The sequence below is a fragment of the Olsenella sp. An290 genome (assembly GCF_002159535.1).
In the GTDB taxonomy this organism is placed as follows: domain Bacteria; phylum Actinomycetota; class Coriobacteriia; order Coriobacteriales; family Atopobiaceae; genus Thermophilibacter.
This window is the reverse complement of sequence record NZ_NFIU01000007.1, coordinates 57,297-102,721: the sequence shown is the minus strand read 5'-3', so window position 1 is coordinate 102,721 and position 45,425 is coordinate 57,297. Positions and strand designations below refer to the sequence as shown.

The following is a 45,425-nucleotide window of genomic DNA, read 5'->3' as shown; positions in this document are numbered from 1 at the left end:
GGGCGCGGGGGGGCGGGAATCGCGCCGAGTGCGCGCCGCGAAGCGCGCAGTGGACAAATCCTGTGTCCGGACGGACAGAAAGCGCGCCGAGTGCGCGCCCAGGGCGTCCGGTGGCCGCGCACTCGGCGCGATTCCTGGCGGGTTGCGTCCGGCGCCGGTCGTGCGCGGCGAAATAGCATACAAGTTTTGTCGAAAAGGCCCCGTTTTTTCAGGTTGGGGACGTGATATGTATGCTATTCCGCCCTGGTCCCACCGGCGCCGGGCGAGAAGAACCCCGCCGGCGCGGGTCCCGCGCGGCCTGCGGCCCGCGGGCGCGCTCGGCGCCTCGGCGGTTTGGGGTATAAGGTCCCCAGAGACCGCGAACAAACGTGAGGAGGCCGTCATGAGCACCGTGATCGACGCCATGAGGGAGCGCCGGAGCATCCGCGCCTACACGGGGGAGGTGCCCCCGCGCGAGCTCATCGACCAGGTCATCGACGCTGGCCTTTGGGCCGCAAGCGGCATGAACCGCCAGGGCCCCATCGTGGTGGCCGTCACGAACCGCGCGCTGCGCGACCGGCTCTCGGCCATGAACGCCGCGGTGATGGGCCGCCCCGGGACCGACCCGTTCTACGGGGCGCCGGTCGTGCTCGTGGTGCTTGCGCCGCGCGACGAGCCCAACCGCGTCTACGACGGGAGCCTCGTGATGGGAAACCTCATGCTCGCGGCGCACGCGCTCGGCCTGGGAAGCTGCTGGATCCACCGCGCCCGCGAGGAGTTCGACACGCCGGAGGGCAAGGAGATCCTCGCCGAGCTGGGCGTCGAGGGGGACTACGAGGGCATCGGCCACTGCATCCTCGGCTACGCGGCCGAGGCCCCCGAGCCCAAGCCGCGCCGTGAGGGTCGCGTGTTCCGCGCCGAGTAGCCCCTCGCGCCCGCGTCGTCGTGCTAGCCTAGTGGGTCGTCGGGCATGCCCGGCGGCCCTTTTCGATACGGCGCCCGGTCGTGGGCGCGCGAGTGAGAGCGGGGAGCAGTGGATCTGAGCCAGGCCATCGAGTGTGCGAACGCCTTCGTTTTTCCGGGCTTTCTCACCGACGACGCGTCGCTCTCTGCGGAGCGCGCCAAGAACGAGGAGGCGCTCGGGGTGCTGCGCGCCGCCTGGGCGGAGGCGCCCGCCGGCCGCGAGCCGTTTCCCTACGACCTCGTGCGCTCGCTCGCGGACAGAAACCGCGACGTATGCGATCGCTTTGGCATCGAGAAGCTCCGCGACGTGAGCCCCTCGAGCCTTGCGCGCGGCCTCTCGCCGGCAGACCTCATCCACGCGGTCGCCGTGCTCCAGCACCGCACGGACGCGCAGGTGGCGGCGCTTTCCGGCCCGGACGCGCGCGACCTCAACGTGGCCTGGGTGGACGCGCCGGTCTCGGGCATGGTGGTGGGGATCGACATCGAGACCACCGACCGCGACCCCGCGCGCGGCTACATCATCAACGTGGGCCTGGAGTTCATGACGATCGGCCCCAAGGCCAAGCCGCACGACCCCTTTGCCGGCTACTTCGGCCTGCCCCAGATGTATGCCGAGAAGGGCGTGCCGCTCGCGGACATCCACAAGATCTCGTGGTCCGACCTTGAGGGCAAGACCCCCTTCCGCGAGGACGCCCGGGCCCAGCAGGCAATCCTCGCGGCGCTCACCGCCTACCCGTTCATGGCGCACAACGCCGCCTTCGAGGACTCCTGGTTCATGCTGCACATCGACGGCTACGCCGAGGCGCGCAAGGCCGGGCGCGTGGTGGTCATCGACTCGCGCGACATCTGCCGCCGCGTGGACCCCGAGACGCGCATCCTGCCGCACGAGCAGCGGCCGGCCTCGCTCGAGAGCTGGGCGCGCCGCCGCGGCACGCTCAAGGCGGGGGAGTCCGAGCGCCACCTCGGCCTCGACGACGTGGAGCTCATGCTCGCCACGGTCCAGGCCGAGTTCACGGCCCGCAACATGCTGTAGCGAGCCGCCCCGCAAGAAGAGCCGCCCCGCGTCACGCCCGGCAACAAGAACTGCCCGCGCCATCGTCCTTCTCGCCCGCGCGGGCGAGGGCGTCCACGTGCTCTCCATCAGGGGCGGGTATCATGCCACGCTTGGCTCTTCTGTACCCAACCGCAAGGGAGACCCCTCGATGGCGTTTTCTTTCGTTGACCGTGAGTTCGTCCCGGTGGTGCTCGGCGGCGACATCAACTCCTACAGCGTCGCCCGCGCCTTCTACGAGCAGTACCAGGTGCGCACGCACGTCTTCGGCAAGTACCAGACCGGCCCGAGCTTCAGGAGCAAGCTCTGCGCCTACACGCCCAACCCCCAGATCGACGAGGACGAGACCTTCCTCGCCACCATCCGCGCCTTCGCGGGCGCCCGCCCGGCCAAGAAGATCGTGGTCATGGGCTGCGGCGACAACTACGTGGCCATGCTCGCGCGCCTCAAGGGCGAGCTCCCGGCCAACGTCATCGCGCCGTACGTGGACTTCTCGCTCATGGACACCTTCCAGCGCAAGGAGCAGTTCTACCGTTTCTGCGACAAGCACGGCCTCGCGCGTCCCGGGACCTTCGTCTACCAGAAGGGCGCGCCCACGGACTTTGAGCTCGACTTTCCGTTCCCGGTGATCTTGAAGCCCTCCGACGGCATCGACTACTGGGCGCACCCCTTCGAGACGCAGCACAAGGTCTACGTCATCGAGTCGCGCGACGAGCTCGTGCACGTGATTGGGGAGATCTACGCGTCCGGCTACGGCGACGACCTCATCATCCAGGACAAGATTCCCGGCAACGACGAGTTCATGCGCGTGCTCACCACCTACTCCGACCGTGCGGGCAAGGTCAAGATGATGTGCCTTGGCCACGTGCTGCTCGAGGAGCACTCCCCGCACGCCGGCGGCAACCACGCCGTCATCGTGACCGAGCCGGAGCTGGGCCCGCTCGCCGGCATCAAGGACCTGCTCGAGGACCTTGGCTACCAGGGCTTTGCCAACTTCGACGTGAAGTTTGACCAGCGCGACGGACAGTTCAAGTTCCTCGACTTCAACACGCGCCAGGGCCGCAGCAACTTCTACGTCACGGGGTCTGGCCTCAACGTGGCCAAGTACGTCGTCGAGGACTGGGTCTTTGGCCGCGAGCTCACCCTTGAGACGCCCACCGAGCCCCACCTCTGGTCGGTCGTGCCCAAGAGCGTGATCAAGAAGCACGTGAAGGACCCCGCCAACCGCTCCCAGGCGCTCGAGCTCTGGGAGGCCGGCCGGCGCGTGAACCCCGTCTTCATGCGGGGGGACGACGGCCTCAACCGAACCCTGCGCATGCTCCACACCTACCTGGGGTACCGTCGGGACTTCGACGTCAACTACCGCTAGCCTCGGCGCCCGTCCTCGGACGGGCGCTTTCAGTCTCATAAAGCCAACCTGAGGAGTCTCATGAGCGAAAAGAACCTCGTGTCGGGCCTCGTCGACTTTCTGCGGGCCTGCCCCAGCATGTTCCACACCGCCGCCGCGATCCGCGCGCGCCTCGACGCGGCGGGCTTCACCTATCTGCCCGAGGGCGAGGCCTGGCGGATGGAGCCGGGCGGGCGCTACTACACCGTGCGCAACAACTCGAGCGTCGTTGCCCTCAAGGTGGGCGCCACGCTCGACAGCTACCACTTCCAGCTTGCGGCCGCCCACGGCGACTCGCCGACCTACAAGGTCAAGGCGGTGCCCGAGCTCGAGGGCCCGGGCGAGAGCCTGCGCCTTGACGTGGAGGCCTACGGCGGGATGATCGACCACACCTGGCTCGACCGGCCGCTCGGCGTGGCCGGCCGCGTCCTCGTGCGCGACGGCGCGCGCGTGGAGAGCCGTCTGGTGAGCGTGGCCGACGACGTCTGCCTCATCCCGAGCGTGGCCGTCCACCTGGAGCGGGGAAGCGGCCTCGAGCCCCGGCTCAACCGGGCGCGCGACCTCTGCCCGCTCTTCTCGGCAGGCGAGCTCTCCCGGGGCGCCTTCGACGAGATGGTGGCCGAGGCGGCCGGGTGCGCGCCGGCCGACGTCCTTGCCCGCGACCTCTTCCTCGTGGCGCATGAGGAGCCGCGCGTGTGGGGCCGCGCCCGGGAGTTCGTCTCCGGCGGGCGCCTCGACGACCTCCAGTGCGCCTACGTGGCGCTCGAGGCGTTCCTGGCCACGGACAACCCGCACGACGTGAGCGTGTACGCGTGCTTTGACAACGAGGAGGTGGGCTCGGGGACCAAGCAGGGCGCCCTCTCCACGCTCCTTGCCGACACGCTGCGGCGCGCCAACGCGGCCCTGGGGCGCACGGAGGAGGACTATTGCCGCGCGCTCGCGGGCTCGATGCTTGTGAGCTGCGACAACGCGCACGCCGTCCATCCCTCGCACCCGGAGAAGATGGACGAGGCCAACCGCTGCTACCTCAACCGCGGCCTGGTCATCAAGGAGGCCGCCAACCAGCACTACTGCACGGACGCCTTCAGCCGGGCGGTGCTCGTGGCGCTGCTCGACCGCGCGGGCGTGCCCTACCAGAGCTTTGCCAACCGCTCGGACGTGGCGGGCGGCTCGACGCTCGGCAACCTCTCCAACGCGCAGGTGAGCGTCCACGCCGTGGACGTGGGGCTCCCGCAGCTGGCCATGCACTCGGTCTTTGAGACGGCCGGCGCGCGCGACGTGGAGCTCGGCGTGGCCGCGCTCACGGCGTTCTATGGGGCCAATCTTCACATCGACGGCGCGGACGCGGTGGAGATTGGCTAGACTGCCCGTATGGTCAGGGGCATCGGCATAGACTCGGTGGACATCGAGGAGATGAGGCGGCTCTGCGCGGACGCGCGCGGTGCGTTCGTCACGCACACGTTCACGGAGGCGGAGCGCGCCCAGGCCCGCGAGCGCCACGACCCGGCCGCGTGCCTGGCGGGGAAGTTCGCCGCCAAGGAGGCGGCGTTCAAGGCGCTGGCCCGGCTCACCGCCGCCGGCTTTGACCTGCGTCGCGTCGAGACCCTCGAGGACGCCGACGGCTGCCCGCACGTGACGCTCGCGGGGGCCCTCGCCCCGGTGCTCGAGGAGGCGGGCGTCACCGAGCTTCTGGTCTCGATCACCAACGAGCGGGGCGTGGCGACGGCGGTCTTGCTCGCCCAGTGACCGGGCGCGGCGCCGTCCGCCGCCCGTTGTGCCGTCGCACAACCGAGCGCCCCGCATGCCCCCTTCTTTGGGCGGCCATCCATGTTTCCCGGGACGGAGTCTCCATACCATCTTCATGAAGGGTTACAGGCCCGGGCGCGGTGCCCGGGGCCCGGCGCCGCGCCGGGAGGCTTCCGACTCCGAAAGGTGAATGCCATGCCCATGAAGAACTCCACCAAGCTCGTCAAGGTCCTGCTCACCAACATCCCCATCGCCGTCTGCATCTCGCTCGTGGCGAACTACATCGGCATCAGCTCGGCGGACGTGCCCGAGGAGGCGTTCATGCCGGCGTTTCTCTCCTCGTTCGCGCTCAACACCGGGCTTGCGTACCTCATCTCGTTCTTCATCGGCTGGTTCATCCCGGCCGAGCGGTGGGGCTCGCCTTTGGCCTGGTGCTCAACATCGTGGTGAACTCGGTCTACGTGGTCATCAACGCCCTCGTCCTCACCTATCTCAACGCCATCGTCATGCAGGGCATGCCCATCCAGATGTTCCCCGTCGCGCTCTTTGGCAGCTTCCTCCCGTGCCGGGTCGTGGGCTACGTGGTGTCCCTCGCGTGGGCCCGCCCCGCGGAGGGCATCGCCCGAAGGCTCATGAACGATCCCGAGCCGCAGGGCCGCTAGCCAGGCGTCGCGCGTCCTGCCCGGCCCGTCCGCACCCCGCGGGCGGGCCGTTTCGTGAGGGGAGCGACCATGTCCGACCTCATAGCCGCCGAGAGGGTCGAGGACGGCCTCTGGCGCCTCGTTGACCCCATGGGCTTCATGGCGCACCTGGTCGTTGGCTCCCGGCGCGCCGTGCTCGTGGACGCCATGCTCGGCATTGGCGACGTGCGCGCCGCCGCCGAGTCCCTGGCGCCCGGCCTGCCGGTGAGCGTTGCCCTCACGCACCGCCACCCGGACCACGTGGGCGGCGCGTACCGCTTCGACGAGGTCATGATGAGCGCCGAGGAGGACGGCCACTGGGAGGAGGCCGAGCGCCACGCGGCCGAGCACCGAGCCGACGGCGCGGGGGGCAACGTACTTCTCGCCGCGGCGCCCTGGGCGTTTGACGAGGGCGCGCGCCCCCGGGTGACGCACGTGGCCGAGGGGGACGGGCTCGACCTCGGGGGCCGGCGTCTCGTCTGCGTGGCGCTGCCGGGGCACACCGTGGGCTCCGTCGGGTATCTCTGTCCCGAGCTGGGCGTCCTTCTCTCTGGCGACGCGGTGACGCCGATCATGTGCCTGTGCTTCGAGGAGTCCCTGCCCGTGGCCGCGTGGCGCGCGACGCTGGCCAAGATGGGGGGCCTGCCCTTCGAGCGCTTCTACACCGGGCACCACCGACACGCCTTCACCAAGGCGGACCTGCCGAGCTTTGTGGCGGCGGCGGACTTTGCCGAGAAGGACCGCGGGCTTGCGTGGCATCACGCCGCCGTCGCGGACTGGGAGGGCACCTGCCACCTCTGCCCGTGCGGCACCGTCGACGCCGACAGCCCGGAGTTCCGCGCGGTGATCACGCGGGGCCTGCCGGCGCTGCTGCCGCGACGTTCTTCTCGCCCGCGCCGCCGCGCCTGACCTGCGCGCCGCCCCTCCCGCCCGCGCCGCCGCGCCCATCCGCGCCCGGCCGTGCGCCGGATTCGGCGGATGTGTGCGCGAGCGGTGCCGGATTTGCCGCATATGTGCGTTGGCCGGCGCACATATGCGGCTTTTTCGGCGGCGAAAACGCACACATCCCGGGAATATGGCGCGGCGCCCGCACGGCCGAGGTGCCGAGAAGAACCGTGCGCCCGGCGCATGGCTCGCGAGCACAAAGCCCGCCGCCGAATGCCCCCGCGAACTGTGGTGCGCGCACATGGTCCGTGCCGGGGCGGCGTGCGAAGGTGATAGCCGTACCAGAAGGCATGCAAGCGCAGGTGAAGCGACTCAAGGAGGATTCGCATGAAGCAGCTTGAGACCGACGTCGTCGTTGTTGCGGCCGGCCTTTCCGGCCTTGCCGCGTCCGTGGCCGCCGCGGAGAGCGGGGCGCGGGTCATCACCCTGGAGAAGGCGTCCAACACGGGCGGCGCCGCCAACATGGACATGGGTGTCGAGTTCAACAGCGTGCGCCCGGCCTTCCGCGCCCGCGAGCGCACCCGCGCCTACGCCGACGGCGAGTACACCTGGCACGTCGTGCAGCCCGAGGACGGCTCCGAGCCCGGCCCGCGCGCGGCCACCACGATGACCAAGCGCATGACCGAGCACGCGCAGGAGCTGGGCGTCGAGTTCATGCTCGAGTGCCCGGGCACCGGTCTCATCACCAACGACGAGGGCGCCGTGGTGGGCGTCACCGCGCGCGACAAGGACGGCGAGGAGTACGAGATCTCCTGCTCCTCCGTCATCGTGGCCACCGGCGGCTTTGGCCACAATGCCCAGATGATCAAGGACACCATGGGCTTCGAGTGGGGCAAGAACCTCTTCTCCTTTGCCATCCCGGGCATGGACGGCGACGGCCTCAACATGTGCCACGCCGTGGGCGCCGGCCACACCCCGGTCACCATGGAGATGATGTACCAGATCCCGGACAACATGAACCACTTCTACGTGGAGGGCGCCTTCCGCCAGCCCTGCTACTGGTGCAACCGCATGGGCGAGCGCTTCATGCCCGAGGACGAGATCTTCAACACCACCTTCGTGGGCAACGCGATCAACCACCTGTCCGGCAAGGTGGCCTACGCAATCTTTGACGCCAAGATGCTCAGGCACTGGAAGAAGGACGGCCCGGACATCGTCTCCCACGTGCACCTGCACGACCTCTACGAGGGCTTCGACGAGCAGTGGGAGCGCGACCTCGCCGACGGCTACGAGCCCATCTGCCAGGCCGACACCCTCGAGGAGCTCGCCGAGAAGGCCGGCATCGACGTGGAGGGCCTCATCGCCAACGTCGAGGAGTACAACGAGATGTGCACCAACGGCTGGGACGAGATCTTCGAGAAGGAGCGCGAGTTCATGCAGCCGCTCGAGAAGGGCCCGTTCTACTGCTGCAAGCAGTACATCGGCGCCTACGGCACCCTGGGCGGCGTGCTGATCAACCACAACATGGAGGTCATGACCGACGACTACCAGGTCATCCCCGGCCTCTACTGCGTGGGCACCGACGCCTGCACCATCTACGGCGACTCCTACAACTACTGCATCCCGGGCAACACCATGGGCTTCTGCCTCAACTCCGGGCGCATCGCCGGCGAGAACGCCGCAGCCAAGCTGTTCGAGTACTAAGCCACGTGTCATGCGCGCGGGGTCCGGGAGGGCCCCGTGCGCGGCGTCGTGGGGAGGCGAGAAGAACGCCGGCCTGCGGACCGGCATCGATCCGCGGGGCGCGCGTTCTTCTCGGCGCGGCGCTTTCTTCTGAAGAGGGGGCCAAGTGAAGCTCACGATCAACGGCCGGGAGGTCGAGGCGCGGGAGGGCCAGTCGGTCCTCGACGCCGCGCTCGACGCCGGCATCTTCATCCCTCACCTGTGCAAGCACCCCGACCTCGAGGCCGTGGGCGGGTGCCGCCTGTGCATGGTCGAGGTCGACGGCGGCGAGGAGCCCGTGTGCGCCTGCAAGACGCCGGTCCGTGACGGCATGCAGGTGAGTGTCAACGGCGAGCGCGCCTGCCGCGAGCTGCGCGGCGTGGGCGTGCTCGACTACCAGCACACCGAGCGGGGCATCCGCATCGGCACCGACGGCTCGGTCTCGCTCGAGGAGGCGGGCTGCCGCTTCTGCGGGGCCTGCATCGAGGTCTGCCCCACGGGCTCGATCATCGACGTGCTCTCCCGCGTGCACGACGACCGCTCCCGCGAGGAGAACGTCGTGCCCTGCCGCTCTGGCTGCCCCGCGCGCATCGACATCCCGCGCTACCTGCGCCACGTGCGCGACGGCGAGTGGGAGGCCGCCACGGCCGCGTGCGCCACGAGCCGCTCACGGGCAAGCGGGTCGCTATCGTGGGCGCCGGCCCCGCCGGCCTCACCGCGGCCCTGTTCCTGGCCGAGAAGGGCCACCTGGTGACGGTCTTCGAGGCAAACGAGAAGGTCGGCGGCCAGCTGCGCTACGGCATCCCGGCCTACCGCCTGCCCGACGCCACCGTCGACCACGAGGTCGCCACGATCTGCGAGATCGCGCGGGGCACGGACGCCGAGTCCCGCGCCCTTCTCGGCGAGGGCTTCGACGCGGTGCTCGTGGCCGTGGGCACCCACGTGGGCACGCGCCTGCCGATGGAGGGCGCGGACCTCGCGGGCGTCTACGTCAACACCGACTTCCTCAAGGCCGCCCGCACGGGCGCGCCGCTCGACGTCAGCGGCCGCGTGGTCGTGCTCGGCGGCGGCAACGTGGCCTACGACTGCGCCCGCACCGCCGTGCGCCTGGGCGCCGAGAAGGTCGACGTGGCGTGCCTGGAGTCCCTGGACAAGATGACCTCCACCCCCGAGGAGCGCGCCGAGGGCGCCGAGGAGGGCGTGGAGCTCCACGACGCCTACGCCTTCACCTCGATCAACGAGGTGGAGCCGGGCAGCGGGCACGTGGGCTCGGTCACGATCCACAAGATCGAGCGCTTCTCCTTTGACGAGAACCACCGCGCGGTGACCGAGCTCGTCGAGGGCGGCGAGCTCACCCTCCCGGCCGACCACGTGATTTTTGCCGTGGGCCAGAGGCCGGAGGGCACTGCCGAGATGGGCCTCGAGCTCACCCACGGCCCCTACGTCGCGGTGGGCGACGACCTGGCCACGAGCGCCGAGGGCGTCTGGGCCGCCGGCGACTGCGTCACGGGCACCAAGTCCGTGATCGCGGCGATCGAGCAGGGCCGCGAGGCCGCGAGCTCTATCGACCGCTACCTGGGCGGCGACGGCGACATCACCGCCGAGCTGCTGGACCCCGACGCGCCGAGCCAGCGCATCGGCAAGGTCCCCGCGGGCTTCTACGACGGGCGCGTGGAGCCCAGGATCGCCCCGGCCGAGGAGCGCGCGCACAGCTTCGACACGTTCGAGTGCCCCTACACCGAGGACGAGGCCCGTTGCGAGGCGTCGCGCTGCCTGCAGTGCGACCTGCGCCTCACGCTGCACGCGCCGCGCCTGTGGAACGAGTACTAGGAAGGGAGCGAGAAATGACGACGATTGTGAGCTTCATGCCGACCTACGCGGCCGCGCCCGTCTCCCTTCACCTCCTGAAGGCCGACGCTTCCCTCGGCTTTGTTTACGCCAACGACACCGCCTGCGCCTGCGTGCTGGCAGGCGAGAAGCCCCTTCCCTCGGAGGTCACCGGCACCACGCCCGACCTGCGGCTCGTTCAGGGCTCCGAGCTCCTGGGCGGCGAGGGCCGGCGCTGGGCCTGGTTCGAGGGCGCGGACGCCGCCGTGGAGCTGGGGAGCGACTACGTGCGCGTGTACGGCGCCGGCAACTGCATGGCCGCCGCGCTCGACGAGGTGTGCCAGCGCTTCCGCCGCGAGACCTGCGGGCGCTGCGTCTTTGGGCACGAGGGCGGGCAGGAGCGCCACGATCGTGGCCGACATCTGCCGCAAGAAGGGCAGGGCGTCCGACGTGGCGCTCCTGCGCGACCTCTGCCCGGTCATGGAGACCCAGAGCCTCTGCGAGATGGGCCGCGTGATGGCGCGCACCGTGCTCTCCGCGCTCGACGCCTTTGGGTCGGAGATCGAGCAGCACTTCACCAAGAAGGTCTGCCCGGCGGGGGAGTGCAGGGCGTACATGACCTACCACATCCTGCCCACCAAGTGCGTGGGCTGCGGCGCGTGCGTGGACGCGTGCGAGGACGAGGCCATCCTCGGCAAGCCGCGCTTCATCCACGTGATCGACCAGAAGGCGTGCACGCAGTGCGGCAGGTGCGTGAGCGCGTGCGACGAGGAGGCCATCATCATGGCCGGCGCCGACAAGCCGCGCGCCCCGCCGCGCCCGATTCCGATCCGCAGGCGCTAGTTCTTCTCGCCGCGCGTTCCTCTCTCGGGGCCGCCCCTTTCACAGCCGGGGGGCGGCCCTGTTCTCCTCGCCGCCGCGTCGCTCGCGCTTCTGTCGCTCCCCCCGCTGCGCCGGAATCAGCGGATGTGTGCGCGAACGCCGCCAAATTCCCGGGATGTGTGCGTCGCGTCACGCACACATCCGCCAAATCCGGCACCGCAAACGCACACATCCGCCAAATCCGGCGCGCCGAACACGTTTGTGCCGCATCGTCACCAAGCGTTAGTCCTTCTCGCCTGATCCCGCCCAGCGGGCGAGAAGAACCGACCGACGGTTGCGCAAAATCGGTCGCGGGAGCCTTTCAGCCCTGCCTGATACCACCTTCTACCTGCGGCGCTATAATTGTGCGGTCAGATTGGTGCCAGATTGCCGTCAGGCTCGGGCGCGGCTTTCTTGGAATCCCGCTTGCGCCGCGCTCGCTCGCGCTACCGTTTTCCTATGGCGGATCTGGTGCTCTCACATACCACGGCGCTCGAGGTGATGAGGCGCCCCTACTTCCCAAAACACCTCGCTACGGCAGAATTCTGCCCGACGGAGCTGCCCGACGCCATGCCGGACGCATCCGACCTCGAGTGCGCGGTCGCCAGCGTTTCGCAGCTGGCGGGCGTCGAGGCGCCCTTTCACGTCCTCGTGGGCGACCCTGCCTGCCGTCACCGCTTCTCGCTCGTCCGCCCGCACGTCTTCCAGGGCACGCTGCCGCCGGGCTCGCTCCTGCGCCTCGCGCCTGGGGTGCGCTGCGCCTCCCCGGCGCTTCTCGTCGTGCAGATGGCCCCGTTCCTCACGGACCACGAGCTGCTCATGCTGCTCTGCGAGCTCCTCGGCTCCTATGCGGTGGACCCGGGCGGGGAGACGGGCGTGGTGGGGCGTTTCCGCCCGTTGCTGACCCCGGGCGCCCTGATGGCGTTCCTCGACGCGCTGGGCCCCGCCCGCGGGACGGCGATCGTCCGCGCCGCGCTGCCGTCCGCGCCCGTCGGCGCCGCGTCCCCCATGGAGGGGAAGCTCTACATCCGCGCGACGAGCCGCTTTGCGTCCGGTGGCTACCGCCTGGGGGAGATTGCGCTCAACGACCCCGTTGAGCTCGAGCGCATCTCCGCCGGGGTTCGCGAGCTGCGCGTGCGCAAGCCCGACCTGCTGCTGCTCGCCCCCGCGGGCGAGCCCGGGGCCGTCATGCCCTTCCGCGGGGTTGCCTTTGACTACCACGGGGCGTGGCACAGCCGCGACCCGCTGCAGGTCAAGCGCGACACCGACCGCGCCAACGAGCTGCTTGCCGACGGCTTCAAGGACTACGTCTTCTGGAAGTCCAACTACGACGACCTCGACTGCATGGACGACCTCATGGCCAAGGTTCGCCGCGACCTGGGGCTGCCCCCGCGCAAGCTCTCGACGGAGCGCGCGGCACGGGAGCGTGCGGCCCGCGCGGCGCTGTGGGCGGAGCTCGAGCGGATCGACGGCGTTCACTGGAGCGGCTTCACGGCCGAGCGCGCGTAGCGACCCGGTTACGCGTCCGCCGCGTCCGCGCCTGCCGGCGCCTGCTGGGTCGCGCCTTCGCGCCGTATCCCCGCGCCAACCCCCTGCGCGCGCCGCGCCCCTGCGCCGACCCCCTGCGTCAGCCCCTGCGCCAAATTCGGGGGATGTGTGCGTTTGCGCCGCCGAATTTGGTGGATGTGTGCGCGGCGTGACGCACATATCGGCGTATTCCGGCACCGTTGGCGCACATATCCGGGGAATTCGGCGCAAGGGGCACGGCCTTTGGTGCCCGTGCACAAAGCACTGCCCCGCGCGCCCGCCAAGCTCTGGTTCCCGGAACATGCCGCCGGCGCCGCCCCCCCTGCCATACTCATAGCCATCGGGACCCGCCCCCTTGCTTGCCATGCCAGGGGGGCGGGTTTTCCTTCGTCCGGACGCACAGCGCATCCGACCGTAGCGCCGCCAGCGTCGTTCGTGCACACGGTGAACGCCCCTCTCACACGCCGTAGCATCTCCCCCAGCATGCGCGGAAACGGGTCCGCGCCGGACGCTCGACGAGAGGAGCGCACATGTCTTTCAAGGTCATGGCAATCTGCGCAGGCAGGCACGGCGGCAACGGCGAGGCGCTCGCCAAGGAGGCGCTCTGCGCCGTGCGGGAGGCGGGCGGTGAGGTCGAGCTCATCAACCTCTTTGACTACAACATCCTGCCGTGCACCGGCTAAGAGCCCGCCGCCGAGAAGAGCCCGCCGCTAGGCGCGCGGCCGGAGCGCGTGGAAGAGTGCCACGCTCGTCACGTAGCCGATGCCGACCAGCCAGACGTAGCTGTTGAGCCACGCCGCCACGAGTCCGGGCCCGCCGGTGTGCACGAAGGCCTCCGTGAGCGAGATGATCGTCACGAAGATGAGGTTCTCGATGAAGATCTGCACGTAGACGCGCCAGGGGGCGTCACCCGCCCAGCCGGTGAGCGCGCGGGCCACGGCGCCGGTGGGCAGCAGGAGCTGGGCGATCACGTTGGCCGCCAGCGCCACGCAGGTGAAGGTGTACCACGTGTGGTCAAACGGCGCGCCGTCGATGATCGTGGCGCTCGTGTTGATGACGATGGCCAGGACGAGGTCCTGGATGATGACGCTGCGGTTCCACTCGCACATGACGCGCTCCTTCTTGGTAGCCCTGCCGAGAAGGAGCGTACTTCTCGCCGTGTCTCACAAAAAGGTGCGGGGTCTCAAAAGAGGCCCCGCACCCAGCGGTTTGTTTGTGCGAGAAGCACAGGCTAAGAAGCACCGCCCGAGAAGTACCGCCCGGGGCTACTCGTCGCCGAAGCTGATCCCCATGGCCTTGGCCTCCTTGACGAGGTCGCTCTTGGGGTCGACGTACTTGAGCTTGCCGGCCACGTCGGCGAGCGGCACGCGGCACATCTTGCCGTTGACCTGCGCGATCATGACGCCGAACTTGCCCTTGAGGCAGGCGAGCGCCGCCTCGACGCCGCACTGCGTGGCGAAGATGCGGTCCTGCGCGTCAGGGGTGCCGCCGCGCTGGGTGTGGCCGGGCACGGCGATGCGGATCTCGCGGCCGGTGCGCTTGTCGATCTCCGCGGCGATGTCATAGGCGATCGAGGGCGTGGTGCGCGCGGCCACGAGCTTCTTGTACTCCTTCTTGGAGAGCGCGGCCTCGTCCTTGGAGATGGCTCCCTCGGCTACCACGATGATCGTGAAGCGCGCGCCGTGCTTGTCGCGCTCCTCGATGACGCGGATGACGTTCTCGATGTCGTAGGGGATCTCCGGGATGAGGATGACGTCGGCGCCGCCGGCCACGCCCGCGTAGAGCGGGATCCACCCGACCTTGTGGCCCATGATCTCAATGACGAAGACGCGGCCGTGGGAGCTCGCGGTGGTGTGGATCTCGTCGATGCAGCGGGTGGCCACCTCGACCGAGCTCGCAAAGCCAAACGTCATGTCGGTGCCCCAGGTGTCGTTGTCGATCGTCTTGGGCAGCGCGATGACGTTCAGGCCCTCCTCGGAGAGGCGGTTGGCCGTCTTGGTGGAGCCGTTGCCGCCGAGCATGAACAGGCAGTCGAGCTTGAGCTTGCGGTAGGTCCCCTTCATCGCCTCGACCTTGTTCACGCCGTCGGCCTCAGGCGTGTCGAGCAGCTTGAAGGGCGTGCGGCTCGTGCCGAGCACGGTGCCGCCGCGGGTGAGCAGGCCCGAGAAGTCGCGGTTGTCCATCATGCGGTAGCGCTCGTAGATGAGGCCCTGGTAGCCGTCCTCAAAGCCATAGACCTCAACGGGCTCGCCCGCCTGGCGGTAGAGCGTCTTGACGATGCCGCGCATGGTGGCGTTGAGCGCCTGGCAGTCGCCGCCGCTTGTGAGGAGTCCGATTCTCAGCATGGGCATTCCTTCCCTCAGGTCCACAGATAGGGAAAGTATGCGCCTCATTCGGCCGAGCGTGCGCGATTCTCCGTGAGCGGTATCGTTCTCAGGGCCTTGTGCGCGACCGGCCGGCGCGGCGGCTGTCGGGGCTGGACGCGGCGGCCGCTCGGGTCTGCCCGGCGGTCCGGTTGCCCTGGCCGCCCGGCTCACCCGGACGATATTGGGTCATGAGTTTTATGCGCGGGGCCGCCTGCACGTTATTCTCGCCCGGGGGAATGGAGCCGACCTGCGAAAACGTTGCCGAGGTGGCCCAAGGGCGCGGCGAGAAGGACAAATTGCTGCCCCGAATATCAAACTCATGACCCAATACCGATGCAAAAGCCCCGCGGGCGGCTTTTCCAGGGACGAAGGGTGCCGCCAGGGGTGCCAGGCGGCCAGAGCCGGAGAAAAACTTTGAACTAGCTGACGACGGGCCCCCGAGTCGTTGCGCCGCTCTCGCCCCGCGCCCCTGCTATCATGGCGAAGGGAGGACGATCGGCGAGGAGGCCCCATGACGGCAGACGAGAGGCGCGAGGCACGGGAGGCCGTGGCGGCCGGGCGACGAGCGCTCGAGAGCCTCGGCGAGGCGGCCGACGCCCTTGACAGCGCGAGCAACTGGGGGCTCTTTGACATGGTGCTCGGCGGGCCGCTCGTGAGCGTGTTCAAGCACGCGCGGCTCGGGGACGCCCGGGACGCGCTCGAGCGGGCGCGCGCCGACCTCTACGCCTTCACGCGCGAGCTGCGCGACGTCCCGGGGATCGAGTCGCTGCGGGTGAACGTGGGCGGGGTCGCCTCCGCGCTCGACGTTCTCGCGGACAACCCGTTCGTGGACCTCTACGTGCAGAAGCGCATCTCCGATGCCCAGGAGAGCGTCGAGGCGGCCATCGTCGCAACCAAGACGATCCTCGCGCGCCTGACCTGAGGCGGGGTCGGGGGAGGCGCCCCGCCGCCCCCAGCGACCGCCGACCGACGCGGGCGAGCCGCCCGCCCGCCCGCGCGTTTCCGTTTGCGAACGCCCGGGGCGGCGTGGTTCTTCTCGCAATAGAATCACCCCCGTCCGCGTGTTTTCAGGGATATGGAAGGGGCAGGCATGAGCAGGACACAGGAGATCCTCCACGCGCCCCACGAGCAGATTGAAGAGATTCAGCTCGAGGGCATCAAGAAGACCGTGATCGCGTGCTACGAGAACGTCCCGTTCTACAAGCGGAGCTTCGACGAGGCCGGCTTTGACCCCTACGCGCTCTCGAGCCTCGAGGACCTGCGGCGCGCGCCCTTCGTCACCAAGCAGGACCTGCGCGACAACTACCCCTACAAGATGTTCGCCACGCCGCTCTCCAAGGTGAAGGAGATCCACATGTCCTCGGGCACCACCGGCGTGGCCACGGTGGGCGGCTACACCGAGCACGACCTCGAGACCTGGGGGGAGTGCTTTGCCCGCGGCATCATCTACGCCAACGGCAGCGAGAAGGACATCGTGCACGTCTGCTACGGCTACGGCCTCTTCACGGGCGGCCTTGGCGCGCACTACGGCGGCCTCTGGATGGACTCGACCGTGATCCCCATGTCCGCGGGCAACACCGAGCGCCAGATCCGCGTGCTCAAGGAGATGGGCTCCACGATCATCTGCTGCACGCCGAGCTACGCCATGCACATCGCCGACACCGCGATCGAGATGGGCCTCGACCCGGCGCGCGACTTCCACCTGCGCGCGGGCATCCACGGCGCCGAGCCCTTCTCCGACAACTTCCGCCGCGACCTCGAGCGCAAGCTCAACTACCACGTGCTCGACGTCTACGGCCTCACCGAGACCATGGGCCCGGGCGTGGCCATCGAGTGCTGGGAGCAGCAGGGCCTGCACCTGGCCGAGGACCACTTCTACGCGGAGATCATCGACCCCAACACCGGAGAGGTCCTGCCCGACGGCGAGTGGGGCGAGCTCGTGCTCACCTCGGTCGACCGCGAGGCGTCTCCCGTCGTGCGCTACCGCACCCGCGACATCACGCGCATCATCCCCGGGACGTGCCCGTGCGGCCGCACGCACCGGCGCATCGACCGCATCCACGGCCGCACCGACGACATGCTCATCATCCGCGGCGTCAACGTCTTCCCGAGCCAGATCGAGGACGTCATGAAGACGTTCCCGCAGGTCTCCTCCTGGTACCAGATCGAGATCGACACCGACCAGCGCTCGCTCGACCTCGTCACCCTCAAGGCCGAGGTCAACCCGGACTTCGACTTCGACTCCGTGGCCGCGATCGAGCGGCTGCAGCAGGAGATCTCCGCGCGCCTCAAGACGGCGCTCTCCGTGGGCGTGCGCGTCAGGCTCGTGGAGCCCAAGACCATCGCGCGCAGCGAGGGCAAGGCCAAGCGCATCGTCGACCTGAGAAGGGGGATCAAGTAATGATCGACCAGATTACGGTGTTCCTCGAGAACAAGAAGGGCCGCCTGGCCTCGCTCTGCCGCTGCCTGGGGAACGCGGGCATCAACATGGCCGCCCTCTCCGTGGCCGACACCACCGACTACGGCGTGGTCCGCATCATCTGCGGAGACACCCACGCGGCCCTCTCCGCGCTCGAGTCTGGTGGCTACCGGGCAATCATCACCAAGGTCGTGGCCATCGCGGTGCCGCACCGCCCGGGGGCCGCGGCCGACCTTCTGGAGAAGCTCGACGACCTGGACCTCAACATCGAGTACGGCTACTGCTTCTCCACGGCCGACGAGACCGCCATCATGGCGCTCAAGATCGCCGACCCGGCCGGCGCGGCGGAGGCCCGCTGGGCCATCGAGGCGGCCGGCTTCAAGGTCTACGACCAGTCTGACCTCGAGTAGCCTTGCGACAGAGCTGACAGGGCGGGCCGTCACGACGGTGCGTCCCCGGGGCTGCCATACAATCGCTGTATGGCAGCCCCTTTGCATTGGTATTTTACGGAGGGCATGCCGGGTCCTACCATGAGGGGCAGAGTCACGTCACGGGAGGCGCAACATGCTGTTTGGTATGGGTCCGATGGAGCTTGGCGTCATACTGCTCGTTGTCATGGTCATCTTTGGGCCCAAGAACCTGCCCAAGCTGGGCTCGGCCCTCGGCAAGACCGTGAAGAACGTTCGCGAGGGCATGGGGGACGACGCCCCCGAGCCCGAGGCGTCCCCGGTCAGCGCGGCGGTCGAGACGGCCGAGAAGGACGATTCCGCCGCCCGGTAGCCCACGCGATGCCCCGCGCCCCCGGAGCCCTTCCCCTCCGGGGGCGAACTCATGCCGGGGCAGTGCCCCGGGCCCGCGCCGGGGCAGTGCCGCCGGGCCCCTCACGTCAGCTCGCCGAGCAGCGCCACGACGCGCTCGGCCAGGGGGGAGAGCGTGCGGCCCGCCTTCCAGATGACGGCCGCGCGGCTCTCGAGGTCCTTCTCGAGAAGAACCTTGATGTAGCAGCCCGCCGTGTCGCAGAGCGCGAGCAGCGAGCGCGGGACGAGCCCCACGCCGAGGCCCGCCGCCGCCCACGCGCAGGTCGTGCGCTCGTCCTCGGTCTCGCACAGCACGCGCGCCGTGGCGCCCGCCGTCCCGAGCGCCCCTCGCACGGTCCCGGCAAGCCGTCGGTCGCAGACGAGCGGCGCGCCCGAGAGCTCCGCGAGCGAGACGCTGAGCTCGCCTCCCGTCTCGAGCGCGGGCGGCATCACGGCGACGAGCGGCTCGGCGGGGGCGTAGCGGCAGCGCAGCCCTGCGCTCGAGAACGGGGTGCGGACCACGCCGACCTCGGCGATGCCGCTCTGGACGAGCTCTATAGCTGCGGGCGTTGCGGCGTCGCGCACCTCGAAGGAGACGTCCGGGTGCCGCTCGACGAGCTCGCGCAGGCGCCCGGTCGGGACGAGCCCCGCGCACCCCGGGGCGACGGCGAGGCAGAGGGTGCCCGTGATGCCGCGCCCGATGCCGCTCACCTCGCGCGCGGTGGCGGTGGTCAGCGAGAGGATCGTGCCGGCGCGCTCGTAGAGGAGCCTCCCCGCGTCCGTGAGCGAGACCCCGCGCGGCTCGCGGCGCACGAGCTGGGTGTCGAGCTCGCGCTCGAGCCGGGCGAGCTCGTAGGAGAGGGGTGGCTGGGAGATGTGGAGCCTTCGCGCCGCCGCGGTGATCTGCCCCTCCTCGGCGATGGCCACGAAGTACTCGAGCTGCTTGAGATTCAAGGACCCTCCCTGGACGCATCCTGCCATAGGGAGATTGTATGCCGAGCGCCCGGGCGCGGCGCGTCGGGGGTCGTGACGGTTGGCGCCGTTGCTTCTGTCGGCCTTTGCCGGGTGCGCAGGGGTTGGGGGGCGGTGCAGCCGACGGGATTTTTGTTCCGAGCCAAAAAAGCGCCCCAGTGCGCGCCCCGGGGCGTGCACTCGTCAATTCTTTTGTCCGTTCGGACAGGAAACGCTCCCAATGCGCGGTGCCCGGCGCGCACTGGGGGCCATCTCTGGTCTCTGGCGCGGCGCCGGCCCCGCCGCCCCCCCGCGCCTGGCCCCTGGTCCTTCTCGCCCGCCCAGCGTTAGCAAACCCTTAAGCATCCCCGCCCGCGTCAGCGGGTATCCTTGCCAGGGGAGGTGGCGCATGGCAGAGAGAGTGCTGGTAGTCGACGACGAGCGGGAGATCTGCGACCTGGTCGCGCTCTACCTGGAGAACGAGGGCCTCGTCGTGGAGCGCCTCTACGACGGGGCCGCGGCGCTCGCGCGCGTTCGCGACGAGGCGGCGCCCACGCCCGACCTTGCCATCCTGGACGTCATGCTGCCCGGGACGGACGGCTTCGCGCTGTGTCGCGCCATCCGGGAGCGGCATGCCTACCCGGTCATCATGCTCACGGCGCGCGGCGAGCAGGCGGACAAGATCTCGGGGCTCGCGCTCGGCGCGGACGACTACGTGACCAAGCCGTTCCTGCCGCTCGAGCTCGTGGCGCGCGTGAAGGCGCAGCTGAGGCGCTACAAGCGCTACGGGACGGCGGGGGAGCGCGCCGAGGCGGGGCCCACGCTCGTCTGCCGCGGGCTTGTCATGGACGTTCCCGCCCACTCCGTGACGCTCAACGAGCGCCCGCTTGCGCTCACGCCGACGGAGTTCTCCCTCCTGCGCATCCTTCTCGAGGCGGAGGGCGCCGTCGTCTCCGCGCGCGACCTCTACTTCAAGACCTTCGGGGAGGCGTACTACGAGAAGGGCTCGGGCTCGATCACCGTCCATATCCGCCACCTGCGCGAGAAGATGGGCGACTCGTTTGAGGACCCAAGGTACATCAGGACCGTGTGGGGGTGTGGCTACAAGATTGAGCGCTAGCAAACGATGGGCCGGCGGGCGCGGGCGCATCGTCGCCGCCGTGGTGGGCGTGGCGGTGGCGACGCCAGTTGCGCTTCTGGCCTTTGGCACCGTCTTCGGGTTTGTGGACAAGGCCTGGAACGGCAGCTTCATGGACTGGTTCTCCCTCCAGGTCCTCGACTACCACGTCCTGGAGGAGTTTGGGATCTGGCCCGAGTACGTCTTTGACGTGGAGGGGGTCAAGCGGTTCTTTCTGGCGCTGGGGGTCTGCTGCGTCGTTGCCGCGGCCGTCCTGTGCGGCGTCGTGTGGCTCGTGGCGTCGCGCCGCTCCGAGCGCGCCACCGTCGCGCGCTCGGCGGGGCTCCTGCGCACCTACATGGGCCGCGACCTCGACGCGGGCGAGGCCTTCCCCTCGGGCTTCGAGGAGCTTGCGGTCGCCGCGGCCGACATCAAGCGGGACGCGGGCGAGAAGAACCGTCGGCTCGCGGAGGAGTCAGCCCGCAGAAACGACCTCGTCACCTACCTCGCCCACGACCTCAAGACGCCGCTCACCTCGGTGATCGGGTACCTCTCCCTGCTCGACGAGGTGCCCGACATGCCGACCGAGCAGCGCTGCCGCTACGTGGGCATCACGCTCGACAAGGCGTGCCGCCTCGAGGCGCTCATCAACGAGTTCTTTGACATCACGCGCTACAACCTGAGCCACATCGAGCTCGAGCGGGCGCCCGTGGATCTGGCGTTTCTGCTCGTCCAGATGGCCGACGAGTTCTACCCCCAGCTCGCCGCGCACGGAAACGGGCTCATCGTCGAGGTGGAGGGGACGCGGCGCACGCCCGAGGAGCCGGGCGCGCCCCTCACGGTCATGGCCGATGCGGCCCGCCTGGCGCGCGTGCTCAACAACCTCATCAAGAACGCGATCGCCTACAGCGAGGAGGGGACGGACATCGAGGTCTCCGCGCGCGTCGAGCGGGGAAGGGTCAAGATCGTGGTGGCCGACACGGGGTCGACCATCCCCTCGCACAAGCTTCGCGCGATCTTCGACAAGTTCTACCGCCTTGACGAGGCGCGCGGCAGCGGCACCGGCGGCGCGGGACTTGGCCTTGCGATCGCCCGCGAGATCGTGGAGCTCCACGGCGGCACCATCACCGCCGAGAGCGAGCAGGGCCGGACCACGTTCACGGTCGACCTCCCGGAGACGTGACGGGGCCGCCGACCGCGCCGGCCCCGGCCCCGCCGGCCCCGCTATGCGGAGAAGGCCCAGAGGTTGGCGCACTGGGCGAGGACGCGGCCGAGGTCCCAGGTCCGCTCGCTGCGCTCCTGGCTGTTGGGGTCGCGCACGATGACCTGGCCGTCGTCGGCGATTCCGGCCAGCACGATGAAGTGCCCGGACGAGGTGAAGTCGCCGGGCCCCACGCTGCAGATCACGGGGCTGCCGGCGGCAAGGGCCGAGCGCACGGCCCGCTCGCTCGCGCCCAGCTGCTCTGACGTGAGGCCGAGCTCGGCGGCGCCGTCGGTCATGAGGGCCCAGGCGGTCATGCCGTCCACGGTGTAGCCGCCGCGCTCCGAGAAGGCGGCCATCTCCTTGGGCCCCAGGTCGGTGCGGCCGGTGAGCGCCACGTAGACCATCGAGAGGCACGTGGGGCCGCATCCGTTCTTCTCGATGGTGCCGCCCGCGTAGGGCTTTTGGGACCACTCGGGATCGGTCTGGTAGAGGTAGGGGACCTCCCCGGCGCGCCAGTCCTCGCGCGGCGTCGAGCGGGCGGCCACCGAGGGCGCGGCCCCCTGGGGCAGCGCCGCGGCGGCCCTCAGGGTGATCGGCGCGATGACGCCCAGGGCGAGCAGGACGAGGGCGCAGACGGCAAGCCTCCGGTCGCGACGGCGGCGGAAGAGGGTGCGGGACGCGGCGTTTCTCATGGGACCTCCCTTGTGGCAAGCGGACGGCCCCAGTGTGTGCCCGGGCTCCCTAACGGCGCATGAAGCGGTTGCTAAGGAATGGCTAACGATGGGTGACGCTTTCGTCAGGCGTCGTCGTTCCCCCCGTCCTGCGCGCCCGGCCTCGCATGCGCGAGCACGAGCGCCATGATGACGGCAAGCCCCCGGCGCAGGGAGTCCTTCTCGATCCACTCCTCGCGCGTGTGGAGCAGGTCGCCCTCCACGGTGCCGACGGTGTGCGCGCAGATCCCCTGCGAGAGCGGGATGTTGGCGTCCGTCGAGGACTCCTGGTGCGTGGGCTCGACGCCGCCGAGCTCGCGCAGCACCTCGTCCGTGCGGGCGATGAGCTCGGCCTGGCCCGCGGGCACGTGCTCGCCGGAGGCCGGGCGGCGCCCAATGAGCTGCACGTCGATGCGGGTCTTCTCCTTGAGGTGCTCCTCCACGAGCACCACGAACTTGCCGTACATCTGCTCCAGGCACTCCTCCGAGCTGGAGCGGTACTCCACGAGGACGCTCGCCTCCTCGGCGATGGAGTTCACGGTGGTGCCGCCCACGAAGCGGCCCACGTTGATGGTGGTCTTGGCGGAGGTGGGCAGCTCGAGCGCGTAGAGGTCCTCGATGAAGGAGCAGAGCGCCTCGATCGCGTTGTCGCGTCCGAAGTTCTCCCAGGAGTGGCCGCCCTGCGTGTGGCACCTGACGCGCCAGCGGTGCGAGCCCACGGCCGAGACCACGTGCATGCCCAGGTAGAGGTCGAAGGAGGTGAACTCGCGCACGCGCGGGCCGTACTGGCGGAAGAGCTCGCGCGTCCCGGCGAGGTTGCCGAGGCCCTCCTCGCACGAGTTGGCCACGATGAGCAGCCGGCGGTCAAGGGGGACCCGGTTGCGGATGAGATAGCGGCCCGCCATCATGAGGCCCACGAGGTTGGCCGTGTCGTCCCCGACACCCGGGGCCAGGAGGCGCCGCTCGTCCTCGGCCAGGGGGAGCGGATCGGTGTCCGGGAAGACGACGTCGGTGTGGGCGGCAAAGACCGCGCAGGTGGCGTTATCCTCCTCGCGCGCCGCCGGCAGGCTCACGATCACGTTCTTGGCGTCGTCGATCCGGACGGCCCCCACGGGCGCCCCCTGGGCGAGCCACCAGTCGCGGATGAAGGTGGCGCGCTCGTCCTCGTGCCCGGAGGGGGCCGGAATGCGCGCGAGGCGCCGCAGGAGCTCGAGCTCCTCCTCGAAGACCTCGTCGGCATAGGTCGTGGCTATCTGCCTGATTCTCTCGTCCACGCGTGTCTCCCGTCCCTGGCGTTTGCCCTAGGGTAGCGCAGGGTGCCAGGGCGGCGCGCGGCTTTCCGGCGGTCGGGCCGGATGCGCGCGCCGTGCGAGAAGGACCTGCCCTCGGGACGGCGCCGCGCGGGGCCCGGCGGGGCGCGGGGTCCGGCGCGGCGCCCGCCGGCGCGCGGGCCTCGCCGGCGCGCGGCTGCCCCGGATGTTACAGAACGGGCACAAGTTCTTCTCGCGATGGCGGGCCGCGGGGGCGGGTGCTAGGCTGTTCGCATCGATAGAGGAGCGGACACGAAGGGTCCCGGGGGAGCCGGCGGGCAGAGATCCCAGGACGAGGCGAGGTCCGCCGAACTGCCGGGCCGGGCGCGGTGCGGTGGTGGGCCCGTGGGAAAGACCCCCGGGACTGTCTGCGAGAAGAACTCGCAGGGGCGCTATCCTGTTCCGCGGACGTTCCGCGAGGCCGCGCACCTGCCCGATGGAAGGGGCGCCATGGAGAAGCGGCCGTTTGTCACCAAAGAGCAGCTCGAGGCCATCGCGGCCGAGTTTCCCACGCCGTTTTACCTCTACGACGAGGCCGAGATTCGCCGGCGCGCCGCCGAGCTCAGCGCCGCCTTCGCCTGGAACCCCGGCTTCAAGGAGTACTTTGCCGTCAAGGCCACGCCCAACCCGGCGATCCTGCGCATCCTCGCGGAGTGCGGCTGCGGCTGCGACTGCGCCACGGGTGTGGAGCTCCTGCTCGCGGACCTCGCGGGCGTGACCGGGTGCGACATCATGCTCTCCTCCAACGACACCCCCGACGAGGACTTCCGTGCCGCCGACGAGCGCGGCGCGATCATCAACCTGGACGGGCCGGACATGGTGGCCTGCCTGCGCCGCGCGCTCGGCGGCCGCGTGCCGCGCACGGTGTGCTGCCGCGTGAACCCGGGCGGGACCTTCGAGAGCGAGAACGGCATCATCGGCTCGCCGGCAGACTCCAAGTTCGGCATGACGCCCTCGCAGCTCGAGCAGGCCTTCCGCGAGCTTGCCGCCCTCGGCGTTGAGGAGTTTGGCATCCATGCGTTTCTTGCCAGCAACACGCAGGTGAACGACTACTACCCGCGCCTCGCGCGCCAGCTCTTCGAGATGGCGGCAGACCTCTCCGCGCGCCTGGGCGTGCACGTGGGCTTCGTTGACCTCTCCGGCGGGATCGGCGTGGCCTATCACCCGGACGATACCCCCTGCGACCTGGCCGTCATTGGCGAGGGCGTGCGCCAGGCGTATGAGGACGTGCTTGTTCCTGCCGGCATGGGCGACGTGGCCGTGCTCTCCGAGCTCGGCCGCTGGATGCTCGCGCCGGCGGGCGCCCTTGTGACCCGCGTCATCCACGAGAAGGTCACCTACCGCGACTACCTGGGCGTGGACGCGTGCGCGGCCAACCTCATGCGCCCCGCGATCTACGACGCGTACCACCACATCACCGTGATGGGCGCCGAGGACGCGCCGGCCACGCGCCGCTACAACGTGGTCGGCCGGCTCTGCGAGAACAACGACCAGTTCGCCCGCGACCGTCTCATGCCCGAGTGCCACGTCGGCGACCTGCTGTTCGTTCACGATGCGGGCGCCCACGGCCACGCCATGGGCTACAACTACAACGGCGCGCTGCGCTCCGCGGAGCTGCTGCTGCGCTGTGACGGCTCGGTCGAGCTCATCCGCCGCGCCGAGACGCCCGCCGACTATCTGGCCACCCTCGTGCAGGGGGAGGCGTGCAGGGGGGCGTGCAAGGGGGACAGGCACTTTCGCACGCCTACTAGGCGTGCGAAAGTGCCTGTCCCCCTTGCACGCCTGTCCTTGCACACGAGAAAGGAATCGACATGGACATGACCAACCTGACCGGATCGATCGTCGCGCTCGTGACGCCGTTTGCCGAGGACGGCAGCGTGGACTTCCCCGCGCTCGAGCGCCTCGTGGACTTCCACCTGGAAAACGGTACCGACGGCATCCTCGTGCTCGGAACCACCGGAGAGTCCTCCACGATGACCGACGAGGAGGACCTCGAGGTCGCCCGCTGCGTGGTGGAGCGCGTGGCCGGCCGCGTCCCCGTGATCGGCGGCGCCGGCTCCAACGCCACCTTCGAGTCCGAGCGCAAGGCCGCGGGTCTCGTGAAGGTGGGCGTGGACGGCCTCCTGCTCATCACGCCGTACTACAACAAGTCCAACGAGGAGGGCATCTACCGACACTTCACCGCGGTCATGGACAAGGTCGACGTGCCGTGCATCCTCTACAACATCCCCGGCCGCACCGGCTGCTCCATCAGCGAGAAGAACCTCGCGCGCCTTGCCGTCCATCCCAACGCGTGGGGCCTCAAGGAGGCCTCGGGCTCCATCAGCTACGCAACCATGGCCGCCCGCTACCTCTCGGACGACTTCCGCATGTTCTCCGGCAACGACGACATCGTGGTGCCGCTCATGAGCCTCGGCGCCAAGGGCGTCATCTCCGTGTGGGCCGACGTGGCCCCCGCGACGGTGCACCAGATGTGCGCGGACTTCCTCGCCGGCAACATCGAGGCCGCGCGCCGCACGCAGCTGGAGAACCTCGAGCTCATCCACGCCCTCTTCTGCGAGGTCAACCCGATTCCGGTCAAGTGCGCCCTCGCCGAGATGGGCATGATCGGCGAGCACTACCGCCAGCCGCTCTGGCAGATCTCCGACGCCGGTCGCGAGCGCCTCGTCGCGGCCATGAGGGAGGTGGGGATCCTTGGCTAGCGCAATCGTGGTGGGCGCCGAGGGCCGGATGGGCCGGCTCGTGCGCGAGACGCTGCTCGAGCGCGGCTTTGCGGTCCTCGGGGGCTACGACGTCGACAACGTTGCCGAGCTCGATGAGGTCGCGCCGGCCGCCGACGTCGTCGTGGACTTCTCGGCCCCCGCGTCCCTGGCGCACGTGCTCGCCTACGCGCGCCGCACGGGCGCGGCGGTGGTCTCCGGCACGACGGGCCTTGCCGACGACCAGCTTGCCGAGCTCCGCGCCCTGGGCAAGAAGAACCGAGTCGTCTGGGCGTCCAACTACTCGCTCGGTGTGGCGGTCCTGCGCCGCGTGACGGCCGTCGCGGCCGAGGCGCTCGCGGGCTGGGACGTCGAGATCGTGGAGACCCACCACAACCAGAAGGTGGACGCGCCCTCGGGCACGGCCAAGGCCCTGCTCGCCGCCGTCGATCCGACGGGGGAGCGGCCCGTGGTGGGCGGGCGCGAGGGCATCTGCGGCCCGCGCGTCCCCGGCGAGATCGGCGTGCACGCCGTGCGCGGCGGCACCGTGGCCGGCACGCACGAGGTGCACCTCTTCGGCCCTGACGAGGAGGTCTGCCTCACGCACCGCGCGACGAGCCGCCAGATCTTCGTGACGGGTGCCGTGGCCGCCGCCGAGCGCCTGCTCGCGCGCGAGCCCGGCTTCTACGACTTCGACGCCCTGATGCTCGGGTAACCTGGGGCGTCGGGTACCCAACACATGGCATTCCGACGCGCAAAGTGCCCAACACTCGAGAGCTCAGCGCACGTTATCTGGGAATATGTGATTTGAAGGCCGAGTGTTGGGCAGTTTTTCGCCGAGTTTCGAGATAGGGGATGGACCCGAACCAAGAAAGGGGACGCATGGACGCCCAGGAAATCATCGACTTCATTGCCACCGCGCCCAAGAAGACGCCGGTCAAGCTGTACGTGCGCGAGCGGGACGGCGCGCGCCTGGACTGGGGTGGCGCTCACGTCTACGGCGGCCCCGAGGGCCGAGTCGTCCTCGGCGAGTGGGCCGAGCTCGAGCCCGTCCTTCTCGCCAACGCCGACGCCATCGAGTACGCGGACGTGGAGGCGGACCGGCGCAACTCCGCCGTGCCGCTCCTCGACCTCAAGGGCGTGAACGCGCGCATCGAGCCGGGCGCGATCATCCGCGACCGCGTGGAGATCGGCGACAACGCCGTGGTCATGATGGGCGCCGTGATCAACATCGGCGCCGTGGTGGGTGCGGGCACCATGATCGACATGGGTGCCGTGCTCGGCGGGCGTGCGATCGTGGGCGCGCACTGCCACGTGGGCGCGGGCGCCGTGCTCGCGGGCGTGGTGGAGCCGGCGAGCGCCACGCCCGTCATCGTGGAGGACGGCGTCATGATCGGCGCCAACGCCGTGGTCATCGAGGGCGTGCGCGTGGGCGCGGGCGCCGTGGTGGCGGCCGGGGCCGTCTGCGTGGAGGACGTGCCGGCGGGCGCCGTCGTGGCGGGCTGCCCGGCGCGCGTGATCAAGATGAAGGACGAGAGGACCGCCGACAAGACCGCGCTCGTCGACGCGCTGCGCGCGCTCTAGGGGCTGCCGACGTCTCGCCGGCCGGCGCCCTCCCCGGCCCGCGCCCCGGAGGGCGCCGGCCGGCGCGCCCGCGGCGCGGCCTACCGTCGCCGACGGCGCGTGCCGCTCGCGGAGAAGTCGGCCGCGGCCGGGGCCCGCGGGTCAATACTGCCTAGCGAACCGCCGGCCAGCCGGCACGCAGCGACCCGAGGGGGATTCTCACATGGCAGTCAACCGCTTTGTCCTGAACAACATCTCCTACCATGGCTCCGGGGCCATCAAGGAGATCCCCGGCGAGCTCTGCCGCCGCGGCTATAAGAAGGCCTTCGTCTGCTCCGACCCGGACCTCGTGAAGTTTGGCGTCGTGGCCAAGGTGACGGACCTCCTCGACGAGGCCGGCATCGCCTGGGAGCTCTACTCCGAGATCAAGCCCAACCCCACGATCAAGAACGTCCAGGACGGCGTCGAGGCGTACAAGGCCTCCGGCGCCGACTGCATCGTCACCATCGGCGGCGGCTCCTCGATGGACACCGCCAAGGGCATCGGCATCATCGTGGCTAACCCCGAGTTCGCCGACGTCGTCTCCCTCGAGGGCGTGGCTCCCACCAAGAAGCACGCCGTCTTTACCATCGCCGTGCCCACCACCGCCGGCACCGCGGCCGAGGTCACGATCAACTACGTGATCACCGACCCCGAGAAGGTCCGCAAGTTCGTCTGCGTGGACGTGAACGACATCCCCGACGTCGCCGTCGTGGACCCCGACATGATGGCCTCCATGCCCGCCGGGCTCACCGCCGCCACCGGCATGGACGCGCTCACCCACGCCATCGAGGGCTACACCACCAAGGGTGCCTGGGAGCTCTCCGACATGTTCCACCTCAAGGCCATCGAGCTCATCTCCCGCCACCTGCGCGACGCCGTGGCCGAGGCCAGGAGCGGCGTTCCGGGCTCCGGCCGCGAGGGCATGGCGCTTGGCCAGTACGTTGCCGGCATGGGCTTCTCCAACGTGGGCCTCGGCATCGACCACGCCATGGCGCACACGCTCTCCGCGCACTACGACACCCCGCACGGCGTTGCCTGCGCCATGCTGCTGCCGGTTGCGATGGAGTACAACAAGCCGGTCGTCGCCGAGCGCCTGGCCGACGTGGCGCGCGCGATGGGCGTGGACACCACCGGCATGAGCGCGGATGAGGCGGCCGACGCCGCCATCGCCGCCGTGCGCCAGCTCTCCGCCGACGTCAACATCAAGCCCACGTGCGACGGCCTCGTGGAGGCCGACCTCGACCAGCTGGCCGAGGATGCCATCGCCGACGCCTGCTTCCCGGGCAACCCGCGCGAGGCCGACCACGCCGCCGTGGTGGAGCTCTTCCGCAAGGTGATGGCGTAGCGTCCTTTTCGACGTGGGGGCGCCCCGCCCCTTTGCACGCAAGCTGCTTCGCGCGTGGCGCTCAGAAAGCTTGCTTGGCGAGGCGCCGGGCGCCGTCGTATCGGGGCTCCCTTACAATCGAGGATAAGTGCATGTGGCGAGAGGGGCGGTGGGCCGTGGCGGACGTGCGCGACTATCTGGAGCTGCGGGGCGACATCACGCTCGCGGAGCGTCCCTTCAACGACGTCGACAGCCTGGTCCTCTCGATGCTCGCCTATCTTGACCTGACGGGCATCGCGCCCGGGCCGGGGAAGGGCACCTGCCGCCTCACGGACGCGTGCGCCGAGCTCATCGGCCGCTCGGACGGAGACCTTGCGCCCTTCGTCCGCTCGCTCGCCACCATCGACGAGCGCTTCGTCTTTGCGCTCGGAGCGTCGGCGCGCCTGGGTGGCGCGCGGCTGCGCGACTACGTCGACGTGCGCGACGGCGAGCGCGTGATGCAGTTCGCCGCCGTGACGGTGCTGCTCGACTCCGGGGAGACATACGTGGCCTTCCGCGGCACCGACGACACCCTCGTGGGCTGGCGCGAGGACTTCATCCTGAGCTTCGACGTCACGGAGGCCCAGTGCGCGGCGGCCTCCTACCTCGAGCGCGCCCTCGAGGAGGCGGGGGAGGGCGGCCGCGTGCGCGTGGGCGGGCACTCCAAGGGCGGCAACCTCGCGGCCTTCGCGGCGGCGAGCGCGCCGGTGGCGCTCTCGGGGAGAATCGCGTGCGCCTACAGCAACGACGGCCCGGGGATGGACCGCTCGGTCATGCCGGTGAGCTGTCACGAGGTGCTCGCAGACCGCTACCGGCGCATCATCCCGGCCTACAGCGTGGTGGGGCGGCTCTTCTCGGACGACGCGCCGTGCACCATCGTGCGGAGCTCGGCCTCGGGAACGCTCCAGCACGACCCCACCACCTGGGTCGTGGGCCCGGCGGGCCTTGCCGAGGCCGAGGGTCCCGACCCGGCGTGCCTCGTGCTCGAGCGGGCCTTCTCCGCCTGGCTCTCCCGCCTCGCGCCGGCGGACCGGCGCCTGCTCACCGACGAGCTCTTCGACGCCCTCGCCGCCGGCGGGGCCGTGCGCTTTGAGGACGTGCTCGCCGGGCCCGTCGCGGCCCAGCGGGTGCTCGCGGCGCTCGGCGGGGTGGACCCGCGCACGCGGGACATGATGCTCTCCCTGGTGGGCGAGCTGGCGTCCGCTTCGGCGCAGGCGACGCGCGACGCGGTGGCGCGGGGCGCGGCCGACGCCGCGGCCGACGTGGTGCGCCGCGTCGCCGGGAGGCTCGGCGCCTCCGGGGGCGGCCGGAAGCCGTGAGCCCGCGGCCCGCGCGGCAGAGAGGAGCGCGCCCGGGCGCCCCCTCCAAGGGCGCCCGGGCGCGCGAGTCGTTCCCTCCTGCGCGACCTAGCGGTCCGTGCGCACGATCCCCCCGACGAACATGCTCACGAGCGAGATGACCACGGCGCCCACGATCGCCGACCCGAGCGAGTCGATGGCGATGCCCGCGTGGAAGATGTTGCGGGAGAGGTAGCTCGCCAGCTCGAGCACGGCCGCGTTCACCACGAGGTAGAAGAGGCCGAGAGAGGCCACGGTGAGCGGGATGGAGAGGGCCTGGAGCACCGGCTTGACGGTGGCGTTGAGCAGCGCGAGCACGAGCGCGCAGAAGAGGGGCCCGACCCAGCTGCCGCCCACCGGGTCGATCCCGGGGACCAGCCAGACGGCGACGGCACAGGCAACGGTCGTGACGAGCCACTTTGCGATGAAACCCATGATGACCTCCTTGGTCTGCGGGGCTAGGAAGCGCGCCCGGCGGCGCGCTCGCCCCGGGCGGAGAGGATGCGGTCAACGACCACGGCGACGCCGCGCTCGTTGTTGGACGGGGCGCGGAAGCGCGCGTGCGGCTCCATGCGGGGCTCCGCGTTGGCCATGAGGTAGCTGTGCCCGGCGAGCTCGAGCATCTCGACGTCGTTGTCCGTGTCGCCGAAGGCCGCGGCGTCGGCGGGCGAGACGCCCACCCGCTCGCAGAGCCGGGCGAGCCCCGTCCCCTTGTCCACGCCCGCGCGCATGACGTCGATCCACACGGCCCCGCCGCAGGTGACCGAGAGCCGCTCGCCAAAGGCGGGGGCGAAGGCCTCGTCGCGGACGGAGACGGCGTCGGCGCCCGGGAGGTAGACGGTGAACTTGTTCACGTCCACGCCGTGGCGCTCGTAGAGGTCGTCGAGCGTGTCCACATAGGCGACGCTGTGGAAGAAGCGCCGGAAGACCGCGTCAAAGCCGCGGTCGCACTCGCGGACGTAGCAGGCGTCGAGCCCGCAGGCGACAGGCGCCCCCGCGCCCAGGCCCAAGGTGAACTCCGCGAGCTCCCGCACCACCGCCGGCTCAAGGAGGCTCCGGTAGACGACCTTCCCGCGCAGGACCACCGCGGCGCCGTTGTCGGAGATGAAGGCCATCCGGTCTTCGAGCCCGCAGAACATGTCGCGCAGCGTGTAGAGGGGCCTCCCGCTCGCCGCCGCAAAGACGATCCCCGCCTCGTCGAGTGCACGGATGCGCCCCTCCATGCCCTCGGGCATGGAGCCGTCGTCGGCGAGCAGCGTGTTGTCCATGTCGCACGCCACGACGCCGATGCCCTTAAGGCCCGTGTCCTCCCGATAGTCCCTCATGCGCCCCCCGCTTCCCGGCCCCCCCGGCCGCACCCGTGGCGCGCCGCCTCGCGCGGCCCGCCGTGACGCGTCAATTCTAGCCTCACGGGGGTGGCGCCCGGGCACTTTAATGCGCTAAAGTTCTGGACGAGAGGAACGACGAAGGGGGAGCAGTGCGCGAAAGCCAGGAAAACGCCGAGCTCGAGCGGCTGCTCGAGGCGCTCGTCTCGCTGCGGACGAAGGAGGAGGCCCGCGCGCTTCTCCACGACCTCTTCACCCCGCGCGAGGTCGCGGACCTCTCCCAGCGCCTCGAGGTGGCGCGGCTCCTTGCGGCCGGGACCTCCTACGTCGAGGTCTCGCACGCCACGGGCGCCTCCTCCACCACGGTGAGCCGCGTCTCCAAGTGCCTGAACGGCGATGCCGGCGGGTATCGCACGGTGCTCGCCCGCCTCTCCGACGACGCCTCGTAGCCCCCGGCGCCCCGCCCGTCCCCCAGATCTTGTCGTCTCCCGTTTCTGTCCGGTGCCTGGGGTAGGATTTCTGGCGAGAAGAACGCCGGCATTGTGAGGTCCCATGTCCCTTTGCATAGTCACCGCCTCCGACGAGCGCCTCGTCTGCCCCGAGGTGGAGCGCGCCCTCTCCGACGCGCTCTCGCGGACGGGGCGCGCGGTCCTTCTGGTGCCGTCCTTCGCCCAGGCGCTCGACGCGCAGCGCTCGCTCGCCCGGGCGGGCGGGATGGCGCTCGGCGTCACGGTGAGCACCCCCGAGGCCTGGGCGAGCGAGCGCTGGGAGGTCTGGGGGGACGGCCGCCGGCCCGTGGACGACGCCTCGCGCGCCGTCCTGGCCGCCCGGGCGCTCTCCCGCGCCGCCGCGGCCCCGGGGTCGCGCCTCGAGGCGCTCCCGGGCACGGCGGCGCTCGTGGCCGACCTCGCCCGCGCGGGCCTGCCCTGGCTCGCGGGCGTCCCGGCGCCCGAGGGCGTGACGGGGGCCGAGCGCGCCGTGGTGGGGGTGCTCCCCGCCTACGCCGCCGAGCTCGCCGCGCACGGCCTCGTCGAGGGCTGCGAGGTCATGGCCGCGCTCCCGTCCGTCCTCGCCGGGGCCGGGGCGGAGGTGCCGGCGGTCGTCCTCGCCGGCTTCTCCGAGCTGCCCCGTCCCGCGCGCGAGCTCGTCTGCGGCCTTGCGCGGGCGTGCGAGGTCACCTTCGTGGCGCAGCCCGGGCCGGCGGGGGCGCCCTGCCGCGCGGAGCGCGACCTCCGGGAGAGCGCCGGGCTCGCGGGGCCCGCGGCCGCGGCGGCCGCCCCCGCAGGCGCCCCGTCCCGCGCCGGCGAGCTCTCGGCCCTGCTCGCCGCGCTCTTCTCACCCGTGGACGAGCCCGTGCGCGCCACGGGCGCCGTCCGGGCGCTCTTCCCGGCCGGCCCCTCGGCCGAGCCCGAGCTCGTGGCGCGCGAGGTGGCGTCGCGCGCGGCCGCGGGCGCCCGCGACGTGGTCGTGGCCGCCCCCGATGCCGCGGCGGCCTGGCGCGAGCTCTCCTCGCGGCTCCCGGCGCGCGGCGTCTCCCTGCGCGCCGAGCTCTCCGTCCCGCTCGACGCGCTCGAGAGCGGCCGCGCCTACCTTGCCTTCGTCCGCTCGGTCGCGCGCCTCTCGGGCCTCGCCGAGACCTGGCCCGCGCCCGAGCCCGTGCCGGACGCCCCGCGCGCGGGCACGGTGCGCGTGACGCTGCGGGACATGTCCTGGTGGCCCCCGCGCGAGCTCTCCGACTTCCTCGTCTCCTCGGTCTCCGGCCTGGGGGCCGCGCGCGCCCGCCGGCTCGACGCCGAGTGGCGCGCCAACCGCCTCCTCACGCCCGGGGCGGTCCTCGACCAGCTCCGGTCCGAGCGCGAGGTCTCGCCCGAGGTGGCCGCGGCCACCCGCGAGCTCCTGCGCGGGCGGCTCGGGTCCGCGGCGTCCAGGCTCATGGCGCCCTTCGTCCAGGGCGCGAGCGAGGGGGCACCCGAGGCCCCCGAGGTCCGCGCCGTGCTCTCCTGCGTCCTCGCCGTCGCCAGGAGCCTGAAGGAGCTCGGGCTCACGGCCGACCCGGACGACCCCCGCCGCGTCCCCCTCGTCGAGCTCGCCTCCGTCGCGCTCGACGCGCTCGCGCGCTCCCGCGCCACCCTGCGCCTCGAGCTTCCCGTGCCGGGAGCCTCCTGCACGGCGCGCATCATGACCCCGGCCGCCGCCGCCCGCCTCGCGCCCGCCTCCGCCGACGCGCTCCTGCTCCTGGGGCAGACCTCGACGGAGTCGGCGGTCTCGGCCCCCGACGACGTGCGCTCCGCGCTTCTCGCCGCCTTTGGCGTGGAGGGGGAGCCCCACGCGATGGAGGCCGCCCGCGCGCGCTTCCTCGCGCTCGTGCGCGTCCCGCGCGACACCCTCGTGGTGGAGCGCCTGCTCTTTGGCGCGGACGGGAGGGAGTGCTACCCCTCGGTCATGCTGACCGAGCTCATGGCCTGCTACGGGCTCGCCGCCGAGGCCGGCCCCGCCCAGGTCGCGGACGCCCTGGGGGGCGCTGTGGCCTCGCGCTCGGAGACCCTCGTGCGCGAGAACGCCTCCGCCCGGGGCCGGGCCGCCGAGCGCGAGGCCCGGGAGACGCCGGCCCCCGCCGGGCGCATCGACGCCTCCGAGCGCGCGTGCGTCTCGCCCCCGCCCGAGGGCGTGCGCGCCGAGGACAGCCGCCCCCTGCTCTCGGCCTCCCAGATAGAGACCTACCTCGAGTGCCCCTACAAGTGGTTCAGCCTGCGCCGCCTGCGCCTGAGGGACGCCGACGCCGGCTTCACGGGCGCCGAGATGGGCACCTTCGCGCATCGCGTGCTCGAGGTCACGCGCGCCGAGCTCGTTGCCCGCGCCTCCGCGCGCGCCGAGGGCGACGCCGAGGCCGCTGCAGGGGGGGAGGGCCCGCTCGCCTCCCCGTCCGCGGACTGGCGCGCCCGGGCCGAGGTCCTTCTCGCCCGCGCCGCCGCGGACCCGACGCGGCGCCTGCCGGGCTCCTCGGTCGCGGATCCAGGCGCGCTCGAGGAGGCCCGCCAGGTGCTCCTCGAGGAGTTCGAGGCCCACCTCTCCCACCAGTACCAGCTCGAGCGCGGCCGCCGGCCGCTGCCGCAGGCGCTCGTCGCGCACAGCGCCCAGGAGGGCGGGCAGCTCTCCGTGCTGCGGCGCGACCTCTCCACGCTCCTCGACTTCGAGGCGGGGATGCTCCGCGGCTTTGAGCCGCGCCTCCTCGAGTGGGGGTTCGGCCGCGGCGGCGCCGAGGTCGAGTACGCGGGCGTGCGCCTCACGGGCACCGTGGACCGCGTCGACGTCGACGCGCACGGCCAGGCCGTGGTCATAGACTACAAGCACAAGGCGGACGCGGGCTTTGCCGGCGAGTACGACGTCTTTCCCAAGGGCGGCGCCCCCGCGTCCGGCTTCGAGCTGCCGCGGCGCGTCCAGTCGCTCATCTACGGCCAGGTGATTCGCCGCGCCTTCCCCGACCTCACCGTCCGGGCGGCGGTCTACCTCTGCACGCGGGGCGCCCATGCGCTCGCCGGCGCGGTCGACGAGAACGTCGTCGACAACGTCTTTGGCGAGCGCCCGCCCGCCCGGGGCCGCGCCGAGCGCCTCTGCGTCCCGCGCGCGGCGACCTTTGGCCGAGCGGGGGAGTCCGGCATGGAGGCCCTGCTCGACGCCTGCGAGGAGGCCATCGCCTCCGCGATCTCCCGCCTGCTCGCGGGCGACATCGAGGCGGCGCCCAAAGACGCCGACGCCTGCCTCTTCTGCCCGGTCCTCAACTGCGAGAGGAGGCTCAGGAAGTGACCGAGAAGAACCTCGTGCCGCGGATCGACCTCACCGGCCTGAACGACCGCCAGCGCGCGATCGCCGAGACGCTCGACGAGCCGCTCTTCGTCGAGGCGGGCGCGGGCTCGGGCAAGACCTTCACGCTCACCCAGCGCATCGCCTGGGCCCTCTCCCCGGGGTCGGGCCCCGACGGGGGCCCGTACCTGGACGGGCTCGACCAGGTGCTCGTGATCACGTTCACCGAGGCCGCCGCGCGCGAGATCAAGGAGCGCGTCCGCTCGACGCTGCGCCGCGCGCGCATGGCCGAGCAGGCGCTCGCCGTCGACGAGGCCTGGATCTCCACGATTCACGGCATGTGCCGGCGCATCCTCGCGCGCCATGCGCTTGACCTGGGGCTTGACCCGTCCTTCTCGATCGTCGCCGACGCCCGCCAGGCGGCGCTTTTCGACCGTGCCATGGACGACGTCATGCGCGCCGCCCGCGCGGACGAGGCCTTCTCGGGCCTCATCGCCGAGTTCGGCCTCGGGGCGGGGTCGCCCCAGGGCGGCTACACCGGGGCGATGGGCCTCGTGGCGCGGCTCGTGCGCGAGGGCCGCTCGCTCGTCGGGGGCCTCGCGGGGCTCGCTCCCGCCCGCGCGGACGGGCGGAGCGTGGCCGAGGCCGTCCGCGACCTCACGATGCGCCTCGAGGAGCTGGGGGCCCAGCGCCTCACGGCGGCCGCCGCCGCGAAGGTGGGCCCCGCGCTCGAGGCGATGCGCGGGCTCGAGGGGCTCTCGGCGGCCGAGCTCGCCTCGGGGGCCGCCGACGAGGCGCTTGCCGCCGTCGCGCTCCCGCAGGCCCGCGGCGCCCTCAGGGAGGCCGTCGTCGCGGCGCGCTCGGCGCTCGCCCTCGCCCGCGCCGAGCTCGCGTTCTGTCGCGTGGCCCCGCTCGCCGACGACCTTCTCGAGCTGGCGCGGCGCGTGGACGCGCGCTACGAGGAGGTCAAGCGCGCGGAGGGCGTCCTGGACAACGACGACCTCGTCCGCCTGGCGCTTTGCGCCGTCCGGGACCACGAGGAGGTGCGCCGCGCCTACGCGGGGCGCTTCCGGCTCGTCATGGTGGACGAGTTCCAGGACACCGACGAGATGCAGCTCCAGCTCATCGGCCTGCTCGCGGGGGAGGGCGCGCGCCACCTCTGCACGGTGGGCGACGCCCAGCAGTCCATCTACCGCTTCCGCGGCGCGGACGTGGGGGTCTTCCGGGGCCGGGGCGCCCAGGTGGCGCCCGGCAACGTGGTGCGCCTCGACACCAACTACCGCAGCCACGCCGACGTGCTCGCGCTCGTGGAGCGCGTGTGCACCGGGGGCGCGTCCGCGGCGGGCGCCATGCCCGACTTCATGCACCTCGACGCCAGCCCCGCGCGTCGCGACGGCTACCGCGCCCGCGCGCTGCCGCGCGTCGACCTCGAGGTCTGCGCGGGGAGGGGCCGCTCGGGCCGCCCCTCCCGCCACCAGTCCGCCACCATGGCGGCGCAGGTGGCGGACGCCCTCGCGCGCTACCGCGACGCGGGCGAGCGTCCCGGCGACATGGCGCTGCTCCTCGGCGTGACCACCCACGCCGACCTCTACATCGACGCCATCCGCGCGCGCGGGATGGAGTGCGTGGTCACGGGAGGCTCCACCTTCACCTCGACCGATGAGGTGAAGGTCGTCCGCGCGCTGCTCCACGCGCTCGCCAACCCGGCCGACACGCAGTCCGGGCTCTTCCCGCTGCTCGCGAGCGAGATGTTCGGGCTCGACGCCAACGACTTCTGCGAGCTGGGGACGCGGGCCCAGGAGAAGCTCGACGCCCCCACGAAGCGCTCGATAGACCGCGGCCTCGCCGACATGACGTTCTATGGCGGCCGCGAGCCCTCGGCGCGCCTCGCCCGTGCGCACGAGGTGCTCGCGCGGGCCCTCGAGGACGTGCGCTGGCGTCCCGTCGCCGACGTCGTGGCCGACGTGGTGCGCGACTCCGGCTGGCTCGCCCGGCTCGAGGCGGCGGGCGCCGAGGGCCTCGCCCGCGCCGCCAACGTGCTCGCCGCGGTGCGCTACGTGCGCGACCTCACCTCCGAGCTCGGCCTGGGGCCGGCCCGCGCCGCCACCGAGTTCGACGGCTGGCTCGCGGCCTCCAAGGTCCCGCCGGCCTCGCTCGCGGGCGGGGAGGCGGACGCCGGCGGCGGCACGGTGCGCGTGATGACGGTGCACGCCTCAAAGGGCCTCGAGTTCCCCGTCTGCGCCGTGGCGGAGTGCTGGGGCAACCCGCGCGGGGACGCGCAGCTGGTGACGGGGCCCGCACCCGCGGGCGCCCCGGGCCCGGGCGCGGGCGCCCCGGCCGAGCGGGTCTTCGTGCTGCGCCCGGCCGAGGCCCCCAGGCTCTCCGACGTCGATCCCGAGGAGCTCGAGGAGAGCGCGGACCGCTCCCGCCCGCTCCCGCTCGCCGCGCGCTACCTCGCGCTGCGCGCGGCCGACGACGCGGCCGAGGCGCAGGAGCGCGCCCGCCTGCTCTACGTGGCGCTCACGCGCGCCCGCGAGGCGCTCGTGGTGGGGATTCCGGCGGCCTCCGGCAAGGAGGGCGTCTCCTCCGCGCTCGCCGACGCGGCGCTCCGCGCGCTTTGCGAGGGCGCCTGGGACCCGGTGCCCGGCGTGCGCGCCGTCGACTATGGCGGGTCGGCCCCGGCGCGCATGCGCTGCGTGGTCGTCGAGCAGGAGGGCAGCGGTGAGGGCCGGCGCGTCACGGCGTCGTCGGCGGGCGAGCTTGCGGGCTTTGACGGGGAGCTCCCGGCGGACGTGGCCGAGGTCGTGGACCGGGGGGCCGGCGCGGCTGGCGAGGGCCGTGACGCCGCCTCCGACGTCGGCGATGCCGAGGGCGGCGCGGCCTTCGACCTCTATGCGGTTGACGCGCTCGCGCGGCCCCGGGTCCCCGGCACCTGGCGGGCCCGCGAGGGGGTCTTCAGCTACACGAGCGTCCGCGCCCTCGAGGCCCCCGAGCCCACCCGCCCGCCCACGCCCCCGCGCGAGGAGCGCGAGGCGCTCGAGGCGGGCGCCCCCGTGACCAACGACGCGGACCGTGCCACCAACCTGGGCTCGGCCTTCCACGAGCTCGCGCAGGCCATGGTGGAGAGCGGCCGCACGGTCGACGAGGCACGCGTGTCGGCCCAGGTCGCACGCTGGAACCTCTCCCCGCGCGCCGAGGCGCGCCTGCGCGCGGCGCTCGCGCGCTGGGAGGGCTCGGCGGTCCGGGCCGAGGCGCTCTCCTGGCCTCGCGCCCGTGCCGAGGTGCCGTTCTTCCAGCCGAGGGAGGGGTCGCCGTACGGGGACTACCTCGAGGGGGCGATGGACCTCCTCTGCACTGACGAGGCGGGCCGCCGCGCGCTCGTGGTGGACTACAAGACGGGCGACGCCGGCCTCGCGCCCGAGGAGGTCCGCGAGCGTCACGCGATGCAGGCCGAGTTCTACGCGGGGGTTCTCCTTGCCGAGGGGTTCGAGCGCGTGACGTGCGCCTTCGTCTGCGTGGAGCGAGAGGACCCGGACGCGCCCGGCGAGCCCCTCGTGGCCCGCTACCAGTTTGGCGAGGGGGCCTGAGCGGGCCTGCCCCGGCATCCCGTCTCCTTGACGCCCGTTCTCCGATGCCCGTGCGTCCGTCTTGCCAGGAAGCGCGCCGAGTGCGCGGTCCTTCTCGCCCGCGGGCGCGCACTCGGGCCCCTTCGTGTCCGTCCGGACAGGGGAAACGTCGGGTGCGCGCCGCCGAGCGCGCACCCGGCAGCATTTGTGTCCCCCGGCACCCGCACCCCCGGCACCCGCCGCCCCGGCCGTCGTGAAGAATTCCTGTGGTTGCCACCTGCGCAAACGCGGAGGTCCGCAGGTCGGGCGAGCAGGCCCCCGCCGTCCTGTGTCCGGGCAAACGGCTAGACTAGGTCCCATGAAACAGACGCCCAGCTGACGCCGACCTACGGAGATTCTTCCCATGGCATTCGTTCACCTGCACAACCACTCGGACTTCTCGATCCTCGACGGGGCCACGCGCATCTCCGACATGGTGAAGCGCGCCGTCGACCTTGAGATGCCGGCGCTGGCCCTCACGGACCACGGCTACATGTTCGGCATCCCGGACTTCGACATGGAGTGCCGCAAGTACAACGACGGCCAGAAGGACATGCACCAGTGGAGGCACGACCTCGAGTGCTTTCAGAAGGGCTGGGAGCTCGAGGAGCCGGAGCCCGACGCCGAGGACGCCCGCCCGCACGACCGCGTCCACGCCCAGTGGGCCTCCGACGTCGCCATCTGGGAGAGGACCCATGACCTCGAGGCCGTTCGCGCCAACCGCCCCTCCCTGCTCATCCAGCCGATCTTTGGCTGCGAGGCCTACTTCATCACGGACGACTGCATCGAGAAGGGCACGCGCCAGCACCGCTACCACCTGATCTTGCTGGCCAAGAACGAGACCGGCTACGTCAACCTCATGAAGATGATGAGCGAGGCGGCCTCCGGCGACATGTTCTACTACTACCCGCGCACCACCCTTGACATGCTGCGTCGCTACCACGAGGGCATCATCTGCACCTCCGCGTGCGTTTCGGGCATCATCCCGCGCAGCTACTTCGAGGGCCGCCCGGACGAGGCGCGCCGCTGGGCGCGCACCTTCCAGGAGATCTTTGGCGAGGACTTCTACCTCGAGGTCCAGGACCATGGCCTGGCGGACCCCGCGTGGGGCGGCTTCACCGACCGCACCCTCTCCGAGCAGATCGTGCGCCTGGGAGCCGAGCTCGGCATCAAGGTCATCGCCACCAACGACAACCACTACCTCACGCGCGAGGACGCCCCCACCCAGGACGTGCTCAGCTGCATCGGCACCGCCTCGAAGATCGACGACGAGAACCGCAAGCGCATGACGGGCACCGAGTTCTACATCAAGAGCGAGGAGGAGATGCGCCAGCTCTTCTCGTGGGCGCCCGAGGTCATCGAGAACACGCTCGAGGTGGCCGAGAAGTGCCGCTACGAGCTCGACTGGACCCACATGTACCTGCCCAAGTTCCCGGACCTCGACCCCGGCGAGACCTCCGAGGAGCGCTTCCGCAAGGAGTGCGAGACGGGCCTCGCGCGCCGCTACGGCGAGAACTGGCGCGAGCTCACCGTGGGCGGCGAGAACGTCCGCGAGCGCTTCGAGTACGAGTACAAGGTCATCTGCGAGAAGGGCTTCGCCGACTACTTCCTCATCGTCCAGGAGTACGTGCGCTGGGCCAAGAGAAACGGCATCGGCGTGGGGCCCGGCCGAGGGTCGGCCGCCGGCGCCATCGTGGCCTACGCGATGGACATCACCACCTTCGACCCGCTCGACAACGGCCTCATGTTCGAGCGCTTCCTCTCCCCGCAGCGCTCCGAGATGCCGGATATCGACATGGACTTCGACGACGAGCGCCGCCTCGAGGTCGTGGAGCACGTCCGCCAGCTCTACGGCCCCGAGCGCGTCTGCCACGTCATCACCTACTCCACGATCAAGGCCAAGCAGGCCATCAACGACGCCGCGCGCGTGCTGGGCTTTCCCGTCTGGCAGGGCCAGAAGCTCTCCAAGATGCTCAACAACGACCCCAAGCTCACGCTTGACAGCGCCCTGCACAAGAACGAGAAGCACTCCGACCAGTACTCGCCCGACTTCGAGGACGCCTACAAGAACGACCCGGACTCCCGCCGCATCATCGACGCGGCCCTTTCCATCGAGGGCCTGCACCGAGGCGAGGGCGTCCACGCCTGCGCCGTCCTCATCGCGCCCACGCCGGTCAACGACCACGTGCCCACCAAGGTCGACACCAAGGGCGGCGTCGAGATCACCCAGTACGAGGGGCACTCGGTCGCGGACATGGGCCTGCTCAAGATGGACTTCCTGGGGCTTCGCACCCTGACCGTCATCTCCAAGGCCAAGGCCAACATCAAGGCCAACTACGGGATCGACATCAACGTGGACGAGATCCCCTTCGACGACCCGGAGATCTACAAGCTCATGCGCGAGGGCCGCACCGCCGGCGTCTTCCAGATCGAGTCCGCGGGCATGACGTCCACGATCAAGAACATGCGCCCCACCGAGTACAAGCAGGTGGTGGCACTTATCGCCCTCTACCGCCCGGGCCCTCTGGGCGCCGGCATGGTCACGAGCTACATCAACCGCATGAACGGCCGCGAGGAGGCCGTCTCCTACGACCCGCGCCTGGACGACATCCTGGGCGAGACCTACGGCACGATGGTCTACCAGGAGCAGGTCATGAAGATCTCGATGAAGATGTCGGGGTTCTCGGCCGGCGAGAGTGACTCCCGCATCCGAAAGCCCGTGGCCAAGAAGAAGATCAAGCTCCTCACCTCTACGGTCTTCCACTGGGACGACGGCAAGGACGAGACCACCTACGACCACTGGATGAACGGCGCCGTCACCAACGGCTACAAGAAGGAGATCGCGCAGCGCATCTGGGACGACGTCCTGGAGTTCGCGTCCTACGCGTTCAACAAGAGCCACTCGGCGGGATACGCCATCCTCGTCATGCAGACGGCCTGGCTCAAGGCCCACTACCCGCGCGAGTACATGGCCTCGGTCCTCACGTCCTACATGGGCAAGACCGACAAGATCGTCCACTACGTCACGGCCTACCGCCACGAGGGCGTGGCCATCCTGCCGCCCGACATCAACGAGTCCGGCCGCGACTTCACCGCCACCTCCGAGGGCGTGCGCTTTGGCTTTGCCGGCATCCGCGGCGTGGGCGAGGGCGTGGGCGAGGCCATCATGGCGGAGCGCGAGAAGAACGGCCCCTTCAAGAGCCTCCACGACTTCGTGGACCGCATGGACACCGGCCAGGCCAACCGCCGCGTGGTCGAGGCGCTCATCTGCTCGGGCGCCTTCGACTCCACCGGCTACACCCGCATGCAGCTCATGCGCTTCGTCGACAAGACCAACCCCGAGAACATCATCGACGCCGCGGCCAAGCGCCAGAAGGTGCGCGCCGCCGGGCAGTTCTCCATGTTCGACCTCTTCGGCGACGTGGAGGGCTCCGGCTTCGAGAACACCGTGCCCGAGCCCGACGGGGTGGAGTGGGACCGCTCGGTCAAGCTGGCCCGAGAGCACGAGGTGCTCGGCCTCTACGTCTCCGACCACCCGCTGCGCCCCTACGAGTACGCGCTCACCAAGAACCGCGACTACACGATCGCCGACATCGAGGTGGCCGAGGAGGTCACCGACCCCTCCGGCGCCGTCCACGAGCGCTTCAAGGTGCCCGAGGGCAAGGTCATCCGCCTTGCGGGCATGGTCACGGCCGTGCAGAAGAAGACCACCAAGAACGGTGACCCCATGGCCATCGTCACCCTCGAGGACATGGAGGGCGAGGTCACGCTCGTGGTCTTCCCCAAGCTCTACAAGAAGTGCGCGGCGGCGCTCGCCGGCGAGGTCGACGAGGAGACGGGCGAGAGCCAGGGCGACGTCTTCGTGAAGGTGGAGGGCAAGCTCGAGCGCGGCGACCGCGGCAACCAGGTCATCTGCATGGCGGTCGAGCCGCTTGTCCTGGACGACCGCGCCAACCGGCCCAAGGTGCTCGAGGTCAACATCCCAGCGGGGCTGCTCACGCGCCCCTACATGGACAGCATGGGGCAGATCCTCGGGCGCTACCCCGGCCTCGACCACGTCGAGCTGCGCGTGGAGTCGTCCACGGGCGACGTCATGCGCATGGAGCTCCCCACCAGGATCGACGCCCGCAACATGGTCCTTCTCGCCGAGATGATCGACCTTGTCGGCCGCCAGGGCCACGTCCAGGTGGCATAGCGCCCGCCTGCGCTGCCGCTGCCTGCCCTGCAGTTGCCGCCTGCTCTGCAGTCGCCACGAATCCCGCCGAGTGCGCGCTCGCCAGCGTACACTCGGCGGGTTTTCTGTCCGCCCGGACGAGAAAAACGACGAATGCGCGCCGAGGCGAGCTTTCCAGCGCGCACTCGGCGGGATTCGTGGCGGACGTGCCCTCTCGACCCGACCGGGGAGCCCCGTCCCCGGCCCGCCCCCTGGGCCGCGAGCTCGATGATTCTGGGGGTCTGGCCGAGGGGCCGGCATCTCGGCTTAGGAGCGAGGGCATACGGGTATGAGAGAGGCAACGGGCGCAGAGGGCGCCCGACCCCTTGAGAGAGGACCCAGCCATGGCCGAGGTCAAGTTCTACCGCTGCAATCACTGCGGCAACATCGTCGCCGTCGTCAAGGACGGCGGCGTCACCCCGAGCTGCTGCGGCGAGCCCATGGAGCTGCTCGTGGCAGGCTCCACCGACGCCGCGACGGAAAAGCACGTCCCGGTGGCCGAGAAGGACGGCAACCACCTCGTCGTGACCGTGGGCGAGGTCGCCCACCCCATGACCGAGGAGCACTTCATCGAGTGGGTTGCCCTGGTCACCGACGGCAAGCTCTGCCTCAAGCACCTGAAGCCGGGCGAGGAGCCCAGGGCGACCTTCGGCGCCTGCTGCTGCGAGGGCGGCACCGTCTACGCCTACTGCAACCTTCACGGCCTCTGGAAGGCCGAGCTCTAGCGTGACGCGCCAGGGCACGGGGGCGGCGGGTCTCGGGCGACCGGGGCCCGCCGCCCGTGCGTGGCGCGTCACGGCCGCTCCCGCGGCGTGTGGCACAATGGGGGGACCAGATGGGGGGAGCGCGCATGAGGATTGCAATTGCCCAGATGACATCGCACGCGGGGGACTTCTCCGCCACGGCGGCCCGCATGGCGGAGCAGTCCCGCCGGGCGGCCGAGCGGGGCGTCGACCTGCTCGTCTTCCCGGCCCCCGTGCTGTGCGGCGCGGCGCCCGCGGCGCCCGCGGACCGCGAGGGGTTCCTCCTCGATCTTGCGGGCTGCCTCATGGGCCTCGTCGACGAGCTCGCCTGCCCCTGCCTCGTGCCGGTGCTCGCGGACGTCGGCGGGGCCACGCTGCCGGAGGCGCTGCTCTTCTCCGAGGGGGGCGTCGTCCCGGTGCGCCTGGCCGCCTACCTCGAGGCGGCCCGCGCCAGGGCCCGCGCCGAAGAGGGCGCCGACGCCCCCGGGGAGCCCGAGGGCCGTCCCCTCCCGGAGGTGGAGTTCGCCGGCGCCCGCCTCGGCGTGGCCTTCACCTACGAGGACCTTGACGACTACGACGACTACGAGTACGACGTCGACGTGATCGTCTTCCTTTCCGGCTACGGCTTTGCGACCGACGACGTCTCGAGCGCCCTCGGCAGCTCGCTCGCCGACGGCCGCTTCCTCGCGGACGCCGAGGCGACGGGCGCCTGGATCGTGGGCGTGGGCGCGCTGGGCAGCTATGACGCGCAGGTCTTCTGCGGGTCGAGCTTCGTCCTCGCGCCCTGGGGCGAGCTTGCCGCCCAGGCCCCGAGCCTTGAGGAGGCCCTGCTCGTCTGCGACCTCGACCCCTCGGCCGAGGGCCCGCTCGCCGAGGCGCTCCCCCTGGAGGTCTTCGACGCGCCGCTCATGGCGTGGGGCGCGCTCTCCCTGGGCGTCGAGGCGGTCTGCGAGGGCGGCCGGGACGCCTGCGTCGTCGTAGACGGCCGGCTTCCCTCGCTGCTCGTGGCGACGCTCGCCACCGACGCCCTCGGCCCGACCCGCGTCCGCGCGCTCGTGCCCCGCACGGGCGACGCCTCCCTCGATGCCGCGGCGGAGGCGCTCGTGCGCTCGCTTCGCCTCCCGGAGGGCAACGTCGAGCGCGTCGACCTCGTGGCGGAGGCCGAGAAGGACCAGGCGCTCGCGCACGACCTCGCCGAGGCGCGCCTCGCCTCCCTCGCGCGCCGGACGGGC

39 protein-coding genes and 1 riboswitch (1 of these 40 only partly in view) are annotated in these 45,425 nt (G+C 71.0%); of the genes, 32 read left to right on the top strand and 7 right to left on the bottom strand.

Features of this window, described 5'->3' with window-relative positions; genetic code table 11:
* Positions 1 to 382 precede the first annotated feature (382 nt).
* The 14 genes from B5F84_RS05865 (at position 383) to B5F84_RS05805 (ending at position 13,311) form a co-directional block, all read left to right on the top strand.
* Positions 383 to 904 (top strand): nitroreductase, encoded by a 522-nt coding sequence (locus tag B5F84_RS05865; RefSeq protein ID WP_087321799.1) that lies wholly within the window; start codon positions 383 to 385, stop codon positions 902 to 904.
* A gap of 108 nt (positions 905 to 1,012) precedes the next feature.
* Positions 1,013 to 1,975: a DNA polymerase III subunit epsilon gene (locus tag B5F84_RS05860; protein ID WP_087321797.1), complete on the top strand. Its 963-nt coding sequence runs from the start codon at positions 1,013 to 1,015 to the stop codon at positions 1,973 to 1,975.
* A 169-nt stretch (positions 1,976 to 2,144) separates the two neighbouring features.
* Positions 2,145 to 3,362 (top strand): ATP-grasp domain-containing protein, encoded by a 1,218-nt coding sequence (locus tag B5F84_RS05855; protein ID WP_087321795.1) that lies wholly within the window; start codon positions 2,145 to 2,147, stop codon positions 3,360 to 3,362.
* A gap of 60 nt (positions 3,363 to 3,422) precedes the next feature.
* Positions 3,423 to 4,742 carry a M18 family aminopeptidase gene (locus B5F84_RS05850; RefSeq protein ID WP_087321793.1) on the top strand — a complete coding sequence of 440 codons (1,320 nt, stop codon included), beginning with the start codon at positions 3,423 to 3,425 and terminating at the stop codon, positions 4,740 to 4,742.
* A 9-nt stretch (positions 4,743 to 4,751) separates the two neighbouring features.
* A complete protein-coding gene (locus tag B5F84_RS05845; RefSeq protein WP_087321790.1) occupies positions 4,752 to 5,126 on the top strand; it encodes a 4'-phosphopantetheinyl transferase superfamily protein in 375 nt (124 codons plus the stop codon).
* Between the two features lie 195 nt (positions 5,127 to 5,321).
* On the top strand, positions 5,322 to 5,576 hold the full coding sequence (locus B5F84_RS05840; protein ID WP_087321788.1) for a hypothetical protein: 255 nt from the start codon (positions 5,322 to 5,324) through the stop codon (positions 5,574 to 5,576).
* The gene (locus tag B5F84_RS05835; RefSeq protein ID WP_087321786.1) at positions 5,558 to 5,788 is read left to right on the top strand and encodes a hypothetical protein; all 231 of its coding nucleotides are present in this window, start codon (positions 5,558 to 5,560) and stop codon (positions 5,786 to 5,788) included. The genes B5F84_RS05840 and B5F84_RS05835 overlap by 19 nt, the downstream gene beginning before the upstream one ends.
* Before the next feature lie 69 nt (positions 5,789 to 5,857).
* Positions 5,858 to 6,715, top strand: coding sequence for an MBL fold metallo-hydrolase (locus B5F84_RS05830; RefSeq protein ID WP_087321785.1), 858 nt, complete (start codon positions 5,858 to 5,860; stop codon positions 6,713 to 6,715).
* A gap of 363 nt (positions 6,716 to 7,078) precedes the next feature.
* Complete coding sequence (locus tag B5F84_RS05825; RefSeq protein WP_087321783.1) at positions 7,079 to 8,395, top strand: FAD-binding protein; 1,317 nt, start codon at positions 7,079 to 7,081, stop codon at positions 8,393 to 8,395.
* 145 nt (positions 8,396 to 8,540) lie between these two features.
* Positions 8,541 to 9,167 (top strand): 2Fe-2S iron-sulfur cluster-binding protein, encoded by a 627-nt coding sequence (locus B5F84_RS09460; RefSeq protein ID WP_143786059.1) that lies wholly within the window; start codon positions 8,541 to 8,543, stop codon positions 9,165 to 9,167.
* The gene (locus B5F84_RS05820) at positions 9,104 to 10,243 is read left to right on the top strand and encodes an FAD-dependent oxidoreductase (RefSeq protein WP_204205517.1); all 1,140 of its coding nucleotides are present in this window, start codon (positions 9,104 to 9,106) and stop codon (positions 10,241 to 10,243) included. Before B5F84_RS09460 ends, B5F84_RS05820 begins: the two co-directional genes overlap by 64 nt.
* Positions 10,244 to 10,342: 99 nt before the next feature.
* Positions 10,343 to 11,083 (top strand): 4Fe-4S binding protein, encoded by a 741-nt coding sequence (locus B5F84_RS09785; protein WP_343225134.1) that lies wholly within the window; start codon positions 10,343 to 10,345, stop codon positions 11,081 to 11,083.
* 477 nt (positions 11,084 to 11,560) lie between these two features.
* On the top strand, positions 11,561 to 12,610 hold the full coding sequence (locus B5F84_RS05810) for a hypothetical protein (protein WP_143786057.1): 1,050 nt from the start codon (positions 11,561 to 11,563) through the stop codon (positions 12,608 to 12,610).
* Positions 12,611 to 13,158: 548 nt separating this feature from the next.
* Positions 13,159 to 13,311, top strand: a complete 153-nt coding sequence (locus B5F84_RS05805) for an NAD(P)H-dependent oxidoreductase (protein WP_204205516.1) — start codon at positions 13,159 to 13,161, stop codon at positions 13,309 to 13,311.
* Positions 13,312 to 13,338: 27 nt separating this feature from the next.
* Here the strand turns inward: B5F84_RS05805 and B5F84_RS05800 are convergent, their stop codons facing one another.
* Complete coding sequence (locus tag B5F84_RS05800) at positions 13,339 to 13,737, bottom strand: hypothetical protein (RefSeq protein WP_087321779.1); 399 nt, start codon at positions 13,735 to 13,737, stop codon at positions 13,339 to 13,341.
* Positions 13,738 to 13,893: 156 nt separating this feature from the next.
* Positions 13,894 to 14,973 (bottom strand): ATP-dependent 6-phosphofructokinase, encoded by a 1,080-nt coding sequence (locus B5F84_RS05795; RefSeq protein WP_087321777.1) that lies wholly within the window; start codon positions 14,971 to 14,973, stop codon positions 13,894 to 13,896.
* A gap of 532 nt (positions 14,974 to 15,505) precedes the next feature.
* Here B5F84_RS05795 and B5F84_RS05790 point away from each other — a divergent pair.
* The 4 genes from B5F84_RS05790 to B5F84_RS05775 all read left to right on the top strand — a co-directional run bounded on the left by B5F84_RS05790 (position 15,506) and on the right by B5F84_RS05775 (position 18,193).
* Positions 15,506 to 15,916, top strand: coding sequence for a hypothetical protein (locus B5F84_RS05790; RefSeq protein ID WP_087321775.1), 411 nt, complete (start codon positions 15,506 to 15,508; stop codon positions 15,914 to 15,916).
* Between the two features lie 168 nt (positions 15,917 to 16,084).
* A complete protein-coding gene (locus tag B5F84_RS05785) occupies positions 16,085 to 17,395 on the top strand; it encodes a phenylacetate--CoA ligase (RefSeq protein ID WP_087321774.1) in 1,311 nt (436 codons plus the stop codon).
* Entirely contained in the window at positions 17,395 to 17,823 is a 429-nt protein-coding gene (locus B5F84_RS05780) for an amino acid-binding protein (protein WP_087321773.1), read from the top strand. The genes B5F84_RS05785 and B5F84_RS05780 overlap by 1 nt, the downstream gene beginning before the upstream one ends.
* Positions 17,824 to 17,977: 154 nt before the next feature.
* The gene (locus B5F84_RS05775; protein ID WP_087321771.1) at positions 17,978 to 18,193 is read left to right on the top strand and encodes a twin-arginine translocase TatA/TatE family subunit; all 216 of its coding nucleotides are present in this window, start codon (positions 17,978 to 17,980) and stop codon (positions 18,191 to 18,193) included.
* A 101-nt stretch (positions 18,194 to 18,294) separates the two neighbouring features.
* On the opposite strand, the gene B5F84_RS05770 is transcribed toward B5F84_RS05775, so the two are convergent.
* Positions 18,295 to 19,164 carry a LysR family transcriptional regulator gene (locus B5F84_RS05770; protein WP_158094497.1) on the bottom strand — a complete coding sequence of 290 codons (870 nt, stop codon included), beginning with the start codon at positions 19,162 to 19,164 and terminating at the stop codon, positions 18,295 to 18,297.
* 406 nt (positions 19,165 to 19,570) lie between these two features.
* Between B5F84_RS05770 and B5F84_RS05765 the strand changes: the two genes are divergently transcribed.
* Positions 19,571 to 20,281, top strand: a complete 711-nt coding sequence (locus tag B5F84_RS05765) for a response regulator transcription factor (RefSeq protein WP_087321767.1) — start codon at positions 19,571 to 19,573, stop codon at positions 20,279 to 20,281.
* The gene (locus tag B5F84_RS09780; protein ID WP_343225133.1) at positions 20,271 to 21,461 is read left to right on the top strand and encodes a HAMP domain-containing sensor histidine kinase; all 1,191 of its coding nucleotides are present in this window, start codon (positions 20,271 to 20,273) and stop codon (positions 21,459 to 21,461) included. Before B5F84_RS05765 ends, B5F84_RS09780 begins: the two co-directional genes overlap by 11 nt.
* A 41-nt stretch (positions 21,462 to 21,502) precedes the next feature.
* Here the strand turns inward: B5F84_RS09780 and B5F84_RS05755 are convergent, their stop codons facing one another.
* Together B5F84_RS05755 and B5F84_RS05750 are read right to left on the bottom strand one after the other, a co-directional pair.
* Positions 21,503 to 22,174 carry a C39 family peptidase gene (locus B5F84_RS05755; protein ID WP_087321766.1) on the bottom strand — a complete coding sequence of 224 codons (672 nt, stop codon included), beginning with the start codon at positions 22,172 to 22,174 and terminating at the stop codon, positions 21,503 to 21,505.
* Between the two features lie 104 nt (positions 22,175 to 22,278).
* Entirely contained in the window at positions 22,279 to 23,466 is a 1,188-nt protein-coding gene (locus tag B5F84_RS05750; protein WP_204205515.1) for a M20/M25/M40 family metallo-hydrolase, read from the bottom strand.
* A 267-nt stretch (positions 23,467 to 23,733) separates the two neighbouring features.
* Positions 23,734 to 23,905, top strand: a riboswitch (Lysine riboswitch).
* A gap of 47 nt (positions 23,906 to 23,952) precedes the next feature.
* Here B5F84_RS05750 and B5F84_RS05745 point away from each other — a divergent pair.
* The 6 genes from B5F84_RS05745 to B5F84_RS05720 all read left to right on the top strand — a co-directional run bounded on the left by B5F84_RS05745 (position 23,953) and on the right by B5F84_RS05720 (position 30,488).
* Positions 23,953 to 25,323, top strand: coding sequence for a diaminopimelate decarboxylase (locus B5F84_RS05745; RefSeq protein WP_087321763.1), 1,371 nt, complete (start codon positions 23,953 to 23,955; stop codon positions 25,321 to 25,323).
* A complete protein-coding gene (gene dapA, locus B5F84_RS05740; protein ID WP_204205514.1) occupies positions 25,314 to 26,204 on the top strand; it encodes a 4-hydroxy-tetrahydrodipicolinate synthase in 891 nt (296 codons plus the stop codon). The genes B5F84_RS05745 and dapA overlap by 10 nt, the downstream gene beginning before the upstream one ends.
* Positions 26,197 to 26,916 carry a 4-hydroxy-tetrahydrodipicolinate reductase gene (gene dapB, locus B5F84_RS05735; RefSeq protein ID WP_087321761.1) on the top strand — a complete coding sequence of 240 codons (720 nt, stop codon included), beginning with the start codon at positions 26,197 to 26,199 and terminating at the stop codon, positions 26,914 to 26,916. Before dapA ends, dapB begins: the two co-directional genes overlap by 8 nt.
* Positions 26,917 to 27,083: 167 nt before the next feature.
* Positions 27,084 to 27,785, top strand: a complete 702-nt coding sequence (gene dapD / locus B5F84_RS05730; protein ID WP_087321760.1) for a 2,3,4,5-tetrahydropyridine-2,6-dicarboxylate N-acetyltransferase — start codon at positions 27,084 to 27,086, stop codon at positions 27,783 to 27,785.
* A gap of 202 nt (positions 27,786 to 27,987) precedes the next feature.
* A complete protein-coding gene (gene fucO / locus B5F84_RS05725) occupies positions 27,988 to 29,151 on the top strand; it encodes a lactaldehyde reductase (RefSeq protein ID WP_087321758.1) in 1,164 nt (387 codons plus the stop codon).
* 131 nt (positions 29,152 to 29,282) lie between these two features.
* Positions 29,283 to 30,488, top strand: coding sequence for an Mbeg1-like protein (locus B5F84_RS05720; protein WP_087321757.1), 1,206 nt, complete (start codon positions 29,283 to 29,285; stop codon positions 30,486 to 30,488).
* An 87-nt stretch (positions 30,489 to 30,575) separates the two neighbouring features.
* Here the strand turns inward: B5F84_RS05720 and B5F84_RS05715 are convergent, their stop codons facing one another.
* Both B5F84_RS05715 and B5F84_RS05710 read right to left on the bottom strand, forming a co-directional pair.
* Entirely contained in the window at positions 30,576 to 30,941 is a 366-nt protein-coding gene (locus B5F84_RS05715) for a phage holin family protein (RefSeq protein WP_087321755.1), read from the bottom strand.
* A gap of 23 nt (positions 30,942 to 30,964) precedes the next feature.
* Entirely contained in the window at positions 30,965 to 31,831 is an 867-nt protein-coding gene (locus B5F84_RS05710; RefSeq protein ID WP_087321752.1) for an HAD family hydrolase, read from the bottom strand.
* A 152-nt stretch (positions 31,832 to 31,983) separates the two neighbouring features.
* Here B5F84_RS05710 and B5F84_RS05705 point away from each other — a divergent pair, with 152 nt between their 5' ends.
* The 6 genes from B5F84_RS05705 to B5F84_RS05680 all read left to right on the top strand — a co-directional run.
* A complete protein-coding gene (locus B5F84_RS05705) occupies positions 31,984 to 32,280 on the top strand; it encodes a YerC/YecD family TrpR-related protein (protein ID WP_087321750.1) in 297 nt (98 codons plus the stop codon).
* 103 nt (positions 32,281 to 32,383) lie between these two features.
* Positions 32,384 to 35,635, top strand: a complete 3,252-nt coding sequence (locus B5F84_RS09770) for a PD-(D/E)XK nuclease family protein (protein WP_087321748.1) — start codon at positions 32,384 to 32,386, stop codon at positions 35,633 to 35,635.
* A complete protein-coding gene (locus B5F84_RS05695; protein WP_158094496.1) occupies positions 35,632 to 39,219 on the top strand; it encodes a UvrD-helicase domain-containing protein in 3,588 nt (1,195 codons plus the stop codon). The genes B5F84_RS09770 and B5F84_RS05695 overlap by 4 nt, the downstream gene beginning before the upstream one ends.
* 382 nt (positions 39,220 to 39,601) lie before the next feature.
* Positions 39,602 to 43,432 (top strand): DNA polymerase III subunit alpha, encoded by a 3,831-nt coding sequence (dnaE, locus tag B5F84_RS05690; RefSeq protein WP_087321744.1) that lies wholly within the window; start codon positions 39,602 to 39,604, stop codon positions 43,430 to 43,432.
* 362 nt (positions 43,433 to 43,794) lie between these two features.
* On the top strand, positions 43,795 to 44,175 hold the full coding sequence (locus B5F84_RS05685) for a desulfoferrodoxin (protein WP_087321742.1): 381 nt from the start codon (positions 43,795 to 43,797) through the stop codon (positions 44,173 to 44,175).
* A gap of 125 nt (positions 44,176 to 44,300) precedes the next feature.
* On the top strand, positions 44,301 to 45,425 hold the 5' portion of the coding sequence (locus B5F84_RS05680; RefSeq protein WP_087321740.1) for a hypothetical protein. The gene runs 750 nt beyond the window's last position; only the first 1,125 of its 1,875 coding nucleotides appear in the window; the start codon lies at positions 44,301 to 44,303; its stop codon lies off the right edge, out of view.

Coding starts and splice junctions, on each gene's coding strand:
- B5F84_RS05800 (WP_087321779.1), bottom strand. CDS start 13,737: ATGTGCGAGTGGAACCGCAGCGTCATCATCCAGGACCTCGTCCTGGCC.
- B5F84_RS05785 (WP_087321774.1), top strand. CDS start 16,085: ATGAGCAGGACACAGGAGATCCTCCACGCGCCCCACGAGCAGATTGAA.
- B5F84_RS09770 (WP_087321748.1), top strand. CDS start 32,384: ATGTCCCTTTGCATAGTCACCGCCTCCGACGAGCGCCTCGTCTGCCCC.
- B5F84_RS05830 (WP_087321785.1), top strand. CDS start 5,858: ATGTCCGACCTCATAGCCGCCGAGAGGGTCGAGGACGGCCTCTGGCGC.
- dapA (WP_204205514.1), top strand. CDS start 25,314: ATGGACATGACCAACCTGACCGGATCGATCGTCGCGCTCGTGACGCCG.
- B5F84_RS05710 (WP_087321752.1), bottom strand. CDS start 31,831: ATGAGGGACTATCGGGAGGACACGGGCCTTAAGGGCATCGGCGTCGTG.
- B5F84_RS05765 (WP_087321767.1), top strand. CDS start 19,571: ATGGCAGAGAGAGTGCTGGTAGTCGACGACGAGCGGGAGATCTGCGAC.
- fucO (WP_087321758.1), top strand. CDS start 27,988: ATGGCAGTCAACCGCTTTGTCCTGAACAACATCTCCTACCATGGCTCC.
- B5F84_RS05745 (WP_087321763.1), top strand. CDS start 23,953: ATGGAGAAGCGGCCGTTTGTCACCAAAGAGCAGCTCGAGGCCATCGCG.
- B5F84_RS05810 (WP_143786057.1), top strand. CDS start 11,561: ATGGCGGATCTGGTGCTCTCACATACCACGGCGCTCGAGGTGATGAGG.
- B5F84_RS05780 (WP_087321773.1), top strand. CDS start 17,395: ATGATCGACCAGATTACGGTGTTCCTCGAGAACAAGAAGGGCCGCCTG.
- B5F84_RS05715 (WP_087321755.1), bottom strand. CDS start 30,941: ATGGGTTTCATCGCAAAGTGGCTCGTCACGACCGTTGCCTGTGCCGTC.
- B5F84_RS05775 (WP_087321771.1), top strand. CDS start 17,978: ATGCTGTTTGGTATGGGTCCGATGGAGCTTGGCGTCATACTGCTCGTT.
- B5F84_RS05855 (WP_087321795.1), top strand. CDS start 2,145: ATGGCGTTTTCTTTCGTTGACCGTGAGTTCGTCCCGGTGGTGCTCGGC.
- B5F84_RS05850 (WP_087321793.1), top strand. CDS start 3,423: ATGAGCGAAAAGAACCTCGTGTCGGGCCTCGTCGACTTTCTGCGGGCC.
- B5F84_RS05795 (WP_087321777.1), bottom strand. CDS start 14,973: ATGCTGAGAATCGGACTCCTCACAAGCGGCGGCGACTGCCAGGCGCTC.
- B5F84_RS05825 (WP_087321783.1), top strand. CDS start 7,079: ATGAAGCAGCTTGAGACCGACGTCGTCGTTGTTGCGGCCGGCCTTTCC.
- B5F84_RS05845 (WP_087321790.1), top strand. CDS start 4,752: ATGGTCAGGGGCATCGGCATAGACTCGGTGGACATCGAGGAGATGAGG.
- dapD (WP_087321760.1), top strand. CDS start 27,084: ATGGACGCCCAGGAAATCATCGACTTCATTGCCACCGCGCCCAAGAAG.
- B5F84_RS05790 (WP_087321775.1), top strand. CDS start 15,506: ATGACGGCAGACGAGAGGCGCGAGGCACGGGAGGCCGTGGCGGCCGGG.
- dnaE (WP_087321744.1), top strand. CDS start 39,602: ATGGCATTCGTTCACCTGCACAACCACTCGGACTTCTCGATCCTCGAC.
- B5F84_RS05685 (WP_087321742.1), top strand. CDS start 43,795: ATGGCCGAGGTCAAGTTCTACCGCTGCAATCACTGCGGCAACATCGTC.
- B5F84_RS05720 (WP_087321757.1), top strand. CDS start 29,283: ATGTGGCGAGAGGGGCGGTGGGCCGTGGCGGACGTGCGCGACTATCTG.
- B5F84_RS05805 (WP_204205516.1), top strand. CDS start 13,159: ATGTCTTTCAAGGTCATGGCAATCTGCGCAGGCAGGCACGGCGGCAAC.
- B5F84_RS05755 (WP_087321766.1), bottom strand. CDS start 22,174: ATGAGAAACGCCGCGTCCCGCACCCTCTTCCGCCGCCGTCGCGACCGG.
- B5F84_RS05840 (WP_087321788.1), top strand. CDS start 5,322: ATGCCCATGAAGAACTCCACCAAGCTCGTCAAGGTCCTGCTCACCAAC.
- B5F84_RS05865 (WP_087321799.1), top strand. CDS start 383: ATGAGCACCGTGATCGACGCCATGAGGGAGCGCCGGAGCATCCGCGCC.